Annotated in this window: 35 protein-coding genes; 15 read left to right on the forward strand and 20 right to left on the reverse strand. The window is 60.4% G+C overall.

Going from position 1 to position 40,860, the window contains the following annotated elements:
- Window positions 1-106 precede the first annotated feature (106 nt).
- The 15 genes from BZ163_RS09215 to dksA all read right to left on the reverse strand — a co-directional run bounded on the left by BZ163_RS09215 (window position 107) and on the right by dksA (window position 20,915).
- Window positions 107-403, reverse strand: coding sequence for a DUF2845 domain-containing protein (locus BZ163_RS09215; RefSeq protein ID WP_128870675.1), 297 nt, complete (start codon window positions 401-403; stop codon window positions 107-109).
- Complete coding sequence (locus tag BZ163_RS09220; protein WP_128870645.1) at window positions 403-3,354, reverse strand: DUF748 domain-containing protein; 2,952 nt, start codon at window positions 3,352-3,354, stop codon at window positions 403-405. Before BZ163_RS09220 ends, BZ163_RS09215 begins: the two co-directional genes overlap by 1 nt.
- 92 nt (window positions 3,355-3,446) lie before the next feature.
- Complete coding sequence (locus BZ163_RS09225; protein WP_128870646.1) at window positions 3,447-4,463, reverse strand: class I SAM-dependent rRNA methyltransferase; 1,017 nt, start codon at window positions 4,461-4,463, stop codon at window positions 3,447-3,449.
- Between the two features lie 234 nt (window positions 4,464-4,697).
- Window positions 4,698-5,564 (reverse strand): oxygenase MpaB family protein, encoded by an 867-nt coding sequence (locus BZ163_RS09230; protein ID WP_128870647.1) that lies wholly within the window; start codon window positions 5,562-5,564, stop codon window positions 4,698-4,700.
- Window positions 5,565-5,658: 94 nt separating this feature from the next.
- On the reverse strand, window positions 5,659-7,596 hold the full coding sequence (gene acs, locus BZ163_RS09235) for an acetate--CoA ligase (RefSeq protein WP_128870648.1): 1,938 nt from the start codon (window positions 7,594-7,596) through the stop codon (window positions 5,659-5,661).
- Between the two features lie 238 nt (window positions 7,597-7,834).
- Window positions 7,835-9,499, reverse strand: a complete 1,665-nt coding sequence (gene pgi, locus BZ163_RS09240) for a glucose-6-phosphate isomerase (protein ID WP_128870649.1) — start codon at window positions 9,497-9,499, stop codon at window positions 7,835-7,837.
- Window positions 9,500-9,969: 470 nt separating this feature from the next.
- Window positions 9,970-10,830, reverse strand: a complete 861-nt coding sequence (gene panC, locus BZ163_RS09245) for a pantoate--beta-alanine ligase (protein ID WP_128870650.1) — start codon at window positions 10,828-10,830, stop codon at window positions 9,970-9,972.
- Window positions 10,827-11,627, reverse strand: coding sequence for a 3-methyl-2-oxobutanoate hydroxymethyltransferase (gene panB, locus BZ163_RS09250; RefSeq protein ID WP_128870651.1), 801 nt, complete (start codon window positions 11,625-11,627; stop codon window positions 10,827-10,829). Before panB ends, panC begins: the two co-directional genes overlap by 4 nt.
- Before the next feature lie 366 nt (window positions 11,628-11,993).
- Window positions 11,994-12,479, reverse strand: coding sequence for a 2-amino-4-hydroxy-6-hydroxymethyldihydropteridine diphosphokinase (folK, locus tag BZ163_RS09260; RefSeq protein WP_128870652.1), 486 nt, complete (start codon window positions 12,477-12,479; stop codon window positions 11,994-11,996).
- Between the two features lie 3 nt (window positions 12,480-12,482).
- Window positions 12,483-13,883: a polynucleotide adenylyltransferase PcnB gene (locus BZ163_RS09265; RefSeq protein WP_128870653.1), complete on the reverse strand. Its 1,401-nt coding sequence runs from the start codon at window positions 13,881-13,883 to the stop codon at window positions 12,483-12,485.
- An 809-nt stretch (window positions 13,884-14,692) separates the two neighbouring features.
- On the reverse strand, window positions 14,693-16,129 hold the full coding sequence (locus tag BZ163_RS09275; RefSeq protein ID WP_128870655.1) for a sigma-54 dependent transcriptional regulator: 1,437 nt from the start codon (window positions 16,127-16,129) through the stop codon (window positions 14,693-14,695).
- Window positions 16,130-16,151: 22 nt separating this feature from the next.
- Window positions 16,152-19,106: a sensor histidine kinase gene (locus BZ163_RS09280; RefSeq protein ID WP_168187334.1), complete on the reverse strand. Its 2,955-nt coding sequence runs from the start codon at window positions 19,104-19,106 to the stop codon at window positions 16,152-16,154.
- On the reverse strand, window positions 19,090-19,266 hold the full coding sequence (locus BZ163_RS09285) for a hypothetical protein (protein WP_003176118.1): 177 nt from the start codon (window positions 19,264-19,266) through the stop codon (window positions 19,090-19,092). Before BZ163_RS09285 ends, BZ163_RS09280 begins: the two co-directional genes overlap by 17 nt.
- Window positions 19,267-19,343: 77 nt before the next feature.
- Complete coding sequence (gene gluQRS / locus BZ163_RS09290; protein WP_128870657.1) at window positions 19,344-20,240, reverse strand: tRNA glutamyl-Q(34) synthetase GluQRS; 897 nt, start codon at window positions 20,238-20,240, stop codon at window positions 19,344-19,346.
- A 234-nt stretch (window positions 20,241-20,474) separates the two neighbouring features.
- On the reverse strand, window positions 20,475-20,915 hold the full coding sequence (gene dksA, locus BZ163_RS09300) for an RNA polymerase-binding protein DksA (protein ID WP_007902025.1): 441 nt from the start codon (window positions 20,913-20,915) through the stop codon (window positions 20,475-20,477).
- A 332-nt stretch (window positions 20,916-21,247) separates the two neighbouring features.
- Between dksA and BZ163_RS09305 the strand changes: the two genes are divergently transcribed.
- Both BZ163_RS09305 and sfsA read left to right on the forward strand, forming a co-directional pair.
- On the forward strand, window positions 21,248-22,420 hold the full coding sequence (locus tag BZ163_RS09305; protein WP_128870658.1) for a pyridoxal phosphate-dependent aminotransferase: 1,173 nt from the start codon (window positions 21,248-21,250) through the stop codon (window positions 22,418-22,420).
- Window positions 22,420-23,133 carry a DNA/RNA nuclease SfsA gene (sfsA, locus tag BZ163_RS09310; protein ID WP_128870659.1) on the forward strand — a complete coding sequence of 238 codons (714 nt, stop codon included), beginning with the start codon at window positions 22,420-22,422 and terminating at the stop codon, window positions 23,131-23,133. Before BZ163_RS09305 ends, sfsA begins: the two co-directional genes overlap by 1 nt.
- On the opposite strand, the gene BZ163_RS09315 is transcribed toward sfsA, so the two are convergent.
- A complete protein-coding gene (locus BZ163_RS09315) occupies window positions 23,130-23,447 on the reverse strand; it encodes a Rieske 2Fe-2S domain-containing protein (protein ID WP_128870660.1) in 318 nt (105 codons plus the stop codon). The genes sfsA and BZ163_RS09315 overlap by 4 nt on opposite strands.
- 168 nt (window positions 23,448-23,615) lie before the next feature.
- Between BZ163_RS09315 and BZ163_RS09320 the strand changes: the two genes are divergently transcribed.
- From BZ163_RS09320 to BZ163_RS09335, 4 genes are read left to right on the forward strand one after another with little or no spacing between them, the layout of a single operon-like run.
- A complete protein-coding gene (locus tag BZ163_RS09320; RefSeq protein WP_128870661.1) occupies window positions 23,616-24,488 on the forward strand; it encodes a hemin ABC transporter substrate-binding protein in 873 nt (290 codons plus the stop codon).
- A gap of 50 nt (window positions 24,489-24,538) precedes the next feature.
- Window positions 24,539-25,522, forward strand: coding sequence for an iron ABC transporter permease (locus BZ163_RS09325; RefSeq protein ID WP_168187335.1), 984 nt, complete (start codon window positions 24,539-24,541; stop codon window positions 25,520-25,522).
- Window positions 25,522-26,289 (forward strand): heme ABC transporter ATP-binding protein, encoded by a 768-nt coding sequence (locus tag BZ163_RS09330; protein ID WP_128870663.1) that lies wholly within the window; start codon window positions 25,522-25,524, stop codon window positions 26,287-26,289. The genes BZ163_RS09325 and BZ163_RS09330 overlap by 1 nt, the downstream gene beginning before the upstream one ends.
- A gap of 21 nt (window positions 26,290-26,310) precedes the next feature.
- Entirely contained in the window at window positions 26,311-27,162 is an 852-nt protein-coding gene (locus tag BZ163_RS09335; RefSeq protein ID WP_128870664.1) for a ChaN family lipoprotein, read from the forward strand.
- Window positions 27,163-27,574: 412 nt separating this feature from the next.
- Here the strand turns inward: BZ163_RS09335 and BZ163_RS09345 are convergent, their stop codons facing one another.
- The 3 genes from BZ163_RS09345 to BZ163_RS09355 all read right to left on the reverse strand — a co-directional run bounded on the left by BZ163_RS09345 (window position 27,575) and on the right by BZ163_RS09355 (window position 30,136).
- On the reverse strand, window positions 27,575-27,847 hold the full coding sequence (locus BZ163_RS09345; RefSeq protein ID WP_007971093.1) for a TfoX/Sxy family protein: 273 nt from the start codon (window positions 27,845-27,847) through the stop codon (window positions 27,575-27,577).
- A gap of 296 nt (window positions 27,848-28,143) precedes the next feature.
- Entirely contained in the window at window positions 28,144-28,488 is a 345-nt protein-coding gene (locus BZ163_RS09350; RefSeq protein WP_128870665.1) for a pentapeptide repeat-containing protein, read from the reverse strand.
- A 91-nt stretch (window positions 28,489-28,579) separates the two neighbouring features.
- Entirely contained in the window at window positions 28,580-30,136 is a 1,557-nt protein-coding gene (locus BZ163_RS09355; protein WP_128870666.1) for a bifunctional aminoglycoside phosphotransferase/ATP-binding protein, read from the reverse strand.
- A 118-nt stretch (window positions 30,137-30,254) separates the two neighbouring features.
- Between BZ163_RS09355 and mrcB the strand changes: the two genes are divergently transcribed.
- From mrcB to BZ163_RS09370, 3 genes are read left to right on the forward strand one after another with little or no spacing between them, the layout of a single operon-like run.
- Window positions 30,255-32,579, forward strand: a complete 2,325-nt coding sequence (gene mrcB, locus BZ163_RS09360) for a penicillin-binding protein 1B (RefSeq protein WP_128870667.1) — start codon at window positions 30,255-30,257, stop codon at window positions 32,577-32,579.
- 16 nt (window positions 32,580-32,595) lie between these two features.
- Complete coding sequence (locus BZ163_RS09365) at window positions 32,596-33,330, forward strand: M48 family metallopeptidase (protein WP_128870668.1); 735 nt, start codon at window positions 32,596-32,598, stop codon at window positions 33,328-33,330.
- A complete protein-coding gene (locus BZ163_RS09370; protein ID WP_128870669.1) occupies window positions 33,330-33,665 on the forward strand; it encodes a YqcC family protein in 336 nt (111 codons plus the stop codon). The genes BZ163_RS09365 and BZ163_RS09370 overlap by 1 nt, the downstream gene beginning before the upstream one ends.
- Before the next feature lie 115 nt (window positions 33,666-33,780).
- On the opposite strand, the gene BZ163_RS09375 is transcribed toward BZ163_RS09370, so the two are convergent.
- Window positions 33,781-34,203: a DUF4124 domain-containing protein gene (locus BZ163_RS09375; protein WP_128870670.1), complete on the reverse strand. Its 423-nt coding sequence runs from the start codon at window positions 34,201-34,203 to the stop codon at window positions 33,781-33,783.
- A 400-nt stretch (window positions 34,204-34,603) separates the two neighbouring features.
- Between BZ163_RS09375 and BZ163_RS09380 the strand changes: the two genes are divergently transcribed.
- The 6 genes from BZ163_RS09380 to msrQ all read left to right on the forward strand — a co-directional run bounded on the left by BZ163_RS09380 (window position 34,604) and on the right by msrQ (window position 40,578).
- Window positions 34,604-36,328, forward strand: a complete 1,725-nt coding sequence (locus BZ163_RS09380) for an acetolactate synthase 3 large subunit (protein WP_128870671.1) — start codon at window positions 34,604-34,606, stop codon at window positions 36,326-36,328.
- 2 nt (window positions 36,329-36,330) lie between these two features.
- Window positions 36,331-36,822, forward strand: coding sequence for an acetolactate synthase small subunit (gene ilvN / locus BZ163_RS09385; protein ID WP_003176102.1), 492 nt, complete (start codon window positions 36,331-36,333; stop codon window positions 36,820-36,822).
- 48 nt (window positions 36,823-36,870) lie between these two features.
- Window positions 36,871-37,887 (forward strand): ketol-acid reductoisomerase, encoded by a 1,017-nt coding sequence (gene ilvC / locus BZ163_RS09390; RefSeq protein WP_122540428.1) that lies wholly within the window; start codon window positions 36,871-36,873, stop codon window positions 37,885-37,887.
- A gap of 144 nt (window positions 37,888-38,031) precedes the next feature.
- Window positions 38,032-38,886: a CDP-diacylglycerol--serine O-phosphatidyltransferase gene (gene pssA, locus BZ163_RS09395; RefSeq protein WP_128870672.1), complete on the forward strand. Its 855-nt coding sequence runs from the start codon at window positions 38,032-38,034 to the stop codon at window positions 38,884-38,886.
- A gap of 58 nt (window positions 38,887-38,944) precedes the next feature.
- Window positions 38,945-39,958, forward strand: coding sequence for a protein-methionine-sulfoxide reductase catalytic subunit MsrP (gene msrP / locus BZ163_RS09400; RefSeq protein WP_128870673.1), 1,014 nt, complete (start codon window positions 38,945-38,947; stop codon window positions 39,956-39,958).
- A complete protein-coding gene (gene msrQ, locus BZ163_RS09405) occupies window positions 39,958-40,578 on the forward strand; it encodes a protein-methionine-sulfoxide reductase heme-binding subunit MsrQ (RefSeq protein ID WP_128870674.1) in 621 nt (206 codons plus the stop codon). The genes msrP and msrQ overlap by 1 nt, the downstream gene beginning before the upstream one ends.
- The last annotated feature ends 282 nt before the right edge of the window (window positions 40,579-40,860 follow it).

Raw genomic sequence — 40,860 nt, forward strand, 5'->3', positions numbered from 1 at the left:
CGGCGAAGGCGGTCTGTCAGTCAATAACTGTGTCGACTGACACACCGCCTTCGCCGGCAAGCCGGCTCCTACAGGTATTCAATCCATTTGGACGATCTTTTGATCTTCAGTTACCGCGTTTGCTGGTGATCTGCTTCAAGCGATTACCTTCAAACCGCAAATACTGGTACATCCCGCCATTGGGCCCATAGGTCCATTCCTCGACCTGGAACTCCTCCCGTCGATCGGCGCTGCGTTTGTAGCCCAACACATCACGGCTGACTGGCTCACCGCATTTCTGCAGCACCTCGCCGGACCTGTCCCCGACGCTTATCAATTGACTGCCGCAGCGCAGGGTCTCCGCGGCGCAGGCATGACTGGCGGCCAGCGCCAGAGCCAGGCCTGTCAGCAATCGTCTGAGCATCATTCGGCGTCCAGGTGCAGTGGCGTAATCACCCGACCGTCGCTTTCCGGCTGACCCAGGCTGGCGTCGACGAAGTACACGCGCTCGTCGGCCAACTGAGTCTTGTCGACCAGATAGTCCTTGATGCTGCTGGCGCGATCCTGACCCAGCTGTCGCAACAACACATCGCTGGAGCTCCAGAATTTGATCACGCCCTCACGCATTTTCGCGGTGCGTTCTTCCTTGCCCAGATCCTTCCATTCGGCGGGGGGTTGAGTCTTCAGGCGTGTGCGGTAAATGCCTTCCAGCAGCGGGCCTTTCTCGCTGTCCGGGACCTCCACCAGCGCGGCTTTGGCCGGTACCTTGTCACCGCGGCGTTGCAGCATTTTGTAGTAGTTGTACTTGTATTCCCGTTCCAGGCGTTGCTCGGCAATCAGCGGACCATCGCTGCTTTGCGCAGCAGTCCCTTCGATTTCCAGGCGCAGGGCCGGACGTTCCTTGAGCGCCTGGGACAGTTTGATCAACGAGCCCTCGGCCTCCTTGCTCAGGTCGCTGGAACCCGGCGCAAACGAGACCGTGCCCAGATCTTGCGAACCACCGCCACTGACCAGGCCACCAATCATCTTGAATGGCGCAGCGGCAGCCTTGACGACCAGGTTGCGCAGGGTCTGCCAGATGATAGGCATGACGCTGAACTGCGGGTTGTTCAGGTCGCCGGTCACCGGCAGCTCGATGGAAATCTTGCCGTCCACGTCTTTCAGCAAGGCGATGGCGAGTTTCAATGGCAGGCTTACCGCATCCGGACTGTCGACTTTTTCACCCAGTTGCAGCTGTTCGACCACCACCTTGTTTTCGGCCTTTAACTGGCCTTTGGTGATCATGTAGTGCAGGTCGAGATTGAGCCGGCCCTTGCGGATGCGGTAGCCCGCGAATTTGCCGGAGTAAGGCGTCAGGGTCGTCAGTTCCACCCGTTTGAAACTGGTGGCGATGTCGAGACTGGCCATCGGGTCGAACGGGTTGACCGAACCCTTGATGGTCACCGGTGCATAGCGGTCGACCTTGCCTTTGATGTCGACACTGGCCGGTTTCGCCTGGCGACTGTCGATGGTGCCGATCTGTCCATTGAGCTGTTGGACGGCAGTGGCGAAGTTCGGCGTCAGGCTGAAGTCGGCGAAGTTGGCCGAGCCGTCATTGATGGCAATGCCGCCAATGTGGATGCCCAGTGGTTTGTCCTTGGCGGCGGGTTTGGCGGCGGCGGTCCTGGTACTGGCGTCAGGCGGTTGCGGGATCAGCAGGTCATCGACGTTAGTGGTGCGGTCGTCGTTGATCATGAAGCGCGCATAGGGCTGGAACAGGTTGACCTTGTCGATCGACAGGCTGTCGCCGTGCTGGTAGTTCAGGCCTTCGAGCACCAGTTGCTGCCACTTGAGAAAGTCACGGGTTTTCAGGGTGTCGAGGGTGTGTAGCTGATCGACCTGGGCGCGGCCAGTAACGCTGAATGCCAGTGGCTCGGTGCTTTTCAGATCGACTACCAGATCACTGCCGAGCATGCCACTGCGCAGTTCGAGGCGAATGAACGGGTTGATATAGGACTGCGCGACCCGCAGGTCGATGTCCTTGGTGTGCACGTTCAGTCTGGCGCTGACCGGGGCCAGGTTGACCTCTCCGTCCGCCAGAAGCTTGCCTTGCTTGCCCACGCCCGTATCGACCTTGAGTTTGAAGGGCGAGCCATTGAGGCTGTCGAAATTCTGCAAGTCCAGGTTCAGCGGGCCGACGTCCAGTGCCACGGGCGGTTGCGCCTTGCGGTCGGCCAGATGCACCTGGTAATCGCGCAGTTGCACGTCTTTGAGCAGCACTTGCCAAGGCTTGCTCGGCGGGGCAGGTTCAGGTTTTGGCGAATCGGCGGCGGCTGGCGTACTCACCGGTTCGGCTTTGGCTTTGACCGCCGCTTTGGATGGTTGGCTGGCGAACAGCTTCTGCCAATCGAGTTGTCCGTCCGCTTCAAGGGCCGCCCAGGTCTCCAGTTTATTGCTGCGGATCTTGCCGACCACTACTTGTTGCCTGGCCAGGTCCACTGTGGTTTCGCTGATGTCCAGGCGCGCCAGTTTCGCCAGCGGTCGGCCGTCCGGAGCCTTGATGGCGAAGGGCGCAACACTGACTGCGACGTTACTCAGCAGCAGCTCGGTTTCCTTGGACAAGTTCAGCTTGTAGTCGGTGCTGAGGTTGAGGACGCCCTCTTCGAGCACCAGTGGCACTGCGTCGCGCACATAGGGCCAAAAGGACTTCATCTTGCCATCGGTGATTTTCAGCTTACCTTCGGAGGCAAGCGGGATCAGGCTGAAGTTGCCGGTCCAGTCGAGCCGTCCACCGCCCGGGCCGACGGCCATCAACGTCATGTCGGCACTGTCTTCGGGCAGGGTGCTGAGGTTCTTCAGCTCGAAGTCGAGCTTGTCGTAGAGGAATTCGATGGGCTCGCTCGGCCGTGCGTCCTGGAAGTGCACGTAACCGCCAGCCAGTTTGACGCGCTCGACCCGCAGGGGGAACGGTTTGGCATCCGGATCGGCCGGAGTCGGCTCGCTGGCGGGCAGTTTGAACAACCCTAGCAGGTTGAGCTTGCCGTCCTTGCCGAAGAGGATTTCAGTCTTGGGTTTGTCCAGCTCGATATCAGACAGGTGCAGCGCCTTGGTCCAGAGGCTGTCGATCTGCAGATTGGCGTACAGGCGCTCGAAGCCGACCTGTTCCTTGCCCGGCTCACCAATGACAAGGCCCCAGAGGGTGACCTCAAGGCTGAACGGGTTGAGCTCGATTCGCTGGATCGTGGCGGGCGTCGTGGCATAGTTGGCCAACTGCTGGTTGGCCACTCGCAACGCGATACCCGGCAAAATCAGAAACCCCAGCAGGCTGTAGAGGGCCAGCGCGGTCAACAGAGCGCCAATGGCGCGAATCAATCCTTTGGGCATGTGCGGCTTCATTTGTCTGAATCGGAGTGCCTTGGAGTATGGCACGCGATTCTGGTTCCGAAGTCACTGCGCTTTGAGGATTTGTTTTACGTTATTGCTGAATCTCAGAGTTGCAGGATCAGCGTTTTCAGCGGCGGCTGTTGGTCCATGGACGGGAAATCGCCGCCCGGTTTCATCACTGTCCACTCGCGCACCGGCCGCCCGGCCTTCTCGGCACAGCGCAAAACCTGTTCGCGCCAGTCGTCCATGCTGACTTTTGCCAGGTTGTTGCAGCAGATCAGCACGCCATCGTCGGCGGTGGTCAATAACGCCGGTTTCAGCAGGCTCTGGTAGTCGCGCAGCAGGTCGACGGTGCCGAATGCGCTCTTGGCCCAGGCCGGCGGGTCCAGCAGCACCAGATCGTACTGGCGTGGTTCCAGGCGCGGATAACTCGGTAGTTTCTGCCCGCGACGCTGGCTGATCGGCAGGCCGGCCAACTGCCGGATCGCCGGAAAGTAGTCGGACTGGATGAACTGCATGCCTGGCAGCTGCGGATTGAGCAGGCCGTTCTCGCGACCGACCGCCAGGTTGCCTTCGGCGAAGTCCAGGTTGCACACCTCGCTGGCACCACCGGCTGCGGCGCTCAAACCGACGCCGCAGGTATAGGCGAACAGGTTCAGCACTGTTTTGTCCTGGCTGTGCGCCTTGACCCAGCCCCGGGCGTTGCGCAGGTCGAGGAACAGCAGTGGGTCCTGGCCTGCATGGCGTCCGCGAACCCTATAGTTCAGGCCCCATTCATGGCCGATCAGGTCTTGCAGGGCGGCTTCATCGGCACGGTAGACCGCGTCTTCGCGGTCGATGCGCGAGTTGCCCCCGGAGCGGTCGTTGTACACCAGCAGGGTGTCGAGGCCGAGGTGCTGATTGACAGTGTCGTGCAGTTGCAGCAGGGCATCGCGCACCAGGGGCTGGTGGAAGCTTTGCACCAGCAGTTGCGGGCCGTAGCGGTCAATTGTCAGGCCGCCAGCACCTTCCTGGCTGCCATGGAACAGCCGATAGCAATCGGTGCCTTGCTGGTGCAGCTCGGCGAGCAGGTCCTGGCGATGATCGAGGGCGGCGCGCAGCGCCTGATTCAAGGAAGACATGCTGGGCGCCTTGCAGAAGGGAATTTGGGCGCGGGAGTTTAACAGTTTGAGCCATGAAGAACCTGTGGGAGCGAATTTGCTCGGGGCGGCGTTCCGACGATGGGCGCCAACGATAACCCGCAGTATCAAACAGCACGTGTCGTCCTTGCGTTCTTCGCGAGCGAGCTCGCTCCTACAGGGTGCGATTTTGTAGATACTCGTCGACGGTCAAGCTTCCGCCAGCAAATATCGCTCCTACAACCCCATCCGTCGCCTGGCCCGTTGTACCGACCCATTACGCACCGCCCAGCGCAACATCGGCGCACTGCGATTGACGCTGGCGCGGATCAGCTTGCGTTGCAGCGGGCCCTGGTTCACGCCCAGCATGTCGCTGGCCCAGTCCGGCAGCAGGTCGATCCCGGCCTGCATCATCAAGCCGCCGAACGGCTTGGCCAGGCGGCTGGGGGCGGGGGCGTTCAACAGCAGTCGCACCACTTCCCGACTGCGCTCGTCGCACAATAGTTGTGGGCGCATGTGCTCAAGGTAATCGGCAATGGCCTGTCGTGACCGGGGTACATCGCGTGCGCCCAGACGCTCTGCAACCATGGCGATTTCGGCGTAATAGCGATCCTGATCGGCCAGCGACAGCTTCGGGTTGCGGTAACGCAGGTGCGCGGCGAGGAAATGGCTGACTTCGGCCACATGGACCCAGGTCAGCAGCTCGGGGTCGCTGGCGGCATAAGGCCGGCCATCAGGGGCCGTGCCGGTCACTTGCAGGTGGATGGTGCGGACTTTCTCGATCAGCCAGTCGGCGTCCTTTCGTGAACCGAACGTGGTGCCGGAAATGAATTGCCCGGTGCGGCGCAAGCGGCCGAGCATGTCCTGGCGAAAATTCGAATGGTCCCAGACCCCGGCCAGGGCCAATGGATGCAGGGCTTGCAGCATCAGGGCACTGATGCCGCCGATCAGCATGCTGCTGAAGTCGCCATGCACTTGCCAGCTCACCGAATCGGGTCCGAACAGGCCGGGATCGCCCTTGGGGTTTTCCAGGTCGAGCTTGCCCAGGGACAGGCCTGTCAGGCTCATGATCTGGGTTTCGATGCGGGTGCGGATGAATTCCATGGCGACTCGGAGGGGGAAGAAGTATCTGGCGCGGGCCTGATGCGCCCCCCTGTAGGAGCTGGCAAGCCAGCTCCTACAAGGGCGCGTGCACACCTTACTGGTTCAGGCGTTTATCGACCAGCTCCTGCACCACGCTGGGATCAGCCAGGGTCGACGTGTCGCCCAGCGTGTCCAGCTCGTTGCACGCAATCTTGCGCAGAATCCGCCGCATGATCTTGCCTGAACGGGTTTTCGGCAACGCCGGAGCCCACTGGATCAAGTCCGGTTTGGCGAAACTGCCGATTTCCTGGCTGACATGCGCCAGCAATTCTTTCTTCAGTTCGTCATTGGGTTCGGTGCCGTTCATGGGGGTGACGAAGGCGTAGATGCCCTGGCCTTTGACATCGTGGGGATAGCCGACCACCGCCGCTTCGGCGATGCTGTCATGCAGCACCAGGGCGCTTTCCACTTCGGCGGTGCCGATGCGGTGTCCGGAAACATTGATCACGTCGTCGATACGGCCGGTGATCCAGTAGTCGCCGTCTTCGTCGCGCCGCGCGCCGTCGCCGGTAAAATAATAGCCGGGGTACGGCTTGAAGTAAGTGTCGACCATCCGTTGCGCGTCCCCGTAGACACTGCGGATCTGCGCCGGCCAGCTGGATTTGATCGCCAGCACGCCGCTGCCGGCACCCTTGATCTCCTTGCCCACTTCATCCAGCAGCACCGGCTGCACGCCGAACATCGGTTGCGTGGCGCAACCGGGTTTGATTCGTTGGGCGCTGACCAGGGGGCTGAGCATGATGCCGCCGGTTTCGGTCTGCCACCAGGTGTCGACGATCGGGCAACGCTGCTCGCCGACGGCATTGAAGTACCATTCCCAGGCTTCCGGGTTGATCGGCTCACCGACACTGCCGAGTAATCTGAGGCTCGCGCGGGACGTTTCCTTCAAGGGTTCGAGACCTTCGCGCATCAGCGAGCGCAGGGCAGTCGGTGCGGTGTAGAAGATGTTCACGTGGTGCTTGTCGATGACCTGCCAGAAACGCGAGCTGCTTGGATAGCTTGGCACGCCTTCGAAGATCAGGGTGGTGGCGCCGTTGGCCAGCGGACCGTAGACGATGTAGCTGTGGCCGGTGACCCAGCCGACGTCGGCGGTGCACCAGAACACCTCGTCGTCGCGGTAGTCGAGCACGTACTTGAAGGTCATTGCCACCTGCAGCAGATAGCCACCCGTGGTGTGCACCACACCTTTGGGTTTACCTGTGCTGCCGGAGGTGTAGAGGATGAACAGCGGGTCTTCAGCGTCCATGGGCTCAGGCGGGCAATCGTCACTGACCTCATCCAGCGCCTGGTGATACCAGAGATCGCGACCTTCGACCCAGTCAACCTCGCCCTGGGTGCGCTCGACCACAATGACCGTGCTGACGTTCGGGCAACTTAGCAGCGCCTTGTCGACCTTCTGCTTGAGCGGCACGACTTTACCGCCGCGCACGCCTTCATCGGCGGTGATCACGGTACGGCAGTCGGCGTCGAGAATCCGGTCGCGTACAGAGTCCGGGGAGAAACCGCCAAACACCACCGAATGCACCGCACCGATCCGGGTGCAGGCGAGCATGGCATAGGCCGCTTCGGGGATCATCGGCATGTAGATGCACACCCGGTCGCCTTTCTTCACGCCACGGCTTTTGAGCACGTTGGCCAGGCGACAGACGTTGAGATGCAGTTTTTTGTAGGTGATCTGTACGGATTCAGCGGGGTCGTCGCCTTCCCAGATGATTGCGACCTGATCGCCGCGCTTTTCCAGGTGACGGTCGATGCAGTTGTAACTGACATTCAACTTCCCGCCGGCGAACCAGCTGGCCTCACCGGTTTTCAGGTTGTAACGCTGGACGGTGTCCCAGGGCGTACTCCAGTCAAGAAAACGAGTGGCCTGTTCGGCCCAGAAGGTGCTGGGATGTTCGATGGATTGGCGGTAGAGGCGGTGGTAGTCGTCTTGACTGAGGTTTGCAGCCCGGCGGACGGCATCGGCTTTGGGGAATGTGCTGATATCGAACATGACGGTTCCTTATTCTTGTTTTGAGACAAGAGGGGAGCTACACGACCCTCGTAGGAGCTGGCTTGCCAGCGAAGGCGGCGTATCAGTCGACACATAGGTTGCTGACACACCGCCTTCGCTGGCAAGCCAGCTCCTACAAGGTTAGCTTGCCAGCGAAGGCCGCGTATCTGTCAACATTCAAGTTGACTGACACACCGCTGTCGCTGGCAAGCCAGCTCCTGCAGGGAGTGGCGTCAAATCACCCGCGGTGACGACCGCGGAAGTAGTTGATCAGGCCTTGGGTGGAAGCATCGTCAGCCGGGGTTTCTTCTTTGCCGACCAGGCGGTTGTAGACGCCTTTGCCCAGCTCCTTGCCCAGCTCCACGCCCCACTGGTCGAAGGCGTTGATGCCCCAGACCACGCTTTGCACGAAGACTTTGTGTTCGTACATCGCCACCAACGCGCCGAGACGACGCGGGCTGATGCGCTCGACCACCAGGGTGTTGCTCGGACGGTTGCCCGGAATCACCTTGTGCGGTGCGATTTTCTGCACGTCTTCTTCGCTCACGCCCTTGTCACGCAATTCGGCTTCTGCCTCGGTGCGGTTCTTGCCCAGCATCAGCGCCTGGCTTTGCGACAGGCAGTTGGCGTACAGCCACTGGTGGTGGTCGGACACCGGGTTGAAGCTGACGATCGGCACGATGAAGTCGGCCGGGATCAGTTGGGTGCCCTGGTGCAGTAACTGGTGATAGGCGTGCTGGCCGTTGCAACCCACGCCACCCCAGATGACCGGGCCGGTGTCGGTGGACACGGGAGTGCCGTCCTGACGCACGCTCTTGCCGTTGGATTCCATGTCCAGCTGTTGCAGGTGTTTGGTGATGTTACGCAGGTAGTGGTCGTACGGCAGGATCGCATGGCTCTGCGCGCCCCAGAAGTTGCCGTACCAGACACCGAGCAACGCCAGCAGCACCGGCATGTTCTGATCGAATGGCGCGCTCTGGAAGTGCTGGTCCATGGTGTAGGCACCGGACAGCAGTTCCTTGAAGTTCGACATACCGATGGCCAGGGCAATCGGCAGGCCGATGGCCGACCACAGCGAGTAACGCCCGCCGACCCAATCCCACATCGGGAAGATGTTTTCTTCGCGGATACCGAACGCCACGGCCGCCGCGTTGTTGCTGGAGACGGCGATGAAGTGACGATACAGCTCGGCCTCCGAACCACCTTGAGCCAGGTACCAGGCACGCGCGGCCTGGGCATTCTTCAGGGTTTCGAGGGTGTTGAAGGATTTCGACGAGACGATGAACAGCGTGGTCTCGGCGCGCAGCTTCATGGTCAGTTCGTGGAACTCGCTGCCGTCGATGTTTGCCAGGTAATGGCAGCGCACGCCTTTTTGCGCGTAGGACAGCAGCGCTTCGGAGACCAGCTCCGGGCCGAGGAAGGAGCCACCGATACCGATGTTCACCACGTCGGTGATTGGCTTCTCGGTGTAACCACGCCACAGACCATCGTGAATACGGCCCACGAGGTCGGTGATCTGGTTCAGTACCTTGTGCACTTCCGGCATCACGTTGACGCCGTTGACCGACAGCTTGTCGCCCACCGGGCGGCGAAGGGCGGTGTGCAAGGCCGGACGACCTTCCGAGGAGTTGACGATTTCGCCGTCGAACAGCGCTTTGATCGCGCCCTGGAGGTCGACTTCGTTGGCCAGGCCCACCAGCAGATTGCGGGTCTCGGCGTTGATCAGGTTCTTCGAATAGTCGAGAAACAGACCACAGCTGCTGAGGGTGAATTGAGTAAAGCGCTGCGGATCGGCATTAAAGGCTTCGCGCATGCTGAAATCCTGCATGGCTTGGCGGTGGTCATTCAACGCTTGCCAGGCGGGCAGAGCGGTCACATCGTGAGGAGTGCGGTAGTACGCCATCGCTGCGGGTTTCCTTTTTACTTGAACGGCCTTTTGAACACTAAAAATCGCGGAACGCTGTGGGTGGGCGTTCCGGTCAACTGCGTCGACACGATTTCATGGCGCAGGGCGAATACAGTAACTCCCGCGCGGTGATCTGTCTTGACTTTGTCTGACCTGTTTCCGGTACTTTTTTAACATCTGGCCGAGGAACAGTCCGACAGACGGAGGGGGAGGAGGATTTTGGTTTCGATCGATCGGACAGGATTGCCAACATGATCGAAGGCAGGAATGCGGTGTTGAAACTGCCTCAGAACCCTGTAGGAACTGGCCAGCGAAGGCGGTGTGTCAGTTAATACATGTGTCGACTGACACCCTGCCTTCGCTGGCAAGCCAGCTCCTACAAGGGATTGCGGTGTATCAGTCGATATTGATGCTGAATGACATGCCGCCTTCGCTGGCAAGCCAGCTCCTACAGGGGGTTGCGGTGGTCAGGCGGACGCGTCGAGGTTCAGGTGCAGGTTGTCGATCAACCGCGTGGTGCCGAGGAAAGCCGCCACCAGAATCACCAGGTCCCGATCCTGTGCAGTCGCCGGGCGCAACGTCTGGGCGTGGCGAATCTCCAGGTAATCAGGGCGCAGGCCAGCCGCTTCAAGCTGCTGGATCTGTGCCGAGATCAACCCAGGGAAATCGCGGTCGCCTTGTTTGATGGCTTCGGCAATCGACGACAGCGTGCGATACACAATTGGCGCAACGGCCCGCTGCTCTTCACTGAGAAAGCCATTGCGCGACGACAGCGCCAGGCCGTCGGCCGCACGCACGGTCGGTTCACCAATGATCTGGATCGGCATGTTCAGGTCATGGACCAGGGATTTGATCACCGCCAATTGCTGGAAGTCTTTCTGGCCGAAAATTGCCAGGTCCGGCTGGACCATGTTGAACAACTTGCTGACGACCGTCGCCACCCCTTCGAAATGCCCGGGACGGCTGGCACCGCACAAACCTTCGGAGAGTTGCGGAACACTGACTCGGGTCTGGCCGGCGATGCCGTCGGGGTACATCTCTTGGACGGAGGGCGCGAACAGCAAATGGCACCCGGCCTGGAGCAATTTTTCCTGGTCGGCGGCGAGGGTCCGGGGGTATTTGTCGAGGTCTTCGCCCGCGCCGAATTGCAGCGGATTGACGAAAATGCTCGCGACCACGAAATCCACCCGTTGGCTGGCTTTGGTAATCAGCGCGACATGCCCGCTGTGCAGGTTGCCCATGGTCGGCACGAAGCCGATGCGCTTGCCTTCGCTGCGGGCGCGGGCCACGGCGGCCCGCAGTTCGCGTACGGTTTTGACGGTGTTCATGCAGAGAATCCGTGTTCGATACCTGGGAAAGAGGCCGCTTTGACTTCAGCGACGTAGGCGCTCAAGGCCGCGTGAATGCTGGTTTGGCCAGTCATGAAGTTCTTCACGAACTTTGGCACGCGGCCGGTGATGGACAGCCCCAGCATGTCGTGCAGAACCAATACCTGGCCATCAGTGCCGCTGCCGGCACCGATGCCGATCACCGGGATCTTCACCGCCTGGGTGATTTCTTCGGCCAGTTCACTCGGCACGCATTCGAGCAGCAGCATTGCCGCGCCAGCCTGTTCGAGGGAGATCGCGTCGGCACGCATCTGCCGCGCCTGGTTTTCGTTGCGGCCCTGGACTTTGTAACCGCCAAGGATGTTCACCGACTGTGGCGTCAGCCCCATGTGCGCGCATACCGGAATGCCGCGCTCGGCCAGCAGACGGATCGAGTCCGCGAGCCACAAGGCACCTTCGACCTTGACCATGTGCGCACCGGCCTGCATCAACAGCGCGCTGTTGGTCATGGCTTGTTCGGTGGTGGCGTAGGCCATGAAGGGCAGGTCGGCAAGAATCAACGCATCGGCGTTGCCGCGTTTGACGGCTGCCACGTGATAAGCCATTTCAGCGGTGGTGACCGGCAGGGTGCTGTCGTGACCCTGCAAAACCATGCCGAGGGAGTCGCCCACCAGCAGCACTTCGATACCCGCTTCATTGCAAGCGTGGGCGAAAGTGGCGTCATAGCAGGTCAGCATGGTGATTTTTTCACCTTTTTGCTTGAGACCTTGCAGCGTGGTCAGGGTGATGGCTGGCATGAAAAGTTCCTCATTCAGGCGCTGTGGAAACTACTGCGAGTAACGCGCGTGATTCTTCGTTAAATACAGGCGCACGGTCTGTTGTCGTGCTTTGAAGGCCTGGATTGCGCCCTTTAACGCCGTATTGGCGGCAGCGGGACGCCTATAGTCGTGAGGAGAACTCGGGAAGTCAATTGGGTGTGTTACCGCGTTGTTACGTGTGGGGTGTTACCGGGGTAACTGATGCGTTTCAGCAAGCGCAGGTCTTATATTCGACACAGATCACTGTGGGAGCGGGCTTGCTCGCGAATGCGGTGGATCATTCCGCACACATGTTGCCTGACACACCGCATTCGCGAGCAAGCCCGCTCCCACAGGGGATCTGCGTCAATTCGGGGGGAGGCGTTCCAGGCCGACGAATGGGCAAGCTGCGAGCAATTCTGTCAGGCAGCGGCCATCAGCCAGACGCAAGCCCGCAGGCGCCAGTTCGGCCAGGGGATACAGGACGAAAGCCCGTTCCTGCAGGTGGTAATGAGGCACTTTGAGGCGAGGCTCGTCGATCAGCCGATCACCGAACAGCACAATGTCGAGGTCCAGCGTACGCGGCCCCCACCGTTCCAGGCGCTCGCGGCCCTGTTCGTTTTCGATCGCTTGCAGCGCATCCAGCAGCTCCAGGGGTGGCAGCGTGCTATCGAGGGCGGCAACCGCGTTGGTGTATCGCGGTTGCCCGGGCAGCAGCGAATCGCTTTGATAAAACGCGGAAACCCCGACCAGTTCGGTCTGCGGCAACTGCGCCAGCGCATCGACCGCGCTGCGTAATTGTTCGGCGGGGTCAGCCAGATTGCTGCCCATGCCGATGTAGATGCGTTCCATGGCTTACTCGCCCGGGGCGCTCGGTGCGCCAGCGGCGCGTTTGCGCTTGGCGCCACCGCTGCGACGACGTTTGCGCGGGGCGCCGGTGCCGTCATCCTTGCCGCTGAGGTCGCGGATCATGTCCCGACGTTCGCTGTCGTTGGCGTCCTGGTAATCGGTCCACCATTCGCCCAGGCCGTCGGTCTGCTCGCCGGCGCTTTCGCGCAGCAGCAGGAAGTCATAACCGGCGCGGAAGCGTGGATTGTCCAGCAACAAGTCAGCACGTTTGCCGCTACGGCGGGGCAGGCGTTCCTGCATGTCCCAGATTTCGCGGATCGGCATGGTGAAGCGTTTCGGAATCGCGATCCGCTGGCACTGTTCGGCAATCAGTTCATGGGCCGCTTCCTGCATGGCCGGAATGGGCGGCATGCCACGTTCCTGCAACCGCAGGACGCGCGCCGGCAGGGCCGGCCAGAGCAAGGCAGCGAAGAGGAACGCCGGGGTCACCGGTTTGTTCTGCTTGATCCGCAGGTCCGTGTTGCTCAAGGCGTCACTGATCAGCGTATGGGTGTACGTCGGGTTGTATTCCAGCGCTTCGGCACTGGCCGGGAACAGCGGATCGAACAACTGCAGGTCGACCAGCATCTCGAAGGTGTCCGCGGCATGACCGGAGAGGAACAACTTGAGTACTTCTTCGAACAGGCGGGCCGATGGGATCTCGCGCAGCATCGGCGCCAGTTCACGAATGGGCGCGGCGCTGTGTTTTTCGATGCCGAAATTCAGCTTGGCGGCAAATCGCACGGCCCGCAACATCCGCACCGGGTCTTCCTGGTAGCGTTGCTTCGGATCGCCGATCAGGCGGATCAAGTGATTGCGAATGTCGTGTACGCCATTGGCGTAATCGAGAATGCGTTCACTGACCGGGTCGTAGTACAGGGCGTTGATGGTGAAGTCGCGGCGTTGCGCATCCTCTTCCAGCGTGCCGTAGACGTTGTCGCGCAGGATGCGTCCGCTCTCGTTGCGGGAAGACTGGTTGCTGTCTTCTTCCTCGTCGTTTTGCGGATGATTGGCGCGGAAGGTCGCGACTTCGATGATTTCGCGGCCAAAGTGGATGTGCACCAGTTTGAACCGGCGCCCGATGATCCGCGCATTGCGGAATTCGGCCCGGACCTGTTCCGGGGTGGCACTGGTGGCGACGTCGAAGTCTTTTGGCGTGATGCCGAGCAGCATGTCACGCACGCAACCACCGACCAGGTAAGCCTGGTAGCCGGCGTTCTGCAGGCGTTCGACGATATTCACCGCGTAACGGCTGAACTGCGCCTTTTGCAGCGAATGTTGGCCGCTGTTGAGCACTTCAGGCGTGCTGCGAATGTGTTGCGTATGACGCTTGGGAGAACGGAATGACTGGAACAGCTTCTTCAGCATGGGATGCACTGTTTGAAGGAATGTTCGGCCAAAACGAAGAATGACCGCATGATGGGCGGGGATTCTAGCATTTAGTCGGGGGATGGTGTAGGACACTGTAGGAGCAGCCGGTCGATGCTCGATTGCTCGCGATGGTCGTGAACGATAACGGGTACAGCCAGATACCCAACGACGTCCTCAGGTGCTTCGCGAGCAAGCTCGCTCCTACACAGGAAGCGGGGATGGGGTTGCGAATCGCGGAAACTACAAGGGGAGCCGAAGCTCCCCAAGAAAGTAGTTGCATGCTCTATTTTTATTTTTGATTCGGGCTTCTTGTTTTTGTTGAGTGCCCTCGCCATGAAGATTTTCCTTCATGACCCTCCCAATCGGGAGCCAAGAGCAAACGGATTGCTTTGGTCGCTGTGTTGCAGTGATCTTGCGATCCAACCAGTTCAGGCACTGCCTAAAGACAGTTTTTTATTATTCTCGGCCTGGTCGTGGGGCACGCCCCAAATACAACGCCTCTCCAAAAGAATCAGTTAGCTGCGCCTCTCGCCGTCTTGTTTTTATTGTGCGTGAGTCGATTCGTCTTATTTTTATTGTCTTGTGCATTGCTTGTTATTGTTCTTGTACCAAACATATAGCAGGGTGCGTGCCAACTTTTGTGAGGCCCAGCAAAACAAGGGGTTGCGTGCTCCGGACGGGTTTTTCGAGGCCCAAAAAAACCGGGGCTTCGTTACCGTAAGCCCCGGCTTCTGTTACGTGAGAAAGCTCAGGTAACAGTTTCTTCACGTTTGTCGGGTGTTACCCGCACATCGGACAGCTGCGGTTCAGCTCTCGCTGGCCACGCCGGTCTTGCGCCGCGGGATGCCCAGGCGCTGGCGGCGTTCCCACAGGCATTTGCGACTGACCCCGAGTTTGCGGGCCAGCTCGGTTTCGGTCATGTGGTCCTGATGTTCTAGAACGAAGTGCTGGAAGTAGTCTTCCAGTGACAGGTCTTCGGTCGGCTCGTGGCTGCTGTTCCCGGCGCTGTTACCCTGTTGCGGCGCCAGGCCGATGAAGTCGTCTTCTTCCAGGTCGCTCAGCTCGATGTCGATACCCAGCAGTTCGGCGGATATCTCCGGGCTCTCACACAGGATGACCGCGCGCTCGACGGCATTTTCCAGCTCGCGAACGTTACCCGGCCAGGAATAGTGACGAATCGCCTGCTCGGCGTCCGCGGCAAACCTCAGGTCGGTGCGATTGACTCGCGCGCTCTGCCGCGCCAGGAAGGCATTGGCAATTTCATTGACGTCCGCACCGCGCTCGCGCAAGGCCGGCAGTTTCAAGGCGATCACGTGCAGGCGGTAATAAAGGTCTTCACGGAACTGGCCGATCTTCGCCAGGCTCTTGAGGTCCCGGTGAGTCGCGGCGATCAGGCGTACATCGACCTTCTGCGACTGCACCGAGCCGACCCGGCGAATTTCGCCTTCCTGCAGCACGCGCAGCAGGCGAGCCTGGGCTTCCAGCGGCAGTTCGCCGATTTCGTCAAGGAACAGTGTGCCGCCATCGGCCGCTTCTACCAGGCCGGCACGCCCGGCGCTGGCGCCGGTGAACGCGCCTTTTTCGTGGCCGAACAGTTCGGACTCGATCAGGCTTTCCGGAATGGCCGCGCAGTTCACCGAAATCATCGGCGCCTTGGCGCGTCTGGACAGGTTGTGCAGGGCACGCGCCACCAGTTCTTTACCGGTACCGGACTCGCCCTGGATCAGGACATTGGAGTCGGTCGGCGCGACTTTGCGGATCTTGCTGTACAGATCCTGCATCGGCGGGCATGAGCCAATGATGCCGATTTCACCGTTGCTGTTGTCGACACCCGGTTTTGCCGCGCCATTGCTGGCTTTGCCGGCAACGGGTTCGCCGCTGACCTGCACCGATTGGCGGTCACGCAGGATGCGCGCGACGGCCTGGAGCATTTCGTCATGATCGAAAGGCTTGGCGATGTAATCCACCGCGCCCATCTTCATCGAATCGACCGCCGACCGCAGGCTGGCGTAGCTGGTCATGATCAGCACCGGTGTGCCCTGGCCAAGCTTGATCAGCTCGGTACCCGGGGCGCCAGGCAGGCGCAGGTCACTGACGATCAGGTCGAACGTGGGAATAGTGAAACGTTCTTGTGCTTCCTGCACTGAACCGGCTTCGCTGACCTGGTACTGGTTACGTTCCAGCAGGCGGCGCAAGGCGGAGCGGATAATGGTTTCGTCTTCGACGATCAAAATGTGCGGCATTGATTCGATACTCTCGACGGTCTCAGTTCACAGCGGACGTCGCTTCGACATGACGCGGCAATGTCACCCGGATACGGGTGCCGCGTTGGCTTTGTACATCAGCCGGGCTGTCGATGGTGATTTGTCCATAATGCTCTTCAACGATGGAATAGACCAGTGCAAGGCCCAGACCGGTGCCTTCGCCAGGATCCTTGGTGGTGAAGAAAGGTTCGAACAGTCGGTCCATGATGCTCGAGGGAATACCGCTGCCTTCGTCTTCGACGATCAAATCGACCGTGTGTTCGCCGGCTTCGCTCTTGACCCGCACCGCACTGCCGGGAGGCGAGGCGTCACGGGCGTTCGAGAGCAGGTTGATCAGTACTTGCGCCAGGCGCTGAGGGTCACCTTCGACCCAGTGGTCGGGGTCGCACAGGTTGTAGAACTGCACTTCGAAATTGCGTCGGTTCAGGGCCAGCAGGCCGATGGCATCCTGGGCCACTTCGGCCAGACAGACGGGCTCGTCGCTGTGCTGATGACTGCCGGCGTGGGCAAAGCTCATCAGCGACTGAACGATGCGTGACACGCGTTTGGTCTGTTCGAGAATCTGCCCGCTGATTTCCTTCAGTTCGCTGTCGTCTTCGCGCTCTTCGCGCAGGTTCTGCGCCAGACAGGCGATGCCGGTGATCGGGTTGCCGATTTCATGGGCCACGCCGGCGGCCAGGCGGCCGATGCTGGCCAGACGCTCGGAATGCACCAGCTTGTCTTCGAGCATCTGGGTTTCGGTCAGGTCTTCCACCAGCAGCACCAGGCCGCTGTTACCCGGTGCCAGGGGTTCATCGATCGCCGCTTTGTGCAGGTTCAGCCAGCGGGTCTGGCCATCGAGGGCCAGGTGCTGCTTGTGCAAGTGCTCGTCGGGCAGATTGATGAAGCCTTGCAGCAGCGCTTTCCACGGATCGGCGATGGTGCTCAGGCGCGAACCGACTACGCGTTGTGCGGCAATCCCGGTCAATTCCTCCATGGCTTTGTTCCACATGAGGATTTCCTGATCCTTGGCCAGCGAGCAGACGCCCATCGGCAACTCCTGCAAGGTCTGGCGGTGATAGCGGCGCAGGGCATCGAGTTCGGCGGCAAGGCCGGTGAGGCGCGAATGGTAATCCTCGAGCCGGCTTTCGATGAAGTGGATGTCTTCGGTCACGTAGTTTTCGCCGCCCGCCTTATAAGGCAGGAAGGTTTCGACCATGTCCTGGGCCACGCTCGGCCCCATCAGGCCGGACAGATTGGCTTCGATGCGGTCACGCAAACGGCGCAGGGCGTAAGGCCGGCGCTCGTCGAAGGGCAGATAAAGGTCGCGCAGGGCTTGCTCGACTTCTTTCTGTGCGGCCTTGGCGCCCAAGGGTTTGGCCAGCTGCGTGGCGAACTCCTGGGGGGAGGCGGCGTGCAGTTCCCGGCGTTGCGGGCGACGCACGTTATCCACGGCGCAGGCTTCGGCGGCGCTGGCCTCTTCGGCGCTGGCGTTGGTGAACAGCGAAATCAGGGTGAACATCAGCACGTTGGCTGCCAGCGAGGCGATGGCCGCCATGTGCCAGCTGGTGTCGTCCAGCACGTAGATCATGTTCAGCAGCGGAATGTAGAAACCCTGCAGATTGCCCACCAGCGGCAGCAGCATGGTGACCAGCCACACCAGGATCCCGGCGAGCAGGCCGGCGATGAAACCGCGGCGGTTGGCGGTCGGCCAGTACAGGACCGACAGCACGCCCGGGAGGAATTGCAGGGTGGCGACGAAGGCGACGATGCCCAGGTTGGCCAGGTCCTGCTCGGCACCCAGCATCAGGTAGAAACCGTAGCCGGCCATGATGATCGCGACGATCAGCGCCCGGCGGGTCCACTTCAGCCAGCGGTAGATATTGCCTTCGGCCGGCGGCTGGTAGAGCGGCAACACCAGGTGGTTCAGCGCCATCCCGGACAGCGCCAGCGTGGTGACGATGATCAGCCCGCTGGCCGCCGACAAGCCACCGATGTAGGCCAGCAGTGCCAGGGCTTTGCTGTTGGCGGCGATACCGATGCCCAGGGTGAAGTATTCCGGGTTGGTGGTGGCGCCGAGTTTCAAGCCGGCCCAGAGAATCAACGGCACGGCCAGGCTCATCAGCAGCAGGAACAGCGGCAGGCCCCAGCTGGCGCTCACCAGGGAGCGCGGGTTGAGATTTTCGGTAAAGGTCATGTGATACATGTGCGGCATCACGATCGCCGAAGCGAAGAACACCAGCAGCAGCGTGCGCCATGGCCCTTCCTGTAGCGGCGTATGCAGGGCCGCGAGGGCGGTCTGGTTTTGCAGCAGCCACAATTCCAGCTGTTGCGGGCCGTCGAACACGCCATACAGCGCATACAGGCCGACGCCGCCAATGGCGATCAACTTGATCACCGATTCGAAGGCAATCGCGAACACCAGGCCTTCATGCTTTTCGCGGGTGGCGATATGGCGCGAACCGAAGAAGATCGTGAATAAGGTAATCAGCGCACAGAAGCTCAAGGCCACGCGATGCTGGACCGGCTCCCGGGTGAGGATGCCGATGGAGTCGGCCACCGCCTGAATCTGCAAGGCCAGCAACGGCAGCACGCCGATCAGCATGAAGATGGTCGTCAGCGCCCCGGCCCAGGTGCTGCGGAAACGGAACGCGAACAAATCGGCCAGGGAAGACAGCTGATAGGTGCGGGTAATCTTCAGGATCGGATACAGCAACACCGGCGCCAGCAAGAACGCGCCGGAGACCCCGAGGTAACTGGACAGAAAGCCATAGCCGTACTGGTAGGCCAGGCCCACCGTGCCGTAGAACGCCCAGGCACTGGCGTAGACGCCCAGCGACAGGGTGTAGGTCAGCGGGTGGCGAATGATCGCCCGGGGGATCATGCCCCGTTCGCTGACCCAGGCGACGCCGAACAGCACCGCCAGGTACGCGGCGCTGATCAGGATCATCTGGGTCAGGCTAAAGCTCATCGGCATCTTTTTGGCTCTGCAGGATGAAGGTCACGACGATCAGGATCAGCCAGAGCAGATAGGGGCGATACCAGGCGCCAGTAGCGTCGATCCACCAATCCATGATGGCCGGGGAAAACAGATAAATCCCCACTACCAGGAGCAGGACCAAGCGATAGATGTACATCCCGGCCTCTCTTCTTTATGCGCGTGCCCGAAAACGTGCGGCGATGGTAACGGATGGGCGCGCCACTGCAAGTGTGATCACTGAAGTTGCGCTTCGGGCAGGTTGAGTGTGCGCGGGATCTTCAGTGCATCCCAGTGGGCAATGCCCCAGTCCAGCACTTCCCGTGGCGTGGCGTAAGCCAGTTCGGCGCCCGGGGTTTGCCCGAGTGCGCGCAACGCACGCAGCAACAAGGGCGTTGCCTGATCTTCGCTCAACGGCGGCGAACGGTACGACTTGCCGAGCTTGTTGCCGTCGGGCTGGGTAATCAGCGGGATATGCAGATAACGCGGTTGCCGCAGGCCGAGCAGTTCTTGCAGGTAGAGCTGGCGCGGGGTGGAGTCCAGCAGGTCGGCGCCCCGGACAATATCGGTGATGCCTTGCCAGGCATCGTCCAGTACCACCGCCAGTTGATAGGCGTAGAGCCCGTCGCGGCGGCGGATCACGAAATCGCCGACTTCCCGGCCCAGGTGTTGGCGGAATTCACCCTGGACCCGGTCGATGAAGTGGTATTCCAGCTCCGGAACCCGCAGGCGAATCGCGGCATCTTCGGTGCCGTGCCCGGCGTTGCGGCACAGGCCCGGATAAATCCCGTGATAGCGCTCCAGTTGTTTGCGCGAGCAGGTGCAGGCATAAGCCAGGCCAAGCTTGAACAGGCGATCGATGACTTCGGCGTAGGCGGCGTGCCGGTCACTCTGTCGGACCATCTCGCCATCCCACTCGAAACCGTAGCTTTCCAGGGCCTTGAGAATGGCCGCCTGGGCGCCGGGTTCTTCCCGAGGTGGATCGAGATCTTCCATGCGCATCAGCCAGCGACCACCCACCGCACGCGCGTCGAGGTACGACGCCAGCGCGGCGACCAGCGAGCCGAAATGCAGATGGCCGCTGGGCGTGGGGGCGAAGCGTCCGATGTAGGTGGGGGAGGTGGTGGCGGTCATGGGGGCAATGTTACTTTTTCCGGGCTGGCGCCAAACAACCTGTAGGAGCAGCCGGTCGACGCTCGATTGCTCGCGAAGGTCGTCAACGATAACGCTGTGAGCCTGATTCTGCGCGGCGTTCTCAGGTTTTTCGGGAGCGAGCTCGCTCCTACAGTGACGGCGATTTTTGTCTCAGCGAATATCAGAAACAAAAACGGAGCGTTCGCACGCTCCGTTCTTTCGTTCAAGTCGAGATCACTTGCCGACTTGCTTTTCCTTGATTTCCGCCAGGGTCTTGCAATCGACACACATGTCGGCGGTAGGGCGGGCTTCCAGTCGCTTGACGCCGATTTCGACGCCGCAGGACTCGCACCAGCCATACTCTTCGTCTTCGATCAATTGCAGGGTCTTGTCGATTTTCTTGATCAGCTTGCGCTCGCGATCACGGGCGCGCAATTCGAGGCTGAATTCTTCTTCCTGGCTGGCACGGTCTGCCGGGTCCGGGAAGTTGGCCGCTTCGTCTTTCATGTGATCAACAGTACGGTCGACTTCCTGCATCAAGTCCTGTTTCCACTTGTTCAGGATCTTGGTGAAGTGAGCGCGCATGGGCTTGCCCATGTATTCCTCGCCCTTCACTTCTTTGTAGGGTTCGAAGCCGCTGATCGACTGATTTTGTTGCTTTGCTTGGGTGGGCATGAAATGGACCGCCTCTACTCTTGTAATCCATTGCGCAGGATTGCTCCATCACCGACACCTGCCGGCCCTGCGGCTGCAAGCGGGCGAACTTACCAGATCAAATCGGACCGCGCCACTCCCGGATGTCGAGGTAGTGGCCTTCGGTGCTTGCAAATCTATGCGAAGCCTTGTCTGGTGGTGCTGGAGACCTGATCAAATATTGATTTTAGTCAAACCTGGGGCACACGCTCGAGACGTTTGAGTCCAGAGTTATATGGCTGTGACCGCTTTAGGTTCTCGCTCGTTCCTGCGCTTGGGTAGAATCGTTTTTTTTCCCTGTTGAAGGAAGGCCAATGGCTCAGCCCTACAGTGCACGCAGTCGCGCGATCGAACCTTTCCACGTCATGGCGCTGCTGGCGCGGGCCAACGAATTGCAAGCCGCCGGCCACGACGTGATTCACCTGGAAATCGGCGAGCCGGACTTCACCACCGCCGAGCCGATCATCCAGGCCGGCCAGGCGGCACTGACGGCGGGCAAGACCCGTTACACCGCAGCGCGCGGTATCCCGGAGTTGCGCGAAGCCATTTCAGGCTTCTATCGGCAGCGTTACGGGTTGAATATCGATCCGCAGCGCATTCTCATCACCCCCGGCGGCTCTGGCGCGCTGTTGCTGGCCAGTGCCCTGCTGGTGGACCCGGGCAAGCACTGGCTGCTGGCGGACCCGGGGTACCCGTGCAACCGGCATTTCCTGCGGCTGGTGGAAGGCGCGGCGCAGTTGGTTCCTGTCGGCCCGGAGGTGCGTTATCAGCTGACGCCGGACCTGGTGGCCCGTCATTGGGACCACGACAGTGTCGGCGCCTTGGTGGCGTCGCCGGCCAACCCAACCGGGACCATCCTGACCCGCGATGAATTGGCGGGCCTGTCTGCCGCCATCAAGCTGCGCCACGGCCATCTGGTGGTGGACGAGATTTACCACGGCCTGACCTATGGCACCGACGCGGCCAGTGTGCTGGAAGTGGATAACGACGCCTTTGTCCTAAATAGTTTTTCAAAGTATTTCGGCATGACCGGCTGGCGACTCGGTTGGCTGGTGGCACCCGAAGCCGCGGTCGGGGAGCTGGAAAAACTGGCCCAGAATCTCTATATCAGTGCCCCGAGCATGGCCCAGCACGCTGCGCTGGCCTGCTTTGAGCCAGCCACCATCAGCATCCTGGAAGAGCGTCGCGCCGAATTCGGCCGGCGTCGGGATTTCCTGCTGCCGGCCTTGCGGGAATTGGGCTTCGGCATCGCCGTGGAACCGGAAGGGGCTTTCTACTTGTACGCCGATATCAGCAAGTTCGGCGGTGATGCCTTCGCGTTCTGCCGACATTTCCTCGAAACCGAACATGTTGCGATTACCCCTGGACTCGACTTTGGCCGTTATCAGGCCGGGCATCATGTGCGGTTTGCCTACACCCAAAGCCTGCCGCGCTTGCAGGAAGCGGTCGAGCGGATTGCGCGCGGTTTGCGCAGCTGGCAAGGCTGATGCGCTTTCATCCGCCACTCGAAGAAGGTCGCCTGATCCGTCGCTACAAGCGTTTTCTCGCGGATATCGAGACCGTTGACGGCGAGTTGCTGACCATTCACTGCCCAAACACCGGGTCCATGCTCAATTGCCAGGTCGAGGGCGGGCAGGTCTGGTTCAGCCGTTCCAATGATCCGAAACGCAAATTGCCCGGCACCTGGGAAGTTGGCGAAACCCCCCAGGGGCGGCTGTTTTGCGTGAATACCGGGCGAGCCAATGGCTTGATCGAGGAAGCATTGCGGGCCGGCGTTATCACCGAGCTGAACGGCTTTACCGGGCTGAAGCGTGAAGTGGCCTATGGCCAGGAAAGCAGCCGCATCGATTTCCGCCTCGATTACCCGAGTGGACCGGCCTATGTGGAAGTCAAAAGTGTCACCCTGGGTTACGACGGCTCATTGGTGGCGGCATTTCCCGATGCGGTGACGCAGCGCGGGGCCAAGCATTTGCGGGAGCTGGCCCATCTGGCCCGGGACGGGATTCGCGCGGTGCAGTTGTATTGCGTGAACCTCACCGGAGTCGATGCGGTACGTCCTGCCGAAGAAATCGATTCGGCCTACGCCGCTGCACTGCGTGAGGCGGTGGCCTGTGGGGTCGAGGTATTGGCCTACGGCGTTCGGTTGAGCCACGAAGAGATGGTGGTCGATCGACGACTGGCCGTGCTGCTCAACGGTTAAAGACTGACCCAGATCCCTTGGTCGTCCTCGCGGCAGGCGACGCTGGCCAGGGATTGCCCGGCGCACGGCCCGGAGACGCATTCGCCGTCTTCGATCAGGAACAGTGCGCCATGGGTGGCGCACTGGATCAGGCTGTTGCTGGGGTCGAGAAACTGGTTGGGGGTCCATTCCAGCCCGACGCCACGGTGCGGACAGCGATTGATATAGACATAGGCCTGACCGCCCCGGCGCACGGCAAAGAGTTTCTGGCCGTCGATGTCGAAACCGCGGCTGCTGTTATCGGCCAGCTCGACGCCAGTACAAAGAAACTTCATGTCTATCCTCAAGTGCCGCGTCTGGTGACCGGATATGTCCGAGCTTGACGTTCAAATGCAAACAATTATCAAATGACCGCTTCGCCCATTGGCTGGGCAGGTAACGGATGCCGAGGATACTTGGCCTGTCATCTCGATGCCTGGGAAAAACTTTCAAGGAAGCTGTTTATGCGCCTGAATACCCGCGTTGCTGCGCTCTGTGTCGGACTTCTCGTCAGTTGTCACGCCGCAGCCGCCGAGTTGCCACAACGTTGGGTCAGTGCTGGCGGCGCGCTGTCGGAGTGGGTCAGTGCGCTAGGTGGCGAATCGAAACTGGTGGGTGTCGATACCACGAGCCAACACCCGCCTTCCCTGAAGGCACTGCCCAGTATCGGTTATCAGCGACAATTGTCGGCGGAGGGTATTTTGAGTTTGCGCCCGCAGATTCTGATCGGCACCGAAGAAATGGGGCCGCCGCCGGTGCTTTCGCAGGTTCGCAGTGCCGGCGTGCAAGTCGAGCTGTTTTCCGCCCAGCCGGACCTGCCGACCTTGCAGACCAATCTGCAACACTTGGGCAAATTGCTTGGCGCGCAAGACCGGGCGGCGCAATTGCTGCAGGCCTATCAGCAGCAACTCGAGCAGCAAAAGGTCCGGGTCACCCGGGCGCAGCTGAAGGAAAAGTCGCCGGGCGTGCTGTTGCTGCTCGGCCACGCCGGCGGCAAGCCGCTGATCGCCGGCAAGGACACCGCCGCCGACTGGTTGCTGCAACAGGCCGGCGGGCACAATCTGGCAACACATTCCGGCTACAAACCTTTTTCCGTTGAATCGCTGGTGAGTCTGGATCCTGACGTGCTGGTGTTTGCCGATCGTGCGCTCACCGGCGACGCCGCGCGCGCAGCGATGTTCAAGGAAAATCCGATCCTGTCCTCGACCCGCGCGGCCAAGGACGGACGAGTGATGGAGCTCGATCCAACCTTGCTGGTCGGTGGCCTCGGGCCGCGGTTGCCCGAAGCGATGGAATCACTGTCTGACGGCTTCTTCCCCGGTTCTGCCGGCCAATGACCATTCTGGTTAAACCGCGTGCTTTGTTTATTGGCCTGAGCCTGCTGTGTTTGCTGGCGATCTGGCTGTCGTTGGCGCTGGGCCCCGTCAGCTTGCCGCTGTTCGATACCTTGCGCGCGGCGTTGCGGCTGATCGGCTTGCCCATTGCGGCCGACGGGTTGGAGCAGGCGGAGCTGATCCTGGGACAGATTCGCTTGCCGCGCACGCTCTTGGGGTTGGCGGTGGGGGGCGTCCTGGCATTGTCCGGCGTGGCAATGCAGGGGCTGTTTCGCAACCCGCTGGCAGATCCGGGGTTAGTCGGGGTTTCCAGCGGCGCGGCGCTGGGCGCGGCGATCGCCATTGTCGGCGGTTCGCTATTCGGCGGCCTGCCGGAAGCCTTCGGGCCTTATCTGTTATCGCTGTGCGCATTCATAGGCGGGCTCGGCGTCACGGCGCTGGTGTATCGGCTGGGCCGGCGCAACGGGCAGACCCATGTCGCGACCATGCTGCTGGCGGGTATCGCCTTGACCGCGCTGGCCGGTTCCGCCGTGGGGCTGTTTACCTACCTGGCCGACGACGCGACCCTGCGCACGCTGACATTCTGGAACCTGGGCAGTTTGAACGGCGCCAGCTATGCGCGACTCTGGCCGTTGTTGCTGATCACGGTGGGCGTGGCGCTGTGGCTGCCGCGCCGGGCCAAGGCGCTGAATGCGTTGCTGCTGGGGGAGTCGGAGGCCGGTCACCTGGGCATTGATGTCGAAAGGCTCAAGCGGGAGCTGGTGTTCTGCACGGCGCTGGGTGTCGGCGCGGCAGTCGCGGCGGCAGGGATGATCGGCTTTGTCGGGCTGGTGGTGCCGCACCTGGTGCGACTGCTGGCGGGTCCTGACCATCGCGTGCTGTTGCCCGCCTCGGTGCTGGCGGGCGGCAGCCTCCTGTTGTTTGCCGATCTGGTCGCACGACTGGCGCTGGCGCCGGCCGAGTTGCCCATCGGGATCGTCACGGCCTTCATTGGTGCACCGTTCTTTCTGTATTTACTGCTCCGGGGGCGTGCCTGATGTTGCGAACGCAAAATCTGCAGATCCGTCGGGGTCGCAAGATCGTATTGACCGACATCACGCTCGAGGTCAAGCCGGGCGAAGTCCTGGGAGTGCTGGGGCCGAACGGTGCCGGGAAAAGCACCTTGCTCGGCGCTTTGTGCGGCGAGTTGCAGGCTGACCAGGGCAATGTCTGGCTCGATGAGCGCGAGTTGAGCCACTGGGCCGGGGCATTGCGCGCCCAGCGCCTGGCCGTGCTGCCGCAGGTATCGACCCTGGACTTCGCCTTTCGCGTCGAAGAAGTGGTCGGCATGGGCCGCTTGCCCCATCAGAGCGGGCGGGTCCGCGATGATGAAATCATCACCGCCGCATTACAGGCTGCCGATGCCGGACATCTGACTGGCCGCAGCTACCTGGCCTTGTCCGGTGGCGAACGTCAGCGGGTGCACCTGGCGCGGGTACTGGCACAACTCTGGCCGGGCGAGGCGGGGCAAACCCTGTTGCTCGATGAGCCGACCTCGATGCTCGACCCGCTGCATCAGCACATCACCCTGCAAGCGGTGCGCGCGTTCGCCGATCGCGGCGCGGCGGTGTTGGTGATCCTGCATGATCTGAACCTGGCGGCGCGCTATTGTGATCGCTTGCTCCTGCTCGAAGGCGGGCGCCCGGTGGCGCTCGATACGCCGGAGCAGGTGTTGCGTCCGGAACCGCTCAAGGCGGTCTTCGGCCTGGAAGTGCTGGTGCAACAGCATCCGGAGCGTGGGCATCCGCTGATCATCGCCCGCTGAGTGTCTGAAAGGGATGAGCCCATGCGTGTAATGTTGATTTTGTCAGTCCTGGTGCTGAGTGCCTGCCAGCATGTTTCGGCACCGCCCCCGATCGCCGGAGAGATCCGCGACTTGCGCAACGGCCGGAGCCTGACGCCGCAGGAACTGGTTGCGCAATTGGCCAAGCCTTCGCGGCTGATCGTCGGCGAGCAGCATGACAATCGTGATCACCATGCACTGCAGCTGTGGTTGTTGCAGTCCCTGGGTGATCAGCGACCTCAGGGCAGTCTTTTACTGGAGATGTTTACGCCGGATCAGCAGCCACACGTCGATGAAGTTCGCCAGGCTTCGGCACCGCCGGCGGATTTGCCCGCTGCCTTGGCCTGGCAGGAGGGTTGGGATTGGGAATTGTATGGGCCGATCGTGCGTTTCGCCCTGAGCCAACCGTATCCGCTGCTGTCCGCGAACCTGACCACAGCGCAAGTCCGGGCCATCTATGCCAACCCTCCCATCTTGAGCGGCGCGCGCTCCAACGCGTCTTCGGTCAAGGACGAACTGCTGCAGCAAGTCCGCGATTCCCATTGCGGCCTGCTGCCCAAAACACAGATGCCGGCAATGCTTTCGGTTCAGCAGCAGCGTGACCGGCGCATGGCTGAGCGCCTGCTTGTCGCGCCTGAGCCTTCAATGCTGTTCGCTGGCGCGTTCCATGCACGCAAGGACGTTGGGGTGCCAATTCACCTGCTGGATCTGGGAACGCCCGAGGCGCCGACGGTGCTGATGCTGGCGCAACAGGGCCGTGAGATCACGGCGGATATGGCTGATTATGTCTGGTACACGCCGGCTATGCCGACGCCGGATTACTGTGCGCAGATGCGTAAGCAGTTTGGTAAGTAGCCTCAGCTGAACAGCCACAACTCCTGCGCATGGGCCGGGGTAAACCTGCGTAATCGCAGGTGTACCCGGGTCCATGTAGGAGCTGGCTTGCCAGCGAAGGCAGCGTTGAGTCGTGCACCGCCCATGAAGACGCCTTCGCCGGCAAGCCGGCTCCTACAGTCAGGTCGGCCGGACGTACAAATCTTTCGCCCAAAAAAAGACCCGGCAAGAGCCGGGTCAAATAACCGTGATTAGCCTGATGAGGAGATATCTGACAGTCCGAACCAAGGGCTTTTCAAATATCGACCAGTCTCGCGACCAGTTGTGATAATCATAGCGATTCTCATTACCATGTCAACAGCTGATTTTTCATTTACTTGAAATCGGCTATCAGCTCATTGGAAAGCCCCGTAGTCATGGGGCCGGGAGGCTTTCAGTTTTTGTGGCGCGACGAAATGGCTTCCAGCTGTTTGTTCAGGGCTTCCTTGCGCTCGGCGGGAATGTCGTTCCAGTGCACGTCCATCAAGGCGCCTTCGATCGCATACAACAACACCTTGGACGCCCGGAACCCGCGCGTGCGCACGGCCCGGTAAGCGTCCACCGCCCCCAGGCGACGCAAGTCCGAGGCACTGTGGATGCCCACGGCATGCAGCCACTGCGCTGACGTCTTGCCAAGATTCTTCAGGTGCTGCAGTTCATCATTCATCAAGCCTCCTTGCGACGGCCGAACGGTGCGTGGACGAGCCTCTCAGCAGTGTAGCCATCAGCAGGAAAAGCGTGATTGTTTGCTTGGTTTCAATGCAAATGCTTCTAAGAGGGGGGCGTTTGGCGCTGAAGGGATGTCTGTGAATGCAATAGAGGAGGTCGACGCAAGACCCTGTGGGAGCGGGCTTGCCCGCGAAAGCGGTTTAAGATTCAACATGCATGTCGACTGACACGACGTATTCGCGAGCAAGCCCGCTCCCACAGTGGATTGCGTTGTGTCGGGAGGTAATGCGGGCGTTAGCGGGGGCGGTAGCGCAGGCGCGTCCCGAAATTCATCGACATCAGTATTTCATCCGCGCTCAGTTCTGGCGGGAAGTAGGCTCCGGAGATCTGCGCATGGGCCAGGCTTGCGCCTTCCAGGAGCGAGGTGGTGAAGTCGATGCCGCGCAAGTCGGCGGAGCGGAAATAGGCGTTGGTGAAGTCGATGCCGTCGGCATTCAGTTCGCGCAGGTCGAGCCCTCGGAAATCGCCACCGACCATGTCGATGGTTCCTTCCTGGGGACGTTCTTTGTTGAAACCGGCGATGTCGTCTTTGTGCAGCAGGGCATAAAGCGGCGTGTCGAGAAGTTTGGGCTGGCTCATGTCACATCACCTCTTGGTGTTATGACGCCAGTGTAGTGCCACTATTTGACGACCGTGAAGCCGCTGAGGGCTTCACGGTCGAAACGCAATCTTACAATCCGGGCAGGCGTTGGCGGATTTGCGCGACTACGGTGTCGAGGGTTCCGCTTTCGTTGGTCTGCACGCGTTTGCTGCAGAGAATTTCTGCGGGGGTCAACGGTTCGCGATTAGCTTGCTGAGCTTCGATAATGGCCAGGTTGGCGTCGGACGGGTCATTCTTGTCAGCCTGACGCAGCGCCAGCCAACTCTCGATCACCGCTTGCGGTGCATTGCAATCCAGGATCAGGAAGGGCGCACCGGTGCCTTCGGCGATTTTCGCTGCGCTGTCGCGCTGTTCGCGTTTGAGGTAGGTGGCATCGACCACCACCGGGAAGCCGGCATGCAGGATCACCGCGGCAATTTCATGCAGGCGGCGGTAGGTCGCGACGCTGGCGTCGGCACTATAGATGCCGGCCTGCGGGTCATTGACCACGGTTTGTTCGCCGAACAGGCGTTTACGTTCTACGTCCGAGCGCAAGCGGATGGCGCCCAGTGCTTCCACCAGGCGCATGGCCACTCGGCTCTTGCCGACCGCGGACACGCCGTGGGTAATCGCCATGAAGCGTGAAGGAATGGTGCTGTAGCTTTCCGCCAGGTTCGCGTAGTTGCGGTACTGGCGCAGGGTGGTGGCGCGATGCACCGGGTCGGCCTCGGCCGGCATGCTGAACAGGCTGACCTTGGCGCGTACCAGTGCGCGATAGGCTTTATAGAAGTTCAGCAGCTCAAGGCCCTGGTAATCACCGGTCAGCTCCAGGTATTGGCTGATGAAACGACGTGCCAGGCTCTTCAGGCCGCGGTCTTCGAGGTCCATCGCCAGGAAACCGGTGTCGGCATAGACGTCGGTGAAGCGGAACGGTTCGTTGAACTCGATGCAGTCGAAGATCACGACCTTGCCGTCGATTTCCGTGGCGTTGCCCAGGTGGATGTCACCGTGGCATTCGCGGATGAAACCGTCCGCCTTGCGCTGGGCGAACAGCGGCTTTAGGCGTTCGAAGCTGCTTTCGGCCCAGGCCTGCAGGGCATCGAGTTGCAGCAGGTCGGCCTTGTCGCGGAGGAACGGGCGGATCTGTTCGAAGTTCTGGCGCACCGGCGCCATCACGCTGTCCGGGGTACCGGCGTCGTGTTCGGCGGGCACTTTCGGCGCATTGAGGTGGAATTGCGCGATCTGTGCGGCCATCTCGTCGATGTGCGTGGTGGTCAACTCGCCGTTGGCCTGCAGGGTGCTGAGCAAACCGGATTGCGGGAACTGGCGCATTTTCAGCGCATATTCAATGACCGGGCCGTCGCCGCCCAGTTGTGGCGCTTCCGGGCTGCCGGTAATCGGTAACACTTCGAGATACAAATCATGGGTCAGGCGCTGGTTGAGACGCAGCTCCTCGCCGCAGAAATGCTCACGCGCGTCGAGACTGGTGAAGTCGAGGAAGCCGAAGTTCATCGGTTTCTTCACTTTATAAGCAAAGGGGCCTGTGAGAATGACCCAGGAGATATGGGTCTCGATGACCTGGAACCCATCCACGGGATGCGGGTAGAGGGCAGGGTTTTGCAGGGCAGCGATCAAAGACTGGCTCACAGGCATTCCTTCAAAGTCTGGGGAAAATTCACGGCCGCCATTATGGCCGCAAGTCCGCCGGACGCAAACCTCCGAGGGCTTCTGTCGAGTATCGATAAAGTGCGTATAATCCGCCGCCATGACTCGTACTCGATCCCCCCGCACCCCCAAAAAACCACCTTCCAGAGGCTTGAGCCCCTGGCTGGGCTGGGCCCTTAAACTCAGTCTGGTCGGCCTCGTGGTGCTCGCCGGATTCGCGGTTTATCTCGACGCCGTGGTCCAGGAGAAGTTTTCCGGCAAGCGCTGGACCATCCCGGCCAAGGTATACGCGCGCCCGCTCGAGCTGTTCGTCGGACAAAAGCTCAGCAAGGCTGACTTTCTGACCGAACTCGATGCCCTGGGCTATCGTCGCGAAGCCGTGAGCAACGGCCCCGGCGCTGCGGCGGTCAACGGCAACACCGTCGACTTGAATACCCGTGGCTTCCAGTTCTATGAAGGACTGGAGAGCGCCCAGCCCGTGCGTGTGCGATTCTCCGGCGATTATGTGGCTGAACTCTCGGGGGCCAAGGGTTCGAAGGTTTCCGTGGTGCGGCTGGAGCCGCTCCTGATCGGCGGGATTTACCCGAAGAATCTCGAAGACCGTATTCTGATCAAGATCGATCAGGTGCCGCCGTATCTACTGGAAACCCTGGTGGCCGTGGAAGACCGGGATTTTTACAGCCATTGGGGCGTGTCGCCGAAGTCGATTGCCCGGGCCGTCTGGGTCAACACCTCTGGCGGCAAGATGACCCAGGGCGGCAGTACCCTGACGCAACAGCTGGTCAAGAATTTCTACCTGACCAGCGAACGCAGCCTGTCGCGCAAACTCACCGAAGCCATGATGGCGCTGTTGCTTGAGCTGCATTACGACAAACGGGAGATTCTTGAGGCTTACCTCAATGAGGTGTTCGTCGGTCAGGATGGCCAGCGCGCGGTGCACGGTTTCGGTCTGGCCAGCCAGTTCTTCTTCGGGCAGCCGTTGTCCGAACTGAAACTGCATCAAGTCGCCATGCTGGTGGCCATGGTCAAGGGGCCGTCCTATTACAACCCGCGCCGTAACCCGGAGCGGGCGCTCGAGCGCCGCAATCTGGTGCTCGATGTCCTTGAACAACAGGGTGTCGCCACCGCCGAGCAAGTCGCGGCCGCGAAGAAAATGCCACTGGGCGTGACGACTCGCGGCAAGTTGGCCGACAGTTCGTTCCCAGGTTTCCTCGACCTGGTCAAACGTCAGCTGCGCCAAGACTATCGCGACGAAGACTTGACCGAAGAAGGCCTGCGGATTTTCACCAGCTTCGATCCGATCCTGCAGATGAAAGCCGAGGCCTCGGTCAATGACACCTTCAAGCGCCTGTCCGGGCGCAAGGGCTCGGATGAAGTCGAAGCGGCCATGGTCGTGACCAACCCGGAAACCGGCGAAGTCCAGGCCATGATCGGCAGTCGTCAGGCGGGTTTTGCCGGTTTCAACCGGGCGCTGGATGCGGTGCGACCGATCGGTTCGTTGATCAAGCCGGCGGTTTATCTGACGGCCCTCGAGAAACCCAGCCAGTACACTTTGACCAGTTGGTTGTCGGATGATTCGTTCTCGGTCAAAGGTGCCGATGGTCAGGTCTGGAAACCGCAGAACTATGATCGCCGTTCCCATGGCACGGTGTTCCTTTATCAAGGCCTGGCGCATTCCTACAACCTGTCGACCGCACGTCTGGGTTTGGCGGTGGGCGTACCCAATGTTCTCAAGACGCTGGCGCGCCTGGGTGTGAGTCGCGAGTTCCCGGCCTTCCCGTCGATGTTGCTGGGCGCTGGAGGCCTGACGCCAATCGAAGTGGCGACCATGTACCAGACCTTGGCCAACGGCGGCTTCAATACGCCAATGCGCGGGATTCGCAGCGTGCTGACGGCCGAAGGCGAGCCGCTCAAGCGTTATCCGTTCCAGATCCAGCAGAGCTTCGATCCGGCATCCATTTACCTGGTCCAGAACGCAATGCAGCGGGTCATGCGTGAAGGCACCGGCAGCTCGGTCTATAACGTGTTGCCCAAGACCCTGACGCTGGCCGGCAAGACCGGTACCAGTAACGATTCGCGAGACAGCTGGTTCGCCGGTTTCAGCCAGGACTTGCTGGCCGTGGTCTGGCTGGGGCGTGATGACAACGGCAAGACGCCCTTCACCGGTGCCACCGGTGCGTTGCAGGTCTGGACCAGTTTCATGCGCAAGGCCGATCCGCTGCCGCTGGACATGCCGCAGCCGGACAACATCGTTCAGGCCTGGGTCGATTCGCGCACAGGACAAGGTTCTGATGCGAACTGCCCAGGTGCGGTGCAGATGCCGTATATTCGCGGCAGTGAGCCGCCTCCCGGTCCCGCCTGCGGTGGCGACAGCCCTGTATCCGGCGAAACGGTGATGGATTGGGTCAAGGGCTGGATGAATTAAGCAAAGAGGGTTTCAAGTGAACAAGTGGTTGATTCCAGCGGTTACCGCCGTGGCTTTGCTCAGCGGTTGCTCCACCGTACAGCGCGGGTCGATTCCGGTGGTGGATTCCGGCAGCGCCGTGTCCAATAGCGAACGGATTCAGGCGAATGGCGGTTACCGTCAAACGACGGTCAAGCGGCCCGCACAAAACCAGACCCAGGCGATTCCGCAGGGCGACACCGGTGTGGTCGTGATGGTGCCGGGTGGCGGTGCAGTGGCATCGGCACCGATCAGCACGACGCCGATCACTCCGGGGCCGATCACGCCCGGCCCGGCTTACTCGGCACCGGTCCAGGCCGCGCCGGTCAATCAGGGCAGCTACAGCATGCCGTCGACGCCAAGCGGGATCCCGTCGACAAGCTCGGGTGGCCTGTCCGCCGACGAGCAGCTGGACGGTCCGGTATTGGCGCTGCTGACCACAGCCCAACAGCAACAGGCGGGCGGTGACCTCAACGGTGCCTCTTCCAGCCTCGAGCGGGCCCAGCGTGTCGCACCGCGTGAGCCGCAGGTGCTTTATCGCCTGGCTCAGGTGCGCATGGCCCAGGGCGATGCATCGCAAGCCGAGCAATTCGCGCGTCGCGGCCTGACCTTTGCCAATGGTCGCCCGGCACTTCAGGCCAGCTTGTGGGAGTTGATCGCCCAGGCGCGGGAGAAGCAGGGCGATTCCGCCGGTGCGGCATTGGCCCGTCAAAAGGCCAAGGTATCGTCGTGATGGATGCACGCTTTCCGAAGATTGCCGAACAGTTGCTGCTGATCGAGCGTGAACTGCGGGTTCAGGGGTGGTGGGACGATGTCCCGCCCTCCATTGAAGCGCTGTCCAGTGTCGAGCCGTTCTCGGTCGATACGCTGGATTTCGAGCAGTGGCTGCAATGGATCTTCCTCCCGCGAATGAAGACCATCCTCGAACAGGATCTGCCATTGCCCAATGCATCGGGGATTCAGGAGATGGCCGAAATGGTCTTCGCCGCCCGCAATGTCCAGGGCAGGGATCGGCAATTGCAGGTCTTGCTCAAAGAGTTCGACCTGCTGATCACCGCCTCCCGCTAACGCCGAGCCCCTTGTAGGAGCTGGCTTGCCAGCGAAGGCGGCGTAACAGTCAACATAGATGTTGAATGTGATGGCCTCTTCGCTGGCAAGCCAGCTCCTACAGGGGGGCAGGTGATTATTGGCAGTTCTGCTCAATCTGTTTCTGTGCCTCGGTAATGCGCTCCTGACGTGTCTCATCGGTCAGGCGGCGCATCTCGCCGTCGATCTCTTCCCGTAGTCGTGGATTGTTCTGCAGTTGAGCGAGGTTGGTCCGCGCCTGCTCGCAGAATGCCTTGAGCTGGGCCTGCTGCTCGGCTACCTGCTTTTTCACTGTCTTGTCGATGGCCTGCTGATCGCCGATCGTATCGCTGCGCGGCAGTGTGGACGGCTTGCCGGCAGGTACGCCGGGGGTGACCACGCTGGTGGCTTCCTGGCCCTGGGGTGGTTGCGCACCGAAATGGGTAACACCCTGGGCGTCGACCCACTTGTAGATCTGTCCGGCCATGCACAAAGGGCTCACGCCGAGCAGCAGGCCGACGGCCAGGAAAAACGTTCGCATGCCATTTCCTTGTCTTGGGTTGCGCAATTGAAGCTAACACAGTGGCTGTTTAGCGGTTTTTTCTTGCTTTCTCATGTACTTGGTTCAATAAAGCACATAGACGACTTGACTTGCAGAGGACGAAACAGAAGAATCCAAAGTCCGCTGTAGAGGGACTGCCAGAAGCAGACCCACTCGGCAGATCATGAGGCGCACATCCGCGCCGACCTGTTACACCCGCAACGCGTTACCTCGCGCTGGGTGGGAAAGCCCCGCAACACTTGGGACGATCCCAATACTTGCTCAGTCAGTGCTGACGTAGTCGGCGACCACCGTCGCTCATGCTCTGCCGAGAAGTAAACCTATTAAGACCCGTCCTCTTGTGAGTGGACGGTATTCTGGCGTTTTAGAGGTGAACAACGTGGAGCTTTTATCTGGCGGTGAGATGCTCGTCCGCTTTTTGCGTGACGAAGGCGTCAAGTACATCTACGGGTACCCGGGTGGTGCTCTTCTTCATGTCTACGATGCCCTGTTCAAAGAACCGGAAGTGACCCACATCCTGGTTCGTCACGAGCAGGCTGCGACCCATATGGCTGACGGCTATGCCCGTGCCACCGGCAAAGCCGGCGTGGTACTGGTGACCTCGGGTCCGGGCGCCACCAACGCCATCACCGGTATTGCCACGGCCTATATGGACTCCATTCCGATGGTGATCATTTCCGGCCAGGTGCCTAGCACCATGGTAGGCACCGATGCGTTCCAGGAAACCGACATGATCGGTATCTCCCGGCCGATCGTGAAGCACAGCTTCATGATCAAGCACGCTTCGGAAATCCCGGAGGTCATGAAGAAAGCGTTCTACCTGGCGCAATCCGGTCGTCCTGGGCCGGTCGTTGTCGATATTCCGAAAGACATGACCAACCCGGCCGAGAAGTTCGAATACATCTTCCCGAAAAAAGCCAAGCTGCGTTCCTACAGCCCGGCCGTTCGCGGTCACTCGGGGCAAATCCGCAAGGCAGCCGAAATGCTCCTGGCGGCCAAGCGTCCTGTGATGTACGCAGGCGGCGGCGTGATCCTCGGTGGTGGCTCTGCGCCGCTGACCGAATTGGCGAAGATGCTCAACCTGCCAGTGACCAATACCCTGATGGGCCTGGGTGCCTACCCTGGCACCGACCGTCAGTTCATCGGCATGCTCGGCATGCACGGCAGCTACACCGCCAACCTGGCGATGCACCATGCGGACGTGATCCTCGCCGTCGGTGCGCGTTTCGATGACCGCGTGATCAACGGCCCGGCGAAGTTCTGCCCGAACGCCAAGATCATTCACATCGACATCGACCCGGCTTCGATTTCCAAGACCATCAAGGCCGACGTGCCAATCGTTGGTCCGGTGGAAAGTGTCCTGACCGAAATGGTTGCGATCCTCAAGGAAATCGGCGAGACCCCGAACAAGGAGTCCGTGGCCAGTTGGTGGAAGCAGGTGGATGAGTGGCGCGGTGATCGCGGCCTGTTCCCTTACGACAAGGGCGACGGCAGCGTCATCAAGCCGCAGACTGTGGTCGAAACCCTGTGCGAAGTGACCAAGGGCGATGCCTATGTCGCATCGGACGTGGGCCAGCACCAGATGTTCGCCGCGCAGTACTACAGGTTCAACAAGCCCAACCGCTGGATCAACTCCGGTGGCCTGGGCACCATGGGCTTCGGTTTCCCGGCGGCCATGGGCATCAAGTTGAGCTTCCCGGATGCCGACGTCGTCTGCGTGACGGGCGAGGGCAGCATCCAGATGAACATCCAGGAACTGTCCACCTGTCTGCAATATGGCTTGCCGGTCAAGATCGTTATCCTGAACAACGGTGTTCTGGGTATGGTTCGCCAGTGGCAAGACATGAGCTACGGCAGCCGTCACTCGCATTCCTATATGGAATCGCTGCCTGATTTCGTCAAGTTGGCGGAGGCCTATGGTCACGTCGGCGTGCGCATCACCGAATCGAAAGATTTGAAGACGAAGATGGAAGAAGCGTTCGCCATGAAGGACCGTCTGGTGATCATCGATGTTTCGGTCGACACCAGCGAGCACGTCTACCCGATGCAGATCAAAGACGGCTCCATGCGCGATATGTGGCTGAGCAAGACGGAGCGTACTTAATCATGCGGCATATTATTTCCTTGCTTCTGGAAAACGAACCGGGCGCTCTGTCTCGTGTAGTCGGCCTGTTCTCGCAGCGCAACTACAACATCGAAAGCCTGACCGTGGCACCGACCGAAGACCCGACCCTGTCGCGTCTGACGTTGACCACGGTTGGTCATGACGAAGTGATTGAGCAGATCACCAAGAACCTGAACAAGCTGATCGAAGTGGTCAAATTGGTCGACCTGTCGGAAAGTGCTCACATCGAGCGCGAACTGATGCTGGTCAAGGTCAAGGCTACCGGCGCCCAGCGCGCCGAGATCAAGCGCACCACCGATATTTATCGTGGACAGATCGTCGATGTCAGTGCCAGCGTGTATACCGTTCAACTGACCGGTACCAGCGACAAGCTCGACAGCTTCATTCAGTCCATCGGCACCGCCTCGATCCTGGAAACCGTCCGCAGCGGCGTAACCGGTATTGCTCGCGGCGACAAAGTACTCAGCATCTAAACCAAATTAGCGAATGGCCTGAACGGCCTGGATATATAGGGGAATTTCATGAAAGTTTATTACGAAAAAGACTGCGACCTGTCGATCATCCAGGGCAAGAAAGTTGCCATCATCGGTTACGGCTCCCAGGGCCACGCTCAAGCGTGCAACCTGAAAGACTCCGGCGTTGACGTTACCGTTGGTCTGCGTAAAGGTTCGGCCACCGTGGCCAAAGCCGAAGCTCACGGCCTGAAAGTGACTGACGTTGCTTCCGCCGTAGCCGCTGCCGACCTGGTCATGATCCTGACCCCGGACGAGTTCCAGTCCGCGCTGTACAAGAACGAAATCGAGCCGAACATCAAGCAAGGCGCTACCCTGGCCTTCTCCCACGGCTTCGCGATCCACTACAACCAGGTTGTTCCGCGCGCCGACCTCGACGTGATCATGATCGCGCCGAAAGCACCGGGCCACACCGTGCGTTCCGAGTTCGTCAAAGGCGGCGGTATCCCTGACCTGATCGCTATCTACCAGGATGCTTCGGGCAACGCCAAGAACGTTGCACTGTCATACGCCGCCGGCGTTGGTGGCGGTCGTACCGGCATCATCGAAACCACCTTCAAGGACGAGACCGAAACCGACCTGTTCGGCGAGCAAGCCGTTCTGTGCGGCGGTACCGTTGAACTGGTAAAAGCCGGTTTCGAAACCCTGGTTGAAGCTGGCTACGCGCCGGAAATGGCCTACTTCGAATGCCTGCACGAACTGAAGCTGATCGTTGACCTCATGTACGAAGGCGGTATCGCCAACATGAACTACTCGATCTCCAACAACGCCGAGTACGGCGAGTACGTGACCGGTCCGGAAGTGATCAACGCCGAATCCCGTCAGGCCATGCGCAACGCCCTGAAACGTATTCAGGACGGCGAATACGCCAAGATGTTCATCAGCGAAGGCGCGACCGGCTATCCTTCGATGACCGCCAAGCGTCGTAACAACGCCGCTCACGGTATCGAAATCATCGGCGAGCAACTGCGCTCCATGATGCCGTGGATCGGTGCCAACAAGATCGTCGACAAAGCCAAAAACTAAGTCGCGCACTTGTACGGAAAACGCGGCCTAGGCCGCGTTTTTTCGTTTGGGCGGCCGGTTCTGGTATAAAGCTGCATCGTTTGCGGCCGAACCCTCGTCCCAGACGCCTGTCGAAACTTTCCACCCTGTTGCAAGGTAATGTCCATGAGCGAACGTCCCGAAGAGCCAAACCAGGCTTCTGACGCCGAAAGCCTGCTGCCCATCGATGAACACATCGAGGAAGGGCATGACGCTGAAGGCCGTAAAGTCCGGCATCGTGGTATCTATCTTCTGCCGAATCTGTTCACCACTGCGAACCTGTTCGCAGGGTTTTATTCCATCATCAACTCGATGAGCGCCCAGAGTGCCTTGAGTGCCGGTGACACCCTCGGCGCGAGCAAGTATTTTGGCTTTGCCGCGATCGCGATTTTCGTCGCCATGGTGCTCGACGGTCTCGACGGTCGCGTTGCCCGAATGACCAATACCCAGAGCGCTTTCGGTGCCGAGTACGATTCGCTGTCGGACATGGTTGCCTTTGGTGTCGCGCCGGCGTTGCTGGCATTCGGCTGGGCCTTGGGCGATATGGGCAAAGTCGGCTGGATGGTTGCGTTCATCTATGTCGCAGGCGCAGCCTTGCGCCTGGCGCGTTTCAACACCCAGGTCGGCACCGCGGACAAACGCTACTTCATCGGCCTGGCCAGTCCAGCTGCCGCGGGTGTGGTCGCGGGTATCGTCTGGGCGTTCAGCGACTACGGCATCCAGGGTTCCAAGATGTCCTTCCTGGTGGCGTTGATGGTTGCGGCCGCGGGCATGCTGATGGTCAGCAACATCAAGTACAACAGCTTCAAGGAGCTGGACTTGAAGGGGCGTGTGCCGTTCGTGGCGATTCTCGCCGTGGTCCTGGTGTTTGCCGTCGTGTTCAGTGATCCGCCGCGCATTCTGCTGCTGGTGTTCCTCGCCTATGCAGCCTCGGGTCCGGTGCAATATCTGTTACGACTTCGTCGGCACAAGAACCAGTAATTTCCCCCATACTCCGCAGTCTATTGGTGCATAGGTTCTCCAATGCTGCGGAGTTGTCATGCTGATCAAAGTCCCCAAGGCGTCTGACTGTCATGAGTCGGACGTCACGCCCGAACCCTTCTATCTCTCTCGACGCAATGTGCTGAGTGCTGCCGTCGCCGGTCTGGCTGTGAGCAGCCTGCCACGGTGGGCCAGCGCCGCCGATGCTGCGCGTTATCCAGGCGTAGAGCCTGGCAAGGCGCCATCCTGGTTTGCCGAAAAGCTTCCCGCTACCCAGTGGGGGGCGGTAAACGTCAAGGATGAGGCCGTCACGCCGTTCAAGGATGCCACCCACTACAATAATTTCTACGAGTTCGGCACCGATAAAGGTGATCCGGCGGCGAACGCCGGTGCATTGAAGACCGAACCCTGGAGTGTGGTGGTGGACGGCGAGGTGGGTAAGCCGGGACGGTATGCGCTGGAGGACTTCATGAAGCCCTATCAGTTGGAAGAGCGCATTTACCGTCTTCGCTGCGTGGAAGCCTGGTCGATGGTCATCCCGTGGATCGGTTTTCCCATCTCGGCGTTGCTCAAGGAAGTCGAACCGACCTCCAGCGCCAGGTTCATTCGTTTCGAAACCCTGCAGGACCCCAAGGTCATGCCGGGGCAGCGCTCTGGTTTTGCCTTGATCGATTGGCCTTATGTAGAAGGGTTGCGACTGGATGAGGCAATGAATCCTTTGGCCATTCTTGCAGTGGGCATGTATGGGCGTGAATTGCCTAACCAGAACGGCGCGCCTCTGCGTCTGGTAGTGCCGTGGAAGTACGGCTTCAAGAGCATCAAATCCATCGTGCGGATCAGTCTGGTCAGCGAGCAGCCCAAAACCACCTGGCAGAGCATTGCCTCCGATGAATATGGCTTCTATGCGAACGTGAACCCCACGGTCGATCACCCGCGCTGGACCCAGGCCCGTGAAAGGCGGTTGCCCAGTGGTCTGTTCAAGCCGAATGTGCGTGACACGCAGATGTTCAACGGCTACTCGGATGAAGTCGCTTCTTTATACACAGGGCTCGATCTACGGAAAAATTACTGATGCGATATCCGTTCTGGCGAATCGGGGTCTTCATCGCCACTGCGGTGTGGCCACTGCTTTGGTTGTATCAGGCTTGGGAGGATGTGCTGGGGCCTGATCCAGGCAAGGTGCTGGTTGACCGGCTTGGTTTGGGGACGCTGGTGTTGCTGCTGATAACCTTGAGCATGACGCCCCTGCAGAAACTCACGGGTTGGGCGGGGTGGATTGCTGTTCGGCGACAGCTGGGGTTGTGGTGTTTTGCCTATGTAGTGCTGCATCTGAGTGGTTATACGGCGTTCATCCTCGGCTTCGATTGGTCGCAGCTGGGTGTCGAGTTGCGCAAGCGGCCGTATATTATCGTCGGGGCGCTGGGCTTTTTCTGTTTGCTGGCGTTGGCGGTGACCTCCAATCGTTACAGCCAAAGACGCTTGGGCGCGCGCTGGAAGAAGCTGCATCGGCTGGTCTATGTGATTCTCGGGCTTGGTGTGTTGCATATGTTATGGATTGTGCGCGCCGACCTGAAGGAGTGGGCGATCTATGCCTCTATAGGTTTACTGCTATTAGTGCTGCGGTTACCGCCCGTAGCCCGCCGAATCCCGCGATTAATCGCTAAAAAGACACCTTCTGCGCGAAAGGCGTAATTAAGGCTTGACGGCAGATTCTGGAAGTCTATAATTCGCCCCACTTCCGGCGCAGTCGAAACGGAAAACTCCTTGGTAAACAAAGAGTTACGCAGTTTTCGGCAGCGGTTACGCTTCAGTTCATCGAAGCCCAGAAGGAGTTGGTCAGGCAGTGCGTTGTCGCCTTATCAACGGTTCGATCTTCTCGGTCGAAAGCGGAGTAAAAGAGGTGTTGACAGCAGCGAGTAACGCTGTAGAATTCGCCTCCCGCTGACGAGAGATCGGAAGCGCCAAGTGGTTGAA

This window comes from Pseudomonas sp. VI4.1, assembly GCF_002029345.1.
In the GTDB taxonomy this organism is placed as follows: Bacteria; Pseudomonadota; Gammaproteobacteria; order Pseudomonadales; family Pseudomonadaceae; genus Aquipseudomonas.

What these genes read in the sequence shown, in the direction of transcription:
- BZ163_RS09215 (WP_128870675.1), bottom strand. Translation starts at nt 403, where the DNA reads ATGCTCAGACGATTGCTGACAGGCCTGGCTCTGGCGCTGGCCGCCAGT.
- BZ163_RS09220 (WP_128870645.1), bottom strand. Translation starts at nt 3,354, where the DNA reads ATGAAGCCGCACATGCCCAAAGGATTGATTCGCGCCATTGGCGCTCTG.
- BZ163_RS09225 (WP_128870646.1), bottom strand. Translation starts at nt 4,463, where the DNA reads ATGTCTTCCTTGAATCAGGCGCTGCGCGCCGCCCTCGATCATCGCCAG.
- BZ163_RS09230 (WP_128870647.1), bottom strand. Translation starts at nt 5,564, where the DNA reads ATGGAATTCATCCGCACCCGCATCGAAACCCAGATCATGAGCCTGACA.
- acs (WP_128870648.1), bottom strand. Translation starts at nt 7,596, where the DNA reads ATGTTCGATATCAGCACATTCCCCAAAGCCGATGCCGTCCGCCGGGCT.
- pgi (WP_128870649.1), bottom strand. Translation starts at nt 9,499, where the DNA reads ATGGCGTACTACCGCACTCCTCACGATGTGACCGCTCTGCCCGCCTGG.
- panC (WP_128870650.1), bottom strand. Translation starts at nt 10,830, where the DNA reads ATGAACACCGTCAAAACCGTACGCGAACTGCGGGCCGCCGTGGCCCGC.
- panB (WP_128870651.1), bottom strand. Translation starts at nt 11,627, where the DNA reads ATGCCAGCCATCACCCTGACCACGCTGCAAGGTCTCAAGCAAAAAGGT.
- folK (WP_128870652.1), bottom strand. Translation starts at nt 12,479, where the DNA reads ATGGAACGCATCTACATCGGCATGGGCAGCAATCTGGCTGACCCCGCC.
- BZ163_RS09265 (WP_128870653.1), bottom strand. Translation starts at nt 13,883, where the DNA reads ATGCTGAAGAAGCTGTTCCAGTCATTCCGTTCTCCCAAGCGTCATACG.
- BZ163_RS09275 (WP_128870655.1), bottom strand. Translation starts at nt 16,129, where the DNA reads ATGCCGCACATTTTGATCGTCGAAGACGAAACCATTATCCGCTCCGCC.
- BZ163_RS09280 (WP_168187334.1), bottom strand. Translation starts at nt 19,106, where the DNA reads ATGCCGATGAGCTTTAGCCTGACCCAGATGATCCTGATCAGCGCCGCG.
- BZ163_RS09285 (WP_003176118.1), bottom strand. Translation starts at nt 19,266, where the DNA reads ATGTACATCTATCGCTTGGTCCTGCTCCTGGTAGTGGGGATTTATCTG.
- gluQRS (WP_128870657.1), bottom strand. Translation starts at nt 20,240, where the DNA reads ATGACCGCCACCACCTCCCCCACCTACATCGGACGCTTCGCCCCCACG.
- dksA (WP_007902025.1), bottom strand. Translation starts at nt 20,915, where the DNA reads ATGCCCACCCAAGCAAAGCAACAAAATCAGTCGATCAGCGGCTTCGAA.
- BZ163_RS09305 (WP_128870658.1), top strand. Translation starts at nt 21,248, where the DNA reads ATGGCTCAGCCCTACAGTGCACGCAGTCGCGCGATCGAACCTTTCCAC.
- sfsA (WP_128870659.1), top strand. Translation starts at nt 22,420, where the DNA reads ATGCGCTTTCATCCGCCACTCGAAGAAGGTCGCCTGATCCGTCGCTAC.
- BZ163_RS09315 (WP_128870660.1), bottom strand. Translation starts at nt 23,447, where the DNA reads ATGAAGTTTCTTTGTACTGGCGTCGAGCTGGCCGATAACAGCAGCCGC.
- BZ163_RS09320 (WP_128870661.1), top strand. Translation starts at nt 23,616, where the DNA reads ATGCGCCTGAATACCCGCGTTGCTGCGCTCTGTGTCGGACTTCTCGTC.
- BZ163_RS09330 (WP_128870663.1), top strand. Translation starts at nt 25,522, where the DNA reads ATGTTGCGAACGCAAAATCTGCAGATCCGTCGGGGTCGCAAGATCGTA.
- BZ163_RS09335 (WP_128870664.1), top strand. Translation starts at nt 26,311, where the DNA reads ATGCGTGTAATGTTGATTTTGTCAGTCCTGGTGCTGAGTGCCTGCCAG.
- BZ163_RS09345 (WP_007971093.1), bottom strand. Translation starts at nt 27,847, where the DNA reads ATGAATGATGAACTGCAGCACCTGAAGAATCTTGGCAAGACGTCAGCG.
- BZ163_RS09350 (WP_128870665.1), bottom strand. Translation starts at nt 28,488, where the DNA reads ATGAGCCAGCCCAAACTTCTCGACACGCCGCTTTATGCCCTGCTGCAC.
- mrcB (WP_128870667.1), top strand. Translation starts at nt 30,255, where the DNA reads ATGACTCGTACTCGATCCCCCCGCACCCCCAAAAAACCACCTTCCAGA.
- BZ163_RS09370 (WP_128870669.1), top strand. Translation starts at nt 33,330, where the DNA reads ATGGATGCACGCTTTCCGAAGATTGCCGAACAGTTGCTGCTGATCGAG.
- BZ163_RS09375 (WP_128870670.1), bottom strand. Translation starts at nt 34,203, where the DNA reads ATGCGAACGTTTTTCCTGGCCGTCGGCCTGCTGCTCGGCGTGAGCCCT.
- ilvN (WP_003176102.1), top strand. Translation starts at nt 36,331, where the DNA reads ATGCGGCATATTATTTCCTTGCTTCTGGAAAACGAACCGGGCGCTCTG.
- ilvC (WP_122540428.1), top strand. Translation starts at nt 36,871, where the DNA reads ATGAAAGTTTATTACGAAAAAGACTGCGACCTGTCGATCATCCAGGGC.
- pssA (WP_128870672.1), top strand. Translation starts at nt 38,032, where the DNA reads ATGAGCGAACGTCCCGAAGAGCCAAACCAGGCTTCTGACGCCGAAAGC.
- msrP (WP_128870673.1), top strand. Translation starts at nt 38,945, where the DNA reads ATGCTGATCAAAGTCCCCAAGGCGTCTGACTGTCATGAGTCGGACGTC.
- msrQ (WP_128870674.1), top strand. Translation starts at nt 39,958, where the DNA reads ATGCGATATCCGTTCTGGCGAATCGGGGTCTTCATCGCCACTGCGGTG.